This window comes from Undibacterium sp. Ji83W (genome assembly GCF_049340385.1).
Taxonomy (GTDB): Bacteria; Pseudomonadota; Gammaproteobacteria; order Burkholderiales; family Burkholderiaceae_D; genus Undibacterium.
Genome location: NZ_JBMPOZ010000014.1, coordinates 115,344 through 170,177 on the forward strand (window position 1 = coordinate 115,344; position 54,834 = coordinate 170,177).

52 protein-coding genes, 2 tRNA genes, 1 rRNA gene and 1 riboswitch (1 of these 56 cut by a window edge) are annotated in these 54,834 nt (G+C 51.7%); of the genes, 6 read left to right on the forward strand and 49 right to left on the reverse strand.

Annotated elements, in window-relative coordinates; all coding sequences use genetic code 11:
* Window positions 1-353: the end of a sigma-54-dependent transcriptional regulator gene (locus ACO0LD_RS21360; protein ID WP_423010196.1), read on the forward strand. The gene continues 985 nt to the left of window position 1, outside the view; 353 of the gene's 1,338 nt are visible here — the last part of the coding sequence; its start codon lies off the left edge, out of view; the stop codon is at window positions 351-353.
* Here the strand turns inward: ACO0LD_RS21360 and ACO0LD_RS21365 are convergent.
* From ACO0LD_RS21365 to ACO0LD_RS21500, 28 genes are all read right to left on the reverse strand, one after another.
* Window positions 350-781, reverse strand: a complete 432-nt coding sequence (locus ACO0LD_RS21365; RefSeq protein ID WP_423010197.1) for a hypothetical protein — start codon at window positions 779-781, stop codon at window positions 350-352. The two genes, ACO0LD_RS21360 and ACO0LD_RS21365, sit on opposite strands and share 4 nt — an antisense overlap.
* Complete coding sequence (locus ACO0LD_RS21370) at window positions 774-1,274, reverse strand: hypothetical protein (protein ID WP_423010198.1); 501 nt, start codon at window positions 1,272-1,274, stop codon at window positions 774-776. The genes ACO0LD_RS21365 and ACO0LD_RS21370 overlap by 8 nt, the downstream gene beginning before the upstream one ends.
* 2 nt (window positions 1,275-1,276) lie before the next feature.
* Window positions 1,277-5,170: a hybrid sensor histidine kinase/response regulator gene (locus ACO0LD_RS21375; protein ID WP_423010199.1), complete on the reverse strand. Its 3,894-nt coding sequence runs from the start codon at window positions 5,168-5,170 to the stop codon at window positions 1,277-1,279.
* Window positions 5,171-5,241: 71 nt separating this feature from the next.
* Entirely contained in the window at window positions 5,242-7,047 is a 1,806-nt protein-coding gene (locus ACO0LD_RS21380) for a methyl-accepting chemotaxis protein (RefSeq protein WP_423010200.1), read from the reverse strand.
* Window positions 7,048-7,170: 123 nt separating this feature from the next.
* The gene (locus tag ACO0LD_RS21385; protein ID WP_423010201.1) at window positions 7,171-7,722 is read right to left on the reverse strand and encodes a chemotaxis protein CheW; all 552 of its coding nucleotides are present in this window, start codon (window positions 7,720-7,722) and stop codon (window positions 7,171-7,173) included.
* 62 nt (window positions 7,723-7,784) lie between these two features.
* On the reverse strand, window positions 7,785-8,150 hold the full coding sequence (locus ACO0LD_RS21390; protein WP_423010202.1) for a response regulator: 366 nt from the start codon (window positions 8,148-8,150) through the stop codon (window positions 7,785-7,787).
* Window positions 8,151-8,222: 72 nt separating this feature from the next.
* The gene (locus ACO0LD_RS21395) at window positions 8,223-9,131 is read right to left on the reverse strand and encodes a response regulator (RefSeq protein WP_423010203.1); all 909 of its coding nucleotides are present in this window, start codon (window positions 9,129-9,131) and stop codon (window positions 8,223-8,225) included.
* 39 nt (window positions 9,132-9,170) lie between these two features.
* Window positions 9,171-9,255: riboswitch (cyclic di-GMP riboswitch) on the reverse strand.
* Window positions 9,256-9,420: 165 nt separating this feature from the next.
* Complete coding sequence (locus ACO0LD_RS21400; RefSeq protein ID WP_423010204.1) at window positions 9,421-10,149, reverse strand: pyridoxine 5'-phosphate synthase; 729 nt, start codon at window positions 10,147-10,149, stop codon at window positions 9,421-9,423.
* Between the two features lie 293 nt (window positions 10,150-10,442).
* Window positions 10,443-12,443 carry an acetyl/propionyl/methylcrotonyl-CoA carboxylase subunit alpha gene (locus ACO0LD_RS21405; protein ID WP_423010205.1) on the reverse strand — a complete coding sequence of 667 codons (2,001 nt, stop codon included), beginning with the start codon at window positions 12,441-12,443 and terminating at the stop codon, window positions 10,443-10,445.
* Between the two features lie 142 nt (window positions 12,444-12,585).
* Window positions 12,586-13,614 (reverse strand): biotin synthase BioB, encoded by a 1,029-nt coding sequence (bioB, locus tag ACO0LD_RS21410; RefSeq protein ID WP_423010206.1) that lies wholly within the window; start codon window positions 13,612-13,614, stop codon window positions 12,586-12,588.
* Between the two features lie 12 nt (window positions 13,615-13,626).
* Window positions 13,627-14,322, reverse strand: coding sequence for a dethiobiotin synthase (gene bioD, locus ACO0LD_RS21415; protein WP_423010207.1), 696 nt, complete (start codon window positions 14,320-14,322; stop codon window positions 13,627-13,629).
* On the reverse strand, window positions 14,322-15,587 hold the full coding sequence (gene bioF, locus ACO0LD_RS21420; protein ID WP_423010208.1) for an 8-amino-7-oxononanoate synthase: 1,266 nt from the start codon (window positions 15,585-15,587) through the stop codon (window positions 14,322-14,324). The genes bioD and bioF overlap by 1 nt, the downstream gene beginning before the upstream one ends.
* Window positions 15,584-16,921 carry an adenosylmethionine--8-amino-7-oxononanoate transaminase gene (bioA, locus tag ACO0LD_RS21425; protein ID WP_423010209.1) on the reverse strand — a complete coding sequence of 446 codons (1,338 nt, stop codon included), beginning with the start codon at window positions 16,919-16,921 and terminating at the stop codon, window positions 15,584-15,586. Before bioA ends, bioF begins: the two co-directional genes overlap by 4 nt.
* Before the next feature lie 41 nt (window positions 16,922-16,962).
* Complete coding sequence (locus ACO0LD_RS21430) at window positions 16,963-17,499, reverse strand: DUF1569 domain-containing protein (RefSeq protein ID WP_423010210.1); 537 nt, start codon at window positions 17,497-17,499, stop codon at window positions 16,963-16,965.
* A gap of 63 nt (window positions 17,500-17,562) precedes the next feature.
* Window positions 17,563-18,342 carry an enoyl-CoA hydratase/isomerase family protein gene (locus ACO0LD_RS21435; RefSeq protein ID WP_423010211.1) on the reverse strand — a complete coding sequence of 260 codons (780 nt, stop codon included), beginning with the start codon at window positions 18,340-18,342 and terminating at the stop codon, window positions 17,563-17,565.
* Window positions 18,343-18,374: 32 nt separating this feature from the next.
* Window positions 18,375-19,304 (reverse strand): alpha/beta hydrolase family protein, encoded by a 930-nt coding sequence (locus ACO0LD_RS21440; RefSeq protein ID WP_423010212.1) that lies wholly within the window; start codon window positions 19,302-19,304, stop codon window positions 18,375-18,377.
* An 8-nt stretch (window positions 19,305-19,312) separates the two neighbouring features.
* The gene (locus ACO0LD_RS21445) at window positions 19,313-20,935 is read right to left on the reverse strand and encodes a carboxyl transferase domain-containing protein (RefSeq protein ID WP_423010213.1); all 1,623 of its coding nucleotides are present in this window, start codon (window positions 20,933-20,935) and stop codon (window positions 19,313-19,315) included.
* Window positions 20,936-20,943: 8 nt separating this feature from the next.
* Complete coding sequence (locus ACO0LD_RS21450; RefSeq protein ID WP_423010214.1) at window positions 20,944-21,327, reverse strand: YchJ family protein; 384 nt, start codon at window positions 21,325-21,327, stop codon at window positions 20,944-20,946.
* Between the two features lie 2 nt (window positions 21,328-21,329).
* The gene (locus ACO0LD_RS21455; protein ID WP_423010215.1) at window positions 21,330-21,725 is read right to left on the reverse strand and encodes a rhodanese-like domain-containing protein; all 396 of its coding nucleotides are present in this window, start codon (window positions 21,723-21,725) and stop codon (window positions 21,330-21,332) included.
* Window positions 21,726-21,991: 266 nt separating this feature from the next.
* Window positions 21,992-23,125 carry an acyl-CoA dehydrogenase family protein gene (locus ACO0LD_RS21460; protein ID WP_423010216.1) on the reverse strand — a complete coding sequence of 378 codons (1,134 nt, stop codon included), beginning with the start codon at window positions 23,123-23,125 and terminating at the stop codon, window positions 21,992-21,994.
* 45 nt (window positions 23,126-23,170) lie between these two features.
* Window positions 23,171-23,839: an SDR family oxidoreductase gene (locus tag ACO0LD_RS21465; RefSeq protein WP_423010217.1), complete on the reverse strand. Its 669-nt coding sequence runs from the start codon at window positions 23,837-23,839 to the stop codon at window positions 23,171-23,173.
* Window positions 23,840-23,991: 152 nt separating this feature from the next.
* Entirely contained in the window at window positions 23,992-25,173 is a 1,182-nt protein-coding gene (locus ACO0LD_RS21470) for an acetyl-CoA C-acetyltransferase (RefSeq protein WP_423010218.1), read from the reverse strand.
* A gap of 81 nt (window positions 25,174-25,254) precedes the next feature.
* Window positions 25,255-27,036, reverse strand: coding sequence for a bifunctional isocitrate dehydrogenase kinase/phosphatase (gene aceK, locus ACO0LD_RS21475; protein ID WP_423010219.1), 1,782 nt, complete (start codon window positions 27,034-27,036; stop codon window positions 25,255-25,257).
* A 13-nt stretch (window positions 27,037-27,049) separates the two neighbouring features.
* Window positions 27,050-27,985 (reverse strand): pyridoxal-phosphate dependent enzyme, encoded by a 936-nt coding sequence (locus tag ACO0LD_RS21480; protein ID WP_423010220.1) that lies wholly within the window; start codon window positions 27,983-27,985, stop codon window positions 27,050-27,052.
* A 26-nt stretch (window positions 27,986-28,011) separates the two neighbouring features.
* Complete coding sequence (locus tag ACO0LD_RS21485; protein WP_423010221.1) at window positions 28,012-29,196, reverse strand: isovaleryl-CoA dehydrogenase; 1,185 nt, start codon at window positions 29,194-29,196, stop codon at window positions 28,012-28,014.
* 121 nt (window positions 29,197-29,317) lie between these two features.
* Window positions 29,318-29,788, reverse strand: coding sequence for a PaaI family thioesterase (locus ACO0LD_RS21490; RefSeq protein WP_423010222.1), 471 nt, complete (start codon window positions 29,786-29,788; stop codon window positions 29,318-29,320).
* 117 nt (window positions 29,789-29,905) lie between these two features.
* Window positions 29,906-30,223, reverse strand: a complete 318-nt coding sequence (locus tag ACO0LD_RS21495) for a hypothetical protein (protein ID WP_423010223.1) — start codon at window positions 30,221-30,223, stop codon at window positions 29,906-29,908.
* A gap of 34 nt (window positions 30,224-30,257) precedes the next feature.
* Window positions 30,258-30,653 carry a MerR family transcriptional regulator gene (locus ACO0LD_RS21500; protein ID WP_423010224.1) on the reverse strand — a complete coding sequence of 132 codons (396 nt, stop codon included), beginning with the start codon at window positions 30,651-30,653 and terminating at the stop codon, window positions 30,258-30,260.
* 181 nt (window positions 30,654-30,834) lie between these two features.
* On the opposite strand from ACO0LD_RS21500, the gene ACO0LD_RS21505 reads away from it, so the two are divergent.
* Window positions 30,835-31,908: an MBL fold metallo-hydrolase gene (locus ACO0LD_RS21505; protein WP_423010225.1), complete on the forward strand. Its 1,074-nt coding sequence runs from the start codon at window positions 30,835-30,837 to the stop codon at window positions 31,906-31,908.
* A gap of 65 nt (window positions 31,909-31,973) precedes the next feature.
* Here ACO0LD_RS21505 and ACO0LD_RS21510 read toward each other — a convergent pair whose 3' ends face one another.
* The 10 genes from ACO0LD_RS21510 to ACO0LD_RS21555 all read right to left on the reverse strand — a co-directional run bounded on the left by ACO0LD_RS21510 (window position 31,974) and on the right by ACO0LD_RS21555 (window position 39,518).
* Window positions 31,974-32,447 (reverse strand): nuclear transport factor 2 family protein, encoded by a 474-nt coding sequence (locus ACO0LD_RS21510; protein WP_423010226.1) that lies wholly within the window; start codon window positions 32,445-32,447, stop codon window positions 31,974-31,976.
* Between the two features lie 10 nt (window positions 32,448-32,457).
* On the reverse strand, window positions 32,458-32,802 hold the full coding sequence (locus ACO0LD_RS21515; protein ID WP_423010227.1) for a GFA family protein: 345 nt from the start codon (window positions 32,800-32,802) through the stop codon (window positions 32,458-32,460).
* 52 nt (window positions 32,803-32,854) lie between these two features.
* Window positions 32,855-33,286 carry a VOC family protein gene (locus ACO0LD_RS21520; protein WP_423010228.1) on the reverse strand — a complete coding sequence of 144 codons (432 nt, stop codon included), beginning with the start codon at window positions 33,284-33,286 and terminating at the stop codon, window positions 32,855-32,857.
* Window positions 33,287-33,504: 218 nt separating this feature from the next.
* The gene (locus ACO0LD_RS21525) at window positions 33,505-34,026 is read right to left on the reverse strand and encodes a hypothetical protein (protein ID WP_423010229.1); all 522 of its coding nucleotides are present in this window, start codon (window positions 34,024-34,026) and stop codon (window positions 33,505-33,507) included.
* Between the two features lie 5 nt (window positions 34,027-34,031).
* Entirely contained in the window at window positions 34,032-34,859 is an 828-nt protein-coding gene (locus ACO0LD_RS21530; protein WP_423010230.1) for a glutaminyl-peptide cyclotransferase, read from the reverse strand.
* Between the two features lie 172 nt (window positions 34,860-35,031).
* Window positions 35,032-35,850: an anti-sigma factor family protein gene (locus ACO0LD_RS21535; protein ID WP_423010231.1), complete on the reverse strand. Its 819-nt coding sequence runs from the start codon at window positions 35,848-35,850 to the stop codon at window positions 35,032-35,034.
* Between the two features lie 13 nt (window positions 35,851-35,863).
* Window positions 35,864-36,379, reverse strand: coding sequence for an RNA polymerase sigma factor (locus tag ACO0LD_RS21540; RefSeq protein WP_423010232.1), 516 nt, complete (start codon window positions 36,377-36,379; stop codon window positions 35,864-35,866).
* Between the two features lie 45 nt (window positions 36,380-36,424).
* Window positions 36,425-36,799 carry a hypothetical protein gene (locus ACO0LD_RS21545; protein ID WP_423010233.1) on the reverse strand — a complete coding sequence of 125 codons (375 nt, stop codon included), beginning with the start codon at window positions 36,797-36,799 and terminating at the stop codon, window positions 36,425-36,427.
* A gap of 134 nt (window positions 36,800-36,933) precedes the next feature.
* On the reverse strand, window positions 36,934-38,172 hold the full coding sequence (locus tag ACO0LD_RS21550) for a diguanylate cyclase (protein WP_423010234.1): 1,239 nt from the start codon (window positions 38,170-38,172) through the stop codon (window positions 36,934-36,936).
* Between the two features lie 485 nt (window positions 38,173-38,657).
* Entirely contained in the window at window positions 38,658-39,518 is an 861-nt protein-coding gene (locus tag ACO0LD_RS21555) for a hypothetical protein (RefSeq protein ID WP_423010235.1), read from the reverse strand.
* 307 nt (window positions 39,519-39,825) lie between these two features.
* On the opposite strand from ACO0LD_RS21555, the gene ACO0LD_RS21560 reads away from it, so the two are divergent.
* The 3 genes from ACO0LD_RS21560 to ACO0LD_RS21570 all read left to right on the forward strand — a co-directional run bounded on the left by ACO0LD_RS21560 (window position 39,826) and on the right by ACO0LD_RS21570 (window position 44,014).
* Entirely contained in the window at window positions 39,826-41,682 is a 1,857-nt protein-coding gene (locus tag ACO0LD_RS21560; RefSeq protein WP_423010236.1) for a glycoside hydrolase family 13 protein, read from the forward strand.
* Window positions 41,683-41,887: 205 nt separating this feature from the next.
* Entirely contained in the window at window positions 41,888-43,033 is a 1,146-nt protein-coding gene (locus ACO0LD_RS21565; protein ID WP_423010237.1) for an aspartate-semialdehyde dehydrogenase, read from the forward strand.
* 87 nt (window positions 43,034-43,120) lie between these two features.
* Entirely contained in the window at window positions 43,121-44,014 is an 894-nt protein-coding gene (locus tag ACO0LD_RS21570) for a DMT family transporter (protein WP_423010238.1), read from the forward strand.
* A 32-nt stretch (window positions 44,015-44,046) separates the two neighbouring features.
* Here the strand turns inward: ACO0LD_RS21570 and ACO0LD_RS21575 are convergent, their stop codons facing one another.
* From ACO0LD_RS21575 to ACO0LD_RS21610, 8 genes are all read right to left on the reverse strand, one after another.
* Window positions 44,047-44,586 (reverse strand): carboxymuconolactone decarboxylase family protein, encoded by a 540-nt coding sequence (locus tag ACO0LD_RS21575; RefSeq protein ID WP_423010239.1) that lies wholly within the window; start codon window positions 44,584-44,586, stop codon window positions 44,047-44,049.
* A 224-nt stretch (window positions 44,587-44,810) separates the two neighbouring features.
* Window positions 44,811-47,213, reverse strand: a complete 2,403-nt coding sequence (locus ACO0LD_RS21580; RefSeq protein WP_423010240.1) for a TonB-dependent receptor plug domain-containing protein — start codon at window positions 47,211-47,213, stop codon at window positions 44,811-44,813.
* A 164-nt stretch (window positions 47,214-47,377) separates the two neighbouring features.
* The gene (locus ACO0LD_RS21585; protein WP_423010248.1) at window positions 47,378-48,190 is read right to left on the reverse strand and encodes a helical backbone metal receptor; all 813 of its coding nucleotides are present in this window, start codon (window positions 48,188-48,190) and stop codon (window positions 47,378-47,380) included.
* Between the two features lie 2 nt (window positions 48,191-48,192).
* A complete protein-coding gene (locus ACO0LD_RS21590; RefSeq protein WP_423010241.1) occupies window positions 48,193-48,975 on the reverse strand; it encodes an SDR family oxidoreductase in 783 nt (260 codons plus the stop codon).
* Window positions 48,976-49,031: 56 nt separating this feature from the next.
* Window positions 49,032-49,805, reverse strand: coding sequence for a thiol:disulfide interchange protein DsbA/DsbL (locus ACO0LD_RS21595; RefSeq protein WP_423010242.1), 774 nt, complete (start codon window positions 49,803-49,805; stop codon window positions 49,032-49,034).
* 29 nt (window positions 49,806-49,834) lie between these two features.
* Window positions 49,835-50,470, reverse strand: coding sequence for an SPOR domain-containing protein (locus ACO0LD_RS21600; protein ID WP_423010243.1), 636 nt, complete (start codon window positions 50,468-50,470; stop codon window positions 49,835-49,837).
* Window positions 50,471-50,511: 41 nt separating this feature from the next.
* Window positions 50,512-52,224, reverse strand: a complete 1,713-nt coding sequence (gene argS / locus ACO0LD_RS21605) for an arginine--tRNA ligase (protein ID WP_423010244.1) — start codon at window positions 52,222-52,224, stop codon at window positions 50,512-50,514.
* 149 nt (window positions 52,225-52,373) lie between these two features.
* Window positions 52,374-53,063 carry a DUF6622 family protein gene (locus tag ACO0LD_RS21610; protein ID WP_423010249.1) on the reverse strand — a complete coding sequence of 230 codons (690 nt, stop codon included), beginning with the start codon at window positions 53,061-53,063 and terminating at the stop codon, window positions 52,374-52,376.
* Window positions 53,064-53,101: 38 nt separating this feature from the next.
* Here ACO0LD_RS21610 and ACO0LD_RS21615 point away from each other — a divergent pair, with 38 nt between their 5' ends.
* A complete protein-coding gene (locus tag ACO0LD_RS21615) occupies window positions 53,102-54,010 on the forward strand; it encodes a recombination-associated protein RdgC (RefSeq protein WP_423010245.1) in 909 nt (302 codons plus the stop codon).
* 331 nt (window positions 54,011-54,341) lie between these two features.
* Here ACO0LD_RS21615 and ACO0LD_RS21620 read toward each other — a convergent pair.
* The 3 genes from ACO0LD_RS21620 to rrf form a co-directional block, all read right to left on the reverse strand.
* Window positions 54,342-54,418 (reverse strand) — tRNA-Asp (locus ACO0LD_RS21620).
* A gap of 32 nt (window positions 54,419-54,450) precedes the next feature.
* Window positions 54,451-54,526: transfer RNA gene (locus tag ACO0LD_RS21625), tRNA-Val, on the reverse strand.
* 200 nt (window positions 54,527-54,726) lie between these two features.
* A 5S ribosomal RNA gene (gene rrf / locus ACO0LD_RS21630) occupies window positions 54,727-54,834 on the reverse strand; the annotation flags it as partial.

Genomic DNA, 54,834 nt, shown 5'->3' on the forward strand with positions numbered 1-54,834 from the left:
CCAGATCAACACCACCAAAACGCCTGACGGCTGCGGCACAGGAGTGGCTGGTATCCCACGCCTGGCCCGGCAATGTCAGGGAATTGCAGCATTGCCTGCAAACTGCAATGGCACTGGCGGGTGAGATGAATGAGATCGTGGTGGATGATCTGGCACTGGCTTGCGGTGAAGTTGCAAGCGATGCGCCTGTGGTCGATACCGGTTTATTGGAAGAACAGGTAGCTGCACTGGAAAAACGCCTCATTGTCAGCGCATTGAATGAGAATCAGCATAACCATACGCATGCAGCAAAACAGTTGGGCATATCCCGCGTAGGTTTGCTGAACAAAATGCGCAGGTATGGACTGCGTTAATGGATTGCGGCAAACAGACGACTCAAATCCAGTACAGGTATACTTTGCCCCTGTTGTTCAAAACAGGAAATCGCCATGTCTCCCCAACCCGGTTCATCGAGGGTGCTGGCCTGCTTATCATCCACCAGCACGCGCACTGGCGGTGCCGCTAAGTGTATTGCACCCAGGCCCGCAGTATTGCTGACAGCATCATGAAATGCCACCAGCGCCAGGATATTGCCTGTGCAAGCCTTGCCACCCAGACGCACAGGTAATTGCATGACGGGCACGGCGCGTTTTTGCCAGAAAATCACTTCCCGCATATATGCTGGTGCAAGTGGTACCTCAAAGCTGTCTTGTGCATCCATGATCTGTATCAGCTCACGCTGGCCTATGGCGACTTGCCTGCCATCGCCGACATCCAGTAACCAGGCATTTGCACTAGACATGTTCAGGCCTCTCTATTGCGTTGACATTAGCTGAAGTGATTTGTGCAAAGCCACCATACTGCAATAAATGCCTGGCATCGCTAAGACAGGCGAGACCTTTTTCAAAGGGCATGATTGCCTGTATCGGTGAGTTAGCAGCACGCATTGCAACAGGCAAGGCATAATCGGCACCTGACTGCTGATTGAGCACCCTGACATCATCACACAAGAGGCCAAGAAAGCCTTTGCCAGTAGCCAGCATGACACAGGCGCGGCGAGCTGCTGGTATGTTGTCCAGTGTCTGCAATTCACCATTCAGGCTCAATACTGGCCAGCTTTGTCCCAGATAAGCAATCCTGCCAACCGACGGCGCAAGCGCATCCTGACTATCAAGGTCAGCGACGGATTCCACCGCGCAGATATCTCCTTGTGGCAGCATGAGTTGCATGCCATCTATACACAGCAACAGGCGGTTACGTACTTCTGTTGTCATACCCGGCATCATTGCTCCCATGATCAGGCTCCTGTCAGACGGTTGATATGCTCCAGCAAGGCATCTTCGCTGAAGGGTTTGACCAGGTAAGCATCCACCCCGGCGGCATCACCCTGTTGCCTGTGTTTTTGGGTGGAACGAGAGGTGATCATGATGATGGGGATACGCTTGTCGAGTTTGCGGGCGCGTACATGGCTGGTCAACTCCAGACCATTCATGCGCGGCATTTCCATATCTACCAAAATCACATCAGGTATTATTTCATCGAGGATGGCAACCGCATCCAGGCCATCAATGGCGGTACGCACTTCATAACCGGCATCGCGCATGATTTGCGCGGTGGCGCGGCGAGCTGACAATGAATCATCCACCACCAGCGCCGTACGCACGTGTGCAAGCTGATGATCACTTTGCGCAGGTATGCCAGCATAGGCATCGTCGACATTAATGTACTGCTGGGTAGACGCACGCAATAATTCGGGCAAATCGATAACTGGTGCAACACTACCATCACCCAGAATAACCGCACCTATGGTGCCCTGGATTCTTGGTACATAGCGACCAAATTTCTTGACCACGACTTCACGGCCATCGACCAGTTCCTGCACTTGTATTGCACAGGTCGCCCCGGTATCGGTACTGACCAGCAAGACCGGGTAGCCGTAGCTGCGTGCTTCTTTGCGATGGTCCTGCATACCCAGCAACTGATCGAGTTTCAGCAATTTATGGACAGCATCGCCAACGCGGTAGACAGGCTGATCAGCCAGCGTATCAATTTGTGCATCGGTGATGTAATGGATATCAATGATACGGCGGCTGGATATAGCCATCATATGGCCTGCCACACGCGCCATCAGGGTATGTTCGGACAAGAGACTGGCGGGCAGGCGCAATTCCACCACCAGGCCCTGACCTGCGACTGAGCGCAGATTCAACGAACCTTTCATTTCCAGTATGCGTGCATGCACCATGTCCATGCCTATGCCGCGGCCAGAAGTCTGGGTGCTGCTATCCCTGGTAGAAAAACCTGGTACCAGTATCAACCTGGCCAATTCTTCCTCAGACAAGATACGCTCGGCACTGATCATTTTGCGTTTCAAGGCAGTACGACGTATGGCAGCGTAATCAAGACCAGCGCCATCATCCTTGCAACGCACGACGATGGAATTACCTTCACGGGTAAAGCTCAGTTCTATCAGCCCATCTGCTGGTTTGTTCGCAGCTAGCCTGCTGACTGGAGTTTCTATACCGTGGTCAACTGCATTGCGCAAAATATGCATCAAGGGATCAGTCAGATCATTGAGCATATTGCTATCGATATTGGTATTTGCACCGAGTATATTCAGGTTCACCTGTTTGTCTAGCAAACGACAAGTCTGACGTACACTGCGCTGCAGGCGCGAGACTATAGTGGTCACCGGAACCAGGCGTGTGCGTATTACAGCGTGCTGGTTTTCCATTTGCAGACGGCGCTGCACTTCCAGTAATTCCGCCAGGCCATGTAATTGTTCGTCTATGTGATTGGACATTTCAAAAGCATCGGTGCGTGCTTCCACCAATTGTGCCGTAATGGTATGCAGCTCGCTATAGCGTTCAAACTCCAGTGGATCAAAATCGCCATCGGTAGTACTGATACTGGCTTTTTTCTGTGGACTGCTCATGCCGCGCACATCGACCAGGGTTTCAAGATCGGCGATGAGTTTCTGGAACATGACATCGTGTTTTTGTATGGCCTTCGATTGTTTCTGCGTTTGTTTCAATTGCTCCTGGATTTGCGCATTCGAGATGACATTCTCACCGGCCAGGCGCAGCAATTCATCGACCACTTTCGCAGGTACGCGCAACATCGGTTCCGCAGCATGTGAACCTGGCTCAACCAGATCGAGTACCACGCTCGCAGGCTGTGCTGCTGACGTTGCAGAAGTTACTGCCGCTGACTGACCTGATGGTACGGGCCCATTGCGCACGACAAATTCACCACTATTCATATAGCGGACATAGTCACAGACCTGCTGCAAGACCTGTTGTGACTGTGCTGGGGCAACACCGCCATCGACTACGGCCTCACTCATGGCTTCCAGGCAATCCCCTGCTTCGGTCAAGAGTTCTGCCAGTGCCTGGTCGGGCAGGCTTTGTTTATTGCTCAGGGCAATCAGCAAATCTTCCAGATGATGGGTCAGGTTGGCGATACCGGCTATGCCCACGGTATTGGCAGCACCTTTCAGCGTATGTGCTGCGCGCTTGGCCTGTTCTACATCCTGCATGCTGCCAGAGCCGCTGGAAAATTTTTCTATGGCACTGGTAAAGCTGCCTACCTGTATCGGTAATTCCTGCAAGAGACCGTCAAATAATTCGGTATTTAAATCATCAGGTAATTGTATGGACACGTCACTCTGCGTGATCGCAACGGCGATCTCATCCTCATCATGATGGTCTTCTATCAGCTTGATATTGATCAGTTCAGAAAACAGGGATTCATTACCGTCCATGACTGCTGCCTGTGACCAGCAAGGGTCCATCAGCAGGGACAATAATTCCAGAGCGGCGATTTCTTCTTCAGGCGCATTCAGGTAAGTATTCAATCTGGCTGGTAGTTCACCCAGCAGGCTGGCCTGCTGTTCATCCAGCGCCTGGGTTTGTGCCGCCACTACACCAGCAAAGAGTGACAAGAATTTATGCAGCGCAATCAGGCCTATGGATTCGGAAGTAGTAGCGATGCGCAGCAAGGCTTCGACATAGTTTTGCAACGCAAGACTGCGCTGCTCTTCATCATTACCCGCTGCCACGACTGCTGCCAGGTCTTCCGCCAGCATATCGCCCATGAGGTTGAATTCTTTGGCGAACAAGGCCAGCATGTCGCTGCTGATTTCTTGCGCGGCTATGCTGGATTCCTGAGCGGCTTGATGACTTTGATCGCTTGATTGAAGCTCAGTGTAATGTGCGCCGTTGACGGGCTCTTGCCGGTTCCATGCAGGGTCATACACAACGTCCAGCAAGCTCGCCACAACTTCAGGGTTGTCTGCATCGGCTATGCTGTCCATCAACATCAGCGGGAAGCGCTGTAATGCACCCAGCTCGGTTTCAGCTAGCACATCTTCGCTTGCTGATCGCAGGCAAAGCACATCAGCAAAGGCATGACAGGCATCAGCCACTGCATGCATATTGAGCTGTGTTGCACAACTGGAGAAAACCAATAACTGCGTCGCATAAGATTGCAGGGTCGCCGCGTCAGTTACACCACCCTCACCGAAATGTTCATCCGCAGCCAGCGTCATGATCAGGGCATCGAGAGCTTCATGTAATGCTGAAGTTGCCTGCACATCTACGATCTGAGGCATTTCTTCCTGCATGGCTTCTGACAGGCTTTGTTCATCTTCAGCCTGCACATCGACCTGATACTCTGCTTCATCCTCGATTGCCGCTGAAGTGACAGGTACCAGAAACAGCTGCGGCGGTTCTTCCACCTCAGCTACCGGTGTCAAAGGATCAGTATTGAGCAGTTGCCGCAATTCTCCTGAATCACTATGACTCAAGGGCATGGGCCAGCTGGCTGTCGATAGATGGTCGATCAGGGTTTCTATGTTTTTATCACCGTGATTCAGTGCATGGCTGGCCAGCAAATCAGGCCATTCACTGAGCAGATGATATTCTTCATCACTGAGGCGGCGGTTCTGGTTATACAGACTGATGAGATTGCGTTCTATCAGCGCGCACACCCAGTGCAGGCCAGGCATGTCAGCAGCACTGGCTGCCGCACGTATGCGACGCAATTGCTCGATGTAGCAAGCCAGTGCGCGGGTGACTATGGCAACATCCGTAGAATGGGTAGCATCGGCTTCCAGCGCATTGAATACCTCATCCAGGGCACCGAGGACGATATGACTAAAATCTGTAGCATGGTTTTCTAGCTGTTCCATACTGCCTCAGATGGGTAAGTTGGAAAGAGAGAAACCTGCGCAAAGCCTTGCGCAGGTTTTGAGTGGTGATATCAGGCAGCCAGTTTGAATACGCGCACTGTAGACAAAAGCATCCTTGCGTATTCCACCAGGTTGGTGGTTTGGGCCGATTGTTCGTCGAGTTGCAAACTGGTTTGCTGATTGGTTTTCTTGATCTGTATCGCTCTGTCCAGCAGTTCCTGGCTGGCCTTGGCCTGGCCGTGGGATTTGATGGCAATTTGCTGTACTGATTCCACCAGTTCTGTTGTGGCATTTTGAGTCGCCTGCATTTGCAAACCTGCCTGCTCTGCCAGACGGCTACCTTCCACCACTTGGGCAATCGCCGAGTTCATGGTGTTGACCGTATCTGAAGTTTCCAACTGGATGTTATTGACCAGGCCAGAAATTTGCAGCGTCGCCTGGCGCGCATTTTCTGCCAGCCTTTGCACCTCATCTGCAACCACCGCAAAGCCACGGCCTGCTTCACCTGCTGATGCAGCATGCATACTCGCATTCAGCGCAAGAATGTGAGTACGTTCGGCAATCGCATTAATCAGACCGACCACGCCGGAAATTTCTTGTGAACGTTCACCCAGGCGTTTAATCCGTTTTTCTGTTTCACGGATGATGTCGCGAGTACTGTTAATACCGCCCACCGTGCTGTTCACCGTATCCATCGCCAGTTGGGTTGAGCGTATGGCATTGTCAGCAGCACGGTTACAGTTTTGTGCCAGGTCGGCAATATTGCGCATTTCTTCAGAAGCATTCGACAGTGACAAAGTCGTATGCTCCACTTCCAGTCTTTCTTCTGCTGCCGCTGCCATCACATTGTCGGACTGGGCTTTCACTTTCAGCGTCGCCTCGGTCACGTCGGCGGAAATATTACTTACATCACGCAGCACTTTGGCAGTTTCACTGGTCAGCATGTTCAAAGCATCAGATACTGCACCTGTCACGTCGGCAGATACCGGCACTTTCACTGTCAGATCTCTGCTCGCCAGTTGCGCCACCGCCTGCAACAAGACCAGTACAGATTCATTGAGTTTTTCATTTTCATCTTCGATAGATTTGCGGCTGGCTTCACGTTCATCCACCATCTTGTCAAACTGACGCGACAGCTTGCCGATTTCGTCGGGGTGATTACTGCGCGCCCTGACTGTGGCATCACCCTGCGTCAATTTCTGCATGACGCCAATCAGATGCGATACCGGTTTGGTGATACTGCGCGTCATCCAGTAAGCAACACCTGCCGCCAGCAAGATAGAAAGCACGGCCACCACGGCCAGCACATTTTTCGCGCTCACGTAAGTACTGTCGGCTGCGGCACCATCCTTGTTCACCAGTTTGGTCTGGTAGTCGATCAGATTATCCATGGAAGCAAACCATTTTTCCTGATCGGCTTGCAAATTACCCAGCAACCAGTTGGTGGCGTCAGTCTTTTTACCTTCAGTCGCCAGACGCAAAAATTCCCTTTGTGAAGTACCGTATTTGGTACGTGCTTCGGTCGCTATCTGGAAGATGCCTTTTTCTTCTTCGCTGACAATCAGTTTTTCAAAATTGGCGATGTTATCTTCCTGGTTTTGTCTGCGTGACAAAATCAATTGCTGTTCTTTTTCAATCGCAGACTGTTCATTCAAGAGCAGCATATTACGCATGGAACGCGCATTGGCATTGACATTACCCAGCATCTTGTAGGCCAGCACCACCTTAGGATAGCTACCATCCACAATACGGTGGGTACCATCATTGATGCTCTTGAGGTTGGACATCGCCAGCCAGGCCGTTACCGCCAACAGCAGTAAGACCGCTGTAAATCCCAGACTGAGCCGGATACCAATATTCGGAGTACGTAATTTCATTTTGCTCTCCACAAGAAAAACATCAACAAAGACTGCTTGGTCAAATCAACAGAAGGGGGTCAATCGTATTTTGCTTAAGTTCTGCGCTTTCAGTTCTGCACATTGGGTTCTACGCTTTGAAACTTATGCTGATGTGCTACGACTGAGTTTTTCAAAAAAACTTTCATGATTGAAGTCCAGCCAGACCTTGTCATCCTTGACGAAGGCGGCCGTAACATGGGCTTCCAGTGTTGCTGGCAATTGCGGCATTTGTGTAATGGTGCGCAATTCCGTCAACGGCTGCGGATAACTGTCTATCAGCATGCCGACGGCATTTTCTGCCTTGTCCAGTATTAAAAACAATTTCGATGCAGTGACTTCAGACCTGCGGCCACTGAGTACCAAACCCAGGTCAAAGATGGGAACCAGATTGCCGCGCAGATTAATCAGGCCTAGCAAAAAATCTGCCGCGCCGGGCAAGGGAGCAAGCGCCTGTGGCCGTATCACTTCACTCCCCACTTCGGCCCTGATCAGTAAATTCAACGAACCCACGCGATAGCCATAACGCTTTCTTTCGACTAGCGGTGCCACATCGCTCCACAGCAAGTCACCGGGTGGGGTGAAGCGCTCCAGAGCAACGCTGGGTGGCAGCCATTCTTTGGACTGCCCGGCATCACTGGAAGTGATTTGACTCATGACCGCCCCCATGCGTGGGTAAAAAGAGTTTGAGGAATTTGAGGAACTTGAAGAGCTTGAAGTCAGGCAGCGATTTTGAGCTGATCAATAATCTGGTCAGCTGTATATGGCTTGGCGACATAGCCTTTGGCCCCTTGCAACTGCCCCCAGATCTTGTCGGCTTTTTGAGATTTGCTACTGACAAAAACGATGGGTATGTCCTTGGTTGCAGGGTCTTGCGTCAGGCTGCGGCAGGCTTCATAACCATCCATCTCAGGCATGACGATATCGAGGAAAATAATCGAGGGTTTTTCAGCCTTGGCTTTTTCCAAAGTATCCTTGCCACTGGATGCGGTGATCACCACGTAGCCGGCATCAGTCAATATGCTTTTGATGTTGGCCAGTTCAGTAGTGGAATCGTCAACAACGAGTGCTTTTTTCATGCCCATGATGTACTCCCGAGATGTGTAGATGAAACGCCCTGATCCTCAGGGCCAAGGTAAAAATATAAATTGATGGCGTCAGGTTCCTATGGCCAGACCATGCCCTTTGTCCAGACCCAGACTGGTTTCACCACCACTGAGGCTCTTTTCCACCACGGCGCGAAACTTCAGGTGCTCTACAGGTTTGGTCAGGTAACTGCTGCAACCGGACAAAGAGCCACGTATGCGATCGAAGGGAGATGACTTGCTGGTCAGCATGACGACAGGGGTACGCTTGGTTTGTGGGTGGCGACGTATGATCTTGCAAATCTCATAGCCATCTGCACCGGGCATGACGATGTCAAGGAAGATGATGTCGTAAGTTTTTTTCTCCAGCATCTGCAAGGCTTGCTCACCTGTTTCTGCACAGTCGGAAGCGATCTTCATGGAGCGCAATTCAAGGTCGATCTTGATTCTCGCGGTAGGGCTGTCGTCCACGATCAAAGCGCGGTGACCGGTTTGCAAGACCGATGCCGGGAGATGCTTTTGCAGCAGAGGCTGCACAATAGCTGCTTTGTCCATTTCTGCCTTTTGCGCAACTGCTGCACTGACGGGAGATACCGCTGGCAAAACCTTTTCCAGTTCATCTGCCACCTGATCAAGCAAAGCCAGCATCTTGGTCGGGACCAGGGGATGCAGTAAATGATATTTGCCCGGCTGCGCCTGCCCTGCGTTGGAAATGAATACCGTCGCTGGTTCAGGGATATTGCGTGCTGCTATCAGCTCCTGCAAAGCCACTCTGGCCTGGCTATTATCCGGGTCGAGTATGACGATATCCGGATCAGCAGCCTGACCGGCATCGAACAGCGCATAGGAATGCTTGCGTCCACTCGCCATGGTCAAGCTGAGCACGCTGCGCACCAGACGCAATTCATACTCGGACAAGCCAAATACACTAATCAGAATTTTTTTAGAAGCGCAGGGGAGCGCCGAAGAGATGCTGTTCATAAGCGACTTACCTCTTAACGAAAAACCGCTGATGCGGATTACGGTACCTGGCTGCCCTGCCATGATCAGCGAGGGCCCTTTAGTTTTGCGTCCCACACTTTCGGATGGTTTGCCTTTAAACAACGCTGATGCCTTATCTATGAACTATTGCTAATTCATAGAGGGGAACATCAACCACAGTGCCTCATGCGAAGCACCGTTACCCCAATGTAGTTCATGAAATTGCAAGTAACAAGGAAAAAGTTAACATTTTTTTGCTTTTCATTTTTTCTTGCCTGAAGTGCAAAAATTAGCACGGATGGCAGATTTTCGCATATTTGCTCAGCACATCAACAATGCCGTACTCAAGGCATTCAACGATCACTGCATGGCCTATGGATACTTCCAGTATGTCAGGTATGTTCAGGAATTTGGCCAGGTTATCCAGGTTCAAGTCATGGCCCGCATTGACACCCAGACCGGCATCCTGGGCGCGTTTGGCCGCTGCCATAAAGCCCTGGAAAATCTCTTCGCCCTTTGCAGTGCCAAAATGCTCGGCATATGGCTCGGTATATAACTCGACACGGTCTGCGCCCAGTTCTTTGGCCAGATGCATATCCTGATTGTCGTAATCAATAAACAAACTGCTGCGTATGCCCAAGGACTTGAGTTCCGCCAGCACAGGCCGTAAAAAGTCTGCATCCTTGCGCAAGTCCCAGCCATGGTCGGAAGTCAGTTGATCCGGCGCATCCGGCACCAGCGTGCATTGCGCAGGCTTGTTGCGCTTCACGACTTCCAGGAAATCTGGCGCGGGATAACCTTCCACATTCAATTCCACACTACGCGCCTGACAAAGTGCTCCCAAAGTTTCCACATCAGAATACCGCGCATGCCTTTGATCCTGACGTGGATGCAGGGTTATGCCACGCGCGCCCAAATCCAGGCAACGGGCCGCAAAGCCCTGTACATCAGGATAATTACGGCCACGCGAATTGCGCAGCAAGGCGATTTTGTTGATGTTGATGGAGAGTGCTGTCATGGGGATTCCAAAGTCGGGGCAAGGTAATGAAAAATCATCGTTACAGATTTTTCTTGTTCAAGTATTCATGATGGACTTGCTTGCAAGTTTGTACAAGTAACACAGCGAGGTGATTTGTTGGTGTATCTGTTTTTAGCTTAAAAAATTGGATGCATTTTTTTTGGATGACAATAAAAATACTGTTTTTTTACTCCCTCCCCTTGAAGGGGAAGGAATATGAGAATCTTTGAAGATTTCATCGTAAAAAAGCCAGCACAACAGTGCTGGCTTTACTGTGCAAACTCCAGATATGCTTACTGCTGGAAAGCCAGCAACTGCGCGCCTTCCGTCACCTGATCACCAATTGCATACAAGACTTCATCAATCACACCATCATGCGGTGCAGAGATCGTGTGCTCCATCTTCATGGCTTCCATGATCAGCAGGGCATCGCCCTTCTTCACTTCCTGCGCCTTGTTGACGAGTACGGCAACGATCTTGCCTGGCATGGGTGCAGTCAGGCGGCCAGTCTCGGCCTCAGCTTCACCGGCATGCGCCAGCGCGTCGATGTAATGCAGGTCAGTGTGTTTGCCCTGGCTGAAGACGTGGAAACGCTCACCATCGCGCACCACGGTAGCAGCCACGGTCTGGTCTGCGATCTTGATGACGATATCACTTTCATGCGCCAGTGCCAGTCTGACTTGCGCTGTTGCTGCACCTGCCTGCACTTGCCAGCCATCGGCCAGGTAAGTCACCTGCACATCATGCGTCTGTTCTTCTTCCGTGAATTGCAGGCTACGTTGCATGAGGCTGTTCATGCGCCAGCCGTGGCTGGATTGCCATGGGTCATTACTGCCACTTGCAGATTTTTCTGAATTCAGCAAGGACACTACAGCCAGTGCCAGCGTTGTCAGATTCGCCGCTACCGGTATCGGGAACAGTTCTGCCTGATTGCGTTCTATCAGGCCAGTATCCAGGTCAGCGCCAGAAAAAGCCGTGCTGGTGACCAGGCGCGACAGGAAAGCGATATTGCTGTTCAGGCCGACGATCTGGTATTGCGCCAAGGCCTGTGCCATGCGGGCCAGTGCTTCTTTCCTGTCCTTGCCCCAGACTATCATCTTGGCAATCATGGGGTCATAGAAAGGCGAAATCGTATCGCCTTCGCGCACGCCACTGTCGATACGGAAAGCCGCTGGATCTGCCGCGCCACCGAGTTCAAAATTTACGGCAACAGGGGTGCGCGCATGACGCAAAGTACCTATCGATGGCAGGAAACCTTTTTCAGGGTTTTCTGCATACACGCGCGCTTCTATGGCATGCCCATGGATCTGCAATTCATCTTGTTGCAGCGGTAGTTTTTCACCGGCGGCAACGCGCAATTGCCATTCAACCAGGTCAGTACCGGTGATCATTTCTGTCACCGGATGTTCAACTTGCAGGCGAGTATTCATTTCCATGAAATAGAAAGAACCATCCTGGTTGGCGATGAATTCCACCGTGCCAGCACCGACATAGCCAACTGCTTTTGCCGCAGCCACGGCAGCATCACCCATGGCGGCGCGGCGTTCTGCTGTCATGCCGGGTGCTGGTGCTTCTTCCAAAACTTTTTGATGGCGGCGCTGTACCGAACAATCACGTTCAAACAGGTAAACGCAATTACCATGGGTATCAGCGAACACCTGTATTTCTATATGACGTGGTCTTTGCAGATATTTTTCTGCCAGCACTTTGTCGTCACCAAAAGAGTTGATGGCTTCGCGTTTGCAGGAGGCCAGCGCATCCTTGAAATCAGCAGATTTTTCAATAACGCGCATGCCCTTGCCACCACCGCCAGCACTGGCTTTGAGCAAGACCGGGTAACCGATACGGTCAGCCTCGGTATGCAAGAAATCAGCATCCTGGTTATCGCCATGATAGCCAGGCACCAGCGGCACATTGGCTTTTTCCATCAGGGATTTCGCCGCAGATTTACTGCCCATGGCTTCAATTGCCGAGGCTGGCGGGCCGATGAAGGCGATGCCATTCTTGGCACAGGCTTCAGCAAATTCACTGTTTTCTGACAGGAAGCCATAGCCCGGATGTATCGCCTGTGCGCCAGTCGCCAGTGCGACTTGTATGATCTTGTCGGCGCGCAGATAACTTTCCTTGGCTGCAGCAGGGCCTATCAATACCGCCTCATCGCAAACCGCGACATGCTTGGCATTGGCATCGGCTTCGGAATACACAGCGACAGTCTTGATGCCCATGCGGCGTGCGGTAGCAGCAACACGGCAAGCAATTTCGCCACGGTTGGCGATAAGGATTTTGGTAAACATGTCTCTAACCTTTTGGGTGGATGTATCAGTTGCGATAATTTTTCTTTAATCAGTCACCAAAAAAATGCTAAATAAAAACATGCATTTCTCTGTGTCTCCATCTTTTCTCTGTGGCCTCTGTGCTGAAGATGTATGGTTTTAATCAACCACAACTACCAGCTTTAGCCTCGACCTTGCCCCTAGTTTTCAAGCCCAGTTTATCCAGCAAGACGCGATCATCCTGCGCTTCAGGATTAGCCGTAGTCAGCAATTTATCACCGTAGAAAATCGAATTTGCGCCAGCCAGGAAACACATGGCTTGCACTGCCTCACCCATCTGGCGGCGACCAGCAGAAAGGCGAACACGCGCCTTGGGCATGGTGATGCGGGCAACGGCTATCGTGCGCACAAATTCCAGCGGATCAAGTGGGTCGAGGCCATGCAAAGGCGTGCCCTCTACCTGCACCAGGTGATTGACAGGCACCGATTCAGGATAAGGATTCAGGTTCGCCAGTTGTGCGATCAGGCCAGCGCGTTGGCGGCGGGATTCACCCATGCCGACGATGCCACCGCAACAGACTTTCAAACCGGCGCTACGCACATGGCCCAGGGTATCAAGCCTGTCCTGGTAATCGCGGGTAGAAATCACATTGCTGTAAAACTCAGGTGCGGTGTCGAGATTGTGGTTGTAGTAATCCAGGCCTGCGTCTTTCAAACGCTGTGCCTGTTCTTCCTTGAGCATGCCCAGGGTCGCGCAAGTTTCCAGGCCCATGGCCTTGACTTCGCGCACCATGGTTTCTACTTTTTCCATGTCGCGGTCTTTGGGTGAACGCCAGGCAGCACCCATGCAAAAGCGGGTTGCGCCGTTTTCACGCGCGGCTTTGGCGGCGTCCAGCACTTCGCGCACATCCAGCATTTTCTTGGCTTCTACACCCGTGTCATAGCGTGCTGCTTGTGGGCAATAGCCACAATCTTCTTCGCAACCGCCGGTCTTGATGGACAACAGTGTAGCCAGTTCCACATCACCATCCGGGAAGTTGGCGCGATGTGCAGTTTGCGCCCGGAACATCAAGTCATTGAAGGGCAAATCAAACAGGGCCAGTACTTCATCCACGGGCCAGGTATCGGCTTCTATCTTCTTGACCGGTGGCTGGAATTGCATGGCTTGCAAAGTCGTATCAGTAGCTTGCATCTTTGTTTCCTTTTACTTCAATTGACTCAAATCCAGATGCGAGGCGGCGACTTCTGCCTTCTCGTGATCAGGAACATTCAAACGGGGAATATGCCCCAGCATGGGCGCGACTATGCGCTCACGCAGGGCGGTAATATTTTCTTGCGGGTACAACATGTTGGCATCAACGGTATTGGCAACCCAGCCTGCCAGCTTGAGGCCGCGTGCGGTGATGGCTTCAACAGTCAGCAATGCGTGATTGATGCAACCCAGGCGCATGCCAACCACCAGTATCACGGGCAAAGCCAGCGCTTGCGCCATGTCTGCGGTTGTCACTTGCGCATTCAGCGGGACGCAAAAACCGCCTACACCTTCCACGACCACGGCATCTGCCTGCTCACGCAATTGCTGGTAGCTATTGACGATATGCGGCAGTTCTATCTTCACATGCTCCAGCTCAGCCACGATATGCGGCGCTGCCGGTGTCTGCATCAGATAAGGGCATACCAGGGCCAGCTCTGCCTTGACGCTGGCAGCGGCGACCAGCATGTCCACATCTTCATTATGCAAGACGCCATCACGCATTTCTGCACCGGCGGCTATTGGCTTCATGCCCACAGCCCGCAAACCTTGTGTCTGTATCGCATGCAGCATGGCAGCACTGACCAGGGTCTTGCCTATCTCGGTATCAGTGCCGGTCACGAAAAAATCATGCTGCCGCTTTTGCATCAGGCCACCTCGGCAAAACACTGGGCCACATAACTCATCTGATCCAGACGGTTAATGGCCTGCACCAGTTGCAGGACCTGGATCTCAGTATGTGCGGCAGACAGGGTCACGCGCAGGCGTGCCGTACCAACAGGCACGGTAGGCGGGCGTATCGCACCTACCCACAAACCCTGGTCCATAAGATTGCCAGCAACCCTCAGCATGGCAGCATTGTTACCAATGAGTACGGGTTGTATCGCCGTGTCCGATGGCATGCCCTGCCAGACTTGCAGATGCAGGCCATCGCTGAACAGGCCTATCAGTTTCTGTAAATGTGCACGTCTTTGCTGGCCCTCTTCGCCTGCAATGATATCTATGCTGGTCAGCAGTGCATGCGCCAGCGCCGGTGCGGCAGCAGTCGTATAGATATAAGCGCGGGCACGTTGCACCAGCCATTCAATGACGGTCGCATCGGCAGCGACAAAGGCACCACCGACACCGGCGGCCTTGCCCAGCGTCCCCATGTACACCAGGTTGGGTGACTTGATCTGCAAATGTTCGAGCACGCCACGGCCATGCTGGCCCAGCACGCCAAAGCCATGGGCATCATCGACGATGAGCCAGGCATCATAACGCTCGCAAATTGCCAGCAGTGCACCAAGTTCAGCGATATTGCCATCCATACTGAAGACGCTATCAGTAACGACTACCCTGTGCTTGGTCTTGCATTGTTGCAGCATGCGTTCCAGCGCCGTGTAATCGCGGTGCGGGAATACCTGCACAGTGGCACGCGAAAGGCGTGCACCATCAATCAGGGATGCATGGTTCAGGGCTTCAGAAAATACTGTCGTGTCTTTATTGATGGCCAGCGCGGTGATGACAGCCAGATTGGCCATATAGCCTGTGCAAAAATACAGCGCGCGGGCATTGTCTATATGCGGCGAGACAAACTCGGCCAGGCGTTCTTCCAGCACCGCATGAGCACGGCTGTGGCCGCTGATGAGGTGCGAGGCACCACTACCTACGCCGTATAGGGCTACGCCTTCCTGCATGGCTTCTGCCAGTTTAGGATGGGCTGCCATGCCGAGGTAATCATTGCTGCAAAATGCCAGCAAGTCACGGCCATCGACTTTCATATTTGGTGCTGACGGGGTTTCTACCGTGCGCCTCTGGCGCAATAAATGTTTTTGATCCAGCACGGCCAACTCTTGCTGCAAACCCTGTATCAGGGATTTGCGCTGGGTGGCTATGCGTATGCCGGGATTATTCTTGCTGAAATCGTTCATGCCATTACCTCTTCAAATACCAGTCTGGTTTTATGTGCCAGCAAGCTCATTTCATCCTGCTCAAGGATGTAGGGCGGCATCATATAGACTGTACGGCCTATGGGCCGCATTAATAATTCCTGTTTCAGTGCCGCAGCAAAAAAGCGACGTGAAAATGTCGCCGCGCGTTCTGCATCATCGATCACCGCATCAAAGGCGAGGATCATGCCCTGCTGGCGGAAATGGCGCACGCGTACATCATTTTTCAAATCGGCAAAAGCAGTGTTCAAGAATTCTGCCTTGATACGGTTCTTTTGCAAGACCTTGTCATCTTCAAATATAGCCAGTGTCGCCAGCGCTGCACGACATGCCAGCGGGTTACCGGTGTAGGAATGCGAATGCAGGAAGCCGCGTCTTACATCGGCATCATAAAATGCCTGGTAGACAGCATTAGTCGTCATTACCAGTGACAGCGGCAAATAACCACCACTAATACCTTTCGACAGGCATAAAAAATCTGGCCAGATATTCGCAGATTCACAGGCAAAGAAAGTGCCGGTGCGGCCACAGCCTACGGCGATTTCATCGGCAATCAAATGTACCTGATACTGGTCGCATAGCTCACGCAAGCGCTTCAGGTAGACTGGATCATGCATGGCCATGCCGGTGGCGCATTGCACCAGTGGTTCTATGATGACGGCAGCAATTTTTCCTGCACGTTCCTGCAATTTCACTTCCAGTGCAGCGGCTGCACGCAAGGCCACATCGCCGGCAGTTTCGCCAGCTTCTGCCAGGCGCGCATCCGGTGAAGCGACGACGTGGGCACGCTGCAACATCGGGCCATAGGCTTCACGGAACAGGCTGACATCGGTTACTGCCAGTGCGCCCACGGTTTCACCATGGTAGCTGCCCTGTATGCAAATAAATTCTTGTTTTTCAGTCTGGCCACCATTGCGCCAGGCATGGAAACTCATCTTCAGGGCGATCTCGACTGCTGACGCACCATCAGACGCATAAAAGCAATGACCAAGAGCATGATTAGTCAGGGCCGCCAGTTTTTCTGATAATTCGACCACAGGCGCATGAGTAAAACCGGCCAGCATCGCGTGTTCCAGTTTGTCGAGCTGGTCTTTCAATTCTGCATTGATACGTGGATTGGCATGACCAAACAGATTGACCCACCAGGAACTGATGGCATCAAGATAGCGTTTGCCTTCCATATCAAAAAGCCATGCACCGCGGCCATGGCTGACGGGTATCAGCGGCACGGTTTCATGATGCTGCATCTGGGTACACGGGTGCCATACATGCTGCAGGCTGCGTGCTACCCAGTCATTTTCTTGATTCAAATTCATTCCAGACAAATTTTACGATTGAAGCTCAGTGCATACCAGACTCAAGCCACGGACTGCGTGGACTTGATGAGCTTCAAATGATTTTCTATATGCATGACATGGGCCTGGGCAAATTCTGCCTTGCTCAAACTACCATAAGCAAAATGTGGTTTGATTTCACCCGCATGGTTTTCAAATTTTTGTAATGCCGCAATCAACATATCTATACCGGCACTCACATCACCGCTCTCAGCAATGACAGGTGCACCTGGTATAGGTTCAGTCAGATTATGTGTCATCGCACCAGCCACAGAAAAAGCATAAAAGGCCGCACTACCTGCCGTGTGCTGAAAGGCTGCGGATTTCATTTCCGGGTAACCCGTCATCGAATACTCTATGCTCTGCGCCAGGTGCGCAAAGACTTTATAGGGCTGCCAGCCGGATAGGCTGGCCAGTTTATCCAATTTCAGATTGACAAGTTTTGCCTGCATATCTGCGATTGTAGTGATGACTACTGTGGACTTGCGGTAAGCCACAGCGCCCGTTGCGGCCAGCAAAGATACGCCCAGGCCTGTCAATACCAGTCTACGCTTTGTCATCTTTGCCAACTCCTTTCCACTCTATTCTAGCTACTTGCTTAACAATTACTCTTTAAGCTGGATTCAACTCAACCAATTCGGCTTACGCTTTTCCAGGAAGGACCGCACCCCTTCACGGCCTTCATCAGATGCCCGGATCTGCGCTATGCCTTCTACCGTTGCTGCTATCAGTGCTGGCGTCAATTCGCGGCTGGCCACATCCTGCACCAGACGCTTGGCCTGTTTCACCGCATTCGGGCTGTTGCTGCTCAGCGCCTTGACGATCTCGGCCACTTTGGCATCCAGTGCCTCCGCAGCCACCACTTCATGGACAAAGCCCGTGCGCTGCGCTTCTGCTGCGCTGAAACGCTCGGCAGTAATGAAATAACGGCGCGCCGCGCTTTCACCCATGGCCTTGATGACATACGGCGAAATAGTCGCCGGTATCAGGCCCAGCTTGACTTCACTGAGACAGAAATTGGCTGTATCCACACTGACGGCAATATCACAAGCCGCTACCAGACCCATGCCACCGGCATAGCAATCACCTTGCACTTTGGCAACAACCGGCTTGCTGCAGCTATAGATGGCATGCAGCATTTCTGCCAGTTGGCCAGCATCCGCGAGGTTTTCCTCATGGGTGTAGTCAGCCATCTTTTTCATCCAGTTCAGGTCTGCTCCAGCACAAAAAGCAGGACCATTCGCGGCCAGCACAATAGCACGAATGCTGTCATTCGTATCCAAATCGCGGAAAACCTGGGTGATCTCAGCTATGGTTGTTTCATTAAAGGCATTGCGTACATCGGGGCGATTTAATGTCACAGTTGCCACGAAATCTTGAAAGCTCAGCTCGATATTTTCCATTTTAATAATTCCACATAATTCGTATTTTGATCTTACTTTGCTTTGGGGAAGCCATTCGCATCAAGAAACTCGCTGACCACCGGCTCCCAAATCTTGCTGCCTCCAGTAAACAGCGTATGACCATCTTTGCCAAATGCTGGCAGCAACTTGAATTCTGCCCTGCCACCTGCTTTTACAAAAGCCGCATGCCACTCCTGAGAATATCTGGGAGCAAAGTATTGATCGTTTTCTGTATATATCCACAGCATGGGTGCTTTGCTGCCAGCGCCAAATTCAGCATACATTTTTTCCATCTTATAGGGCTGACAAGGCTCGCCGGGACGGTCGGCCGGGTTACCGCCAGAACCGCCAGCAAAATTGATGGCAGCTACCAGGCCAGGTGGATTTTTTGCCGCCACAGCTACCGTGCTATAACCACCTACAGACTGGCCCACGACCAGCACCCGGCTGGCATCGACATAATTTTGTGTTTTCGCATGTTCGAGCACCGCCAGAATTTCTTTGCTGGCCGCATCTGCCATCGGTGCGTAATTCTTGTTATTGCAGCTACCGCTTTCTTCCGGGTCAGGTGTCGTCCCCTTTTCACCATAGCCTATGCGCGTAGGCACAAATACTGCAAAACCACGCTTCACAAAATACCTGGCCTGCGCGGTATACCTGAATCTGGGAGTCGTCGCGCGATTGGTGGCACTGCGACCATGATTCAAGATCAGGATGGGGAAAGGGCCATCACCATCAGGTTTGAACTGCGTGATGACCACTTCACCCTTGATGTCCCGCCCGAAAAGATCCTTGACTGCCACGGTGACAGCCGTCAGCGACTCATGCAACTCCGTTGCCAGCTTGACCGGGCCGGTAGTCGCTTGTTCTTCTGTTTGTGGAGCGCGGGCCTGGGCCGTCAAACTGAACAGGCTCAACAGGACAAGTACCGGCATGCGAAATTGCGAGAGAGGATTTGGCATGATCTGGTCTACATCCTGAATACGCCAAACTTCACGTCTGGTATCGGTGCATTCAAGGCTGCTGACAAGCCCAGGCCCAACACCATGCGGGTATCTGCCGGGTCGATAACACCATCATCCCACAGGCGTGCGGATGCATAGTAAGGATGGCCCTGGTGTTCGTACTGGTCCTTGATAGGTTGTTTGAAAGCCGCTTCTTCTTCGGCGGACCAGCTACCGCCCTTGCCTTCTATGCCGTCACGTTTCACTGTCGCCAATACACTGGCAGCCTGTTCACCACCCATGACGCTGATACGCGCATTTGGCCACATCCACATGAAGCGCGGCGAGTAAGCGCGGCCACACATGCCATAGTTACCGGCACCAAAACTGCCACCGATGATGACAGTGAACTTGGGCACATTTGCTGTCGCCACTGCGGTCACCATCTTGGCACCATTGCGGGCGATGCCTTCGTTTTCATATTTGCGGCCTACCATGAAACCGGTGATGTTTTGCAAGAAGACCAGAGGTATCTTGCGCTGGCAGCACAGTTCTATGAAGTGCGCGCCCTTCAGGGCAGATTCAGAAAACAGGATACCATTGTTGGCAATAATCCCGACTGGCATGCCGTGGATATGTGCGAAACCACAAACCAGGGTAGTGCCATAGCGCGCCTTGAATTCATCGAAGTGGCTGCCATCGACGATGCGGGCGATAACCTCACGCACATCAAAAGGCTTGCGGGTATCAACCGGTATCACGCCATACAATTCAGATGCCGGGAACTTGGGTTCTTCAACTTCTTTCATGACCACGGTTTGTGGCTTCTGACGGTTCAGGTGCGAAACGATGGTGCGCGCCAGTGACAGCGCATGCGTATCATTTTGCGCCAGATGATCTACCACGCCGGAAAGGCGCGTATGCACATCGCCACCACCAAGGTCTTCAGCACTGACGACTTCACCAGTGGCGGCTTTCACCAGCGGTGGGCCACCGAGGAAAATCGTGCCTTGGTTCTTGACGATGATGGACTCATCACTCATCGCTGGTACATAGGCACCGCCAGCAGTACACGAACCCATGACCACCGCGATTTGCGGTATGCCCTTGGCTGACATATTGGCCTGGTTGTAGAAAATGCGCCCAAAGTGATCGCGGTCAGGGAAGACATCATCCTGGTTAGGCAAGTTCGCACCGCCGCTATCAACAAGGTAGATACAAGGCAGATTATTTTGTTCGGCAATCTCTTGCGCACGCAAATGCTTCTTCACGGTCAGGGGGTAATAGGTGCCGCCTTTAACTGTCGCGTCATTACAGACGATGATGCATTCCTGCCCGGCCACGCGGCCTATGCCGGTGATCACACCGGCAGACGGGGCGGCATCGGTCCCGCTTTTTTCTTTATACATGTCGTAGGCAGCGAGTTGTGAAAACTCCAGGAAAGGCGTGCCGGCATCAAGCAGCATTTGTACGCGGTCACGCGGCAAGAGTTTGCCACGCGCCAGATGCTTCTTGCGCGCTTCATCGCCACCGCCAAGTGCAATCTTGGCGATCTTTTCTTTGAGGTCATCCACCACGGCTTGCATGGCCGCTGCATTGGCTTTGAATTCTTCAGAGCGGGGATTGAGTTTGGAATCTAAAGTTGTCATTATCTTTTTCACTTTTCTGGAAAACTGCCATCCACGTAAAACCACTTGCCTTCATACAGTACAAAACGGCTGAGTTCATGTAGCCTGTGTGCCTTGCCACCTATCTTGTAACGGGCAACGAATTCCACCGTCGCCGCATCACCATCTGCTTTGAATTTCTTGACTTCCAGCCCCAGCCATTTGGTTGGATCATCATGCGTGATGCGTTCTTTGGGACAAGTCCTCTCATCCCAGGTGGCACGCAAATACGTTTCATCATTCAGCGTATAGGCGGTGTAGCGCGAACGCATCAATGCTTCTGCCGTTGGTGCAAGGGCAGCACCACTGATGTACTGGCCGCAGCACTGTTCAATATTTTTATTCGAGCCACAGGGGCATGCTTTGCTGCTCATTATTACTTCTTGCTTTCCTTGTTGGCGACGGGTGCTCCGGCGGCCTTCCAGGCAGTAAAACCACCGTCAATATGTGCAACATTTTCCAGGCCCATGTCTTGCACGGTCTTGGTAGTCAATGCACTGCGCCAGCCAGCGGCACAAAATAAAATAAATTCTTTTTTCTCGCCGAAGACAGGTTTGAAATAAGGCGAATCAGGATCCACCCAAAACTCTATCATGCCACGCGGGGCATGATAGGCGCCGGGGACGATACCTTCACGTTCGAGCTCGCGGATATCGCGAACATCAATGAACTGCACATTGGCATCTGCAAGTTTGGCCTGTGCTTCTGCCACGCTATAGGTTTTGATTTCGGCATTGGCTTCGTCGACTAATTGCTTGTAACCTTTTTTCATGCTGTCTCCGTTATTTCAACATCTCTTGAACATCCCCTCCCCCTTCAAGGGGAGGGTTAGGGTGGGGATGGGGTTCGGTCAATTGACGGCAATGAAATTACGTCAGAAACCTATCCCCATCCCAACCTATCCACTGCGCTGCTTTCAAGCAGCTTAGATTACATCGGCGCAAAGCATGCTTTGCGAATTCCCGCCTCCATCCCCTTGAAGGGGAAGGAGAAAAACAGGCTACGCTACGAGGCAGAAATGGTTCCGACTCGTTCTATTTATCCCGCCAGTGCACGTCCAATAAGAATTTTTTGTATATCGGAAGTACCTTCATAAATCTGGCAAACCCGCACATCGCGGTAAATGCGTTCTACCGGGAAGTCGCTGACATAGCCGTAGCCGCCGTGGATTTGTATTGCATCCGAGCAGACTTTTTCTGCCATCTCTGAAGCGAACAGTTTTGCCATTGCCGCTTCTTTCAAGCAGGGCTTGCCAGCATCTTTCATGCTGGCGGCGTGCCAGATGAGCTGGCGGGCGGCTTCTATTTGCGTCGCCATGTCGGCCAGTTTGAATTGCACGGACTGGTGTTCAAAAATAGGTTTGCCAAAACTGGTCCTGTCTTTGGCATAAGCCAGTGCTGCTTCAAATGCTGCGCGTGCCATGCCTACTGATTGTGAGGCTATGCCTATACGGCCACCTTCAAGTCCAGACAGGGCGATCTTGTAACCGGCGCCCTCAATACCTATCAGGTTTTCTGCCGGGATGCGGCAATTCTCGAACAGGATTTGTGCCGTGTCGGACGAATGCTGGCCCATCTTTTGTTCCAGGCTGGCGACGATATAGCCAGGCGTGCTGGTGGGCACCCAGAAGGCGCTGATGCCCTTCTTGCCTGCTTCTTTATCGGTGACCGCCATGACGATGGCGACATCAGCATATTTGCCGCTGGTGATGAATTGCTTGACGCCGTTGATGACGTAATGATCGCCATCGCGTTTTGCGGTCGTGCGCAGTTCAGACGCATCGCTGCCTGCATGTGGTTCTGTCAGGCAAAAAGCACCGAGCATTTCGCCTTGTGCCAGCGGTGTCAGCCATTGTTTTTTTTGCGCGTCATTGGCATACATCATAGCAATGCTGCAGACCGGACAATTGTTGACGGATACCACGGTGGACGTGCCGCCATCACCTGCAGCAATTTCTTCCAGCACCAGGGCCAGCGACAGATAATCCATACCTGCACCGCCAAACTCTTCTGGCACTGCCACGCCATAGGCACCCATTTGCGCCAGTTCCTTTAATTCTTCTGCAGGGAAATGATGTTCCTTGTCCCAGCGAGCTGCATTGGGCACCAGACGGTCCTGGGCAAAGGCGCGCACGGCGTCGCGTATCATTTCGTGTTCTGGTGTCAGTAGCATGATGGTTCTGTTTTCTATTTTGTTAGTGCTGTACTTGCGACGGATTTACCAGCCGTGTTCTGCGCCTGTATATTGCAAATATTTGCCATTGTCGGCAGGCTTCAAAGCAGCCAGGGTCTTACGTATGCCGGCGACGCTGACATCGACGGTGATTTCTGCTGCATCACCACCCATATCGGTCTTAACCCAGCCCGGGTCCATCGCAACACAGATGGCTTTGCTGGTACTCAGCGACACATCTTTCAATACTGAATTCAATGCCGTCTTGCTGGCACGATATAACCAGCCCGCGGGGTTGCTGCGCTCGCCTATCGATGCCATGCTGGAAGAAATCACAGCCAGCTTTCCATGGGCGTTTTCAACCAGAGGCAGCACGATAGGCAATATCCGCATGGCCGACAATACATTAGTATGCATAACGGCATCAAACTGCTGCTGGTCCGGCGCTGTCGGACCCTCGGTTCTTGGGCCGAATACACCAGCGTTCAGGATAGCCACATCGATTTTTTCACCATCAAGACGCTCACCCAGCCCGGTGCAATCACTGAGCCTGGTCACATCCAGTTGCAGCGCCTCGCAGGCTGCTGACTGCAAGCTAGCCAAATCTTCTTCCTTGCGCGCAGTGGCGATGACACGCCAGCCTGCAGCCTTGTATTGCATGGCCAGTTCATGGCCTATACCGCGTGATGCACCGATGATTAAAGCGACTGCCATATTTTCCCAATGTGTGAAAATTTTCAGATCCCCTCCCCTTCAAGGGGGAGGGTTAGGGTGGGGATGGGGTTCGGTCGATCAAACGGAATTTGCGAAAAAAACCCATCCCCATCCCAACCTTCCCCTTGAAGGGGAAGGAGCTAAAACAAGCATCAAACCATCTCAATGGCGAGTGCAGTACCTTCACCACCACCAATACACAAAGAAGCCACACCACGCTTTTTACCCTGCTTTTTCAAAGCACCCATCAGCGTGATGATGATACGCGCACCAGATGCACCAATAGGATGACCCAAAGCACAAGCACCACCATGTACGTTAATCTTGTCATGCGAGATGCCCAGTTCTTTCATTGCCGCCATAGGAACGGTCGCAAAGGCTTCATTGATTTCAAACAGATCAACATCGTCGGTTGTCCAGCCCAGTTTTTTATACAGCTTCTGGATGGCACCCACCGGTGCTGTCGTAAACCAGCCTGGTTCCTGCGCATTGCTGGCATGGCCGAGGATTTTTGCTATCGGTGTCAGGCCGAGTTCCTTGGCCTTGGATTCGCGCATCAAGACCAGTGCTGCAGCACCGTCATTAATGGAAGAAGAAGAGGCAGCGGTGATCGTGCCGTCTTTTTTGAAGGCTGGTTTCAGCGCAGGGATTTTATCTAGCTTGGCTTTCAGCGGACCTTCATCCTTGTCGATGACAACATCACCGCCGCGGCCAGATACGGTCACCGGTGCGATTTCCCATGCGAAAGAACCATCGGCAGTTGCAGCCTGCGCACGCTTGACGGAGGCAATCGCAAATGCATCCTGCTCTTCGCGGCTGAAATTGTATTTGGCAGAACAGTCTTCAGCAAAAGTGCCCATGGAACGGCCTTTGTCATAAGCATCTTCGAGACCGTCAAGCATCATGTGGTCATACATCATGCCGTGACCGATGCGGTAGCCACCACGTGCTTTGGGAATCAGGTAAGGCGCATTGGTCATGGATTCCATGCCGCCGGAAACGATGACTTCATTGCTGCCAGCATTGATGGAATCAAAAGCCATCATGGTGGCTTTCATGGCTGATCCGCACATCTTGGACAAAGTCACGGCACCGGTTGACACTGGCAAACCCGCAGCCAGCAAAGCCTGGCGTGCTGGCGCTTGCCCTTGGCCTGCCATCAGGCAGTTACCGAACAAGACTTCTTCCACCAACTCTGGCTTGACACCGGCGCGTTCAACGGCGGCCTTGATGGCAACTGCACCGAGCTGACTGGCTGTCAGGGAAGAAAAATCACCCTGAAAAGCACCCATGGGGGTACGGGCTGCACCAACGATTACGATAGGATCATTCATCTTGTTCTCCAAAAATAAAAGCAGATTCACTGCCTGACTAATGAGGTTTTGCTCGCCATGAAACGGGCAAGCACACTGCTGCTAAGTTGTACTACTGGCCTGATTGCAAAAGCGGATTTCCTGCGGATACGGAAACACATCATCCACCTTGCCATCGACTATGCGTTTCTTGCGGGCCTGCCAGTATTCGGCGGTCAGCAAGTCTGCGTGATGCTGCATAAAATATTTTCTGACGTTATTATTCCCCAGAAGGAAAGTGCCAAACTGTTCTGGGAAAACATCATTCTTTGCAATCGGATACCAGGGCTCGGCAGACATCTCGTCTTCTTCATTGCGCGGCAAAGGTATCTTGCGGAAATTGCAGTCGGTGATGTATTCGATTTCATCATAGTCATAAAAGACGACGCGGCCATGACGGGTGACACCAAAGTTTTTATACAGCATGTCACCAGGAAAGATATTCGCTGCCACCAGGTCCTTGATGGCGCTGCCGTATTCTTTCAAGCCATGTTCCATGGCTGCCATGTCACCACCGCGCTCGGCTTCGGTGAGCCAGATGTTCAGCGGTGTCATGCGGCGTTCTATGTACAAGTGCTTGATGACGACTTCATCATCATTCACTTCCAATAGAGACGGTGCGTATTGCCTGATCTCGGCCAGTAATTCTTCTGAAAAACGGGCGCGTGGAAATGCCACATCAGAATATTCCAGCGTATCTGCCATGCGGCCCACGCGGTCGTGATTTTTTACCAGCAGGTATTTTTCCTTGATCAGGGCTTTGGTAGTTTCCTTGGGTGGCGGGAAACTGTCCTTGATCAGTTTGAACACATACGGGAAAGACGGCAGCGCAAACACCAGCATCACCAAGCCACGTATGCCAGGTGCGGCTTCTATGCGGTCAGATGAATATTTAAGATGGTGCAAAAAATCGCGGTAAAACAAATTTTTGCCATGTTTTTGCAGGCCTATCATGGTGTAGATTTCACTGCGCGGCTTCTTGGGCAAGATACTGCGTATGAATTGCACATAGGCCGATGGCACTTCCATGTCCACCATGAAATAAGCGCGGGTGAACGAGAACAGTACTGTGATCAGCATGGTGTCGAAGATCACTGTATCCAGCACCAGTTCTGCCTTGCGCTTGTGCATGACGGGGATGACAAAGGGATATTCTTTATTGCCATTGATGCCCTTGCCTATGATGTAGGCTGACTTGTTGCGGTAGAACAGGCTGGCCAATACCTGTATCTGGTGGTTTGGCTCCAGTTTTGCGGGGCCAAAATTCTCGCGCAGGCGCGCTTCCACCAGGGCCACATCGCGGTCCAGGTCTTCAAATTTGGCATTCAGCTGGAAGTTCGTGACGATGCGCTTGATGGTGAAGTTCAGGCCATCTGTCGCTGGATAATATACGCGGTAACTCGGTGGCGTATCTTCACTTTCCAGATACTCGGTCGAAGTTGCCGGGCGCACAAAGATGAAATCATTGTGATAATAATTTCTGTGCAAAAGCTTGGTGCAGACAGTATTGAAAAAAGTCTCGGCCAGCTCGGGACGCAGATGATCTATGAGCATGCCCATGTAATGCAGTTTGACTTCACGCCAGACTTCATCGCTCAGGTCTTCTTCTGCATATTCATCTTCCATTGCCTGCACACATTCGCGCACGCGGGTGTCGTAATAACCTATGCGTTCGCGTGCGGCGATTTGCGCCGCTTTCCAGTCACCCGTCTCAAATTGCTGCTTTGCCCTTTGGCTGCTGGCTCTGAACAAGTGATAATGCTTGTCAAAACCATCAAGTATCGTCCTGGCGATATCAAAGGCGATTTGCGAAGACAGCAATTTGGGGAAATGGGTGTGGGACATGGTCGGTGCTCACTCAGTTAACTGCGGGCTGGAACTGATTTTTCCAAGCCTGTAGTTTACCCAAATCCACGGCAATGCCACCACAAACCACGATCAGTGGTTTTTTAAACTCAGCCAGTACTGGCAAGTTCTGGTAAGCAACTGCCAGTGCCGCACCGCAAGCTGGTTCCACCAGGGCCAGCATGTCATCAGCAAAATCCAGGCAAGCTTGCACAGCCTGGGCATCGCTGACGGTAACGGTGTGGACAGTGCGCTTGCGCGTCCAGTCAAATGCCTGTTGCGCCACCTTGCGCGCACCCAGGGTGCTGGCAATGGACGTGATCGCTGGCAAAGTCACCAGTTCGCCCGCTTGCACTGCGGCATGCAGGGATGCTGCGCCTTCGGTTTCTGAGGCGATGATGGGTATGTGGCCAAGGCCAGTGCGTTCCAGGCCAAGAGCAATGCCACTCAGCAAGCCACCACCACCGACTGAGCAAATGACGACATCAAAATCGAGCTTGCCTGCCACTTCATCAATCATCGTCGCATTGCCATCCCAGATGTCGGCATGGTCAAACGGCGGGATGTAGACGGCACCTGGTTGTTCACAGAGACGCAAGGCGGCCTGATTGGTTTCATCCCAGACACCACCTTCGACAATGACAGTGGCACCAATGGCACGTATGGCTGCGCGCACGCTTTCATGCGTGGTTTGCGGCACCAATATCGTGGTTTGCACATTCAGTGCCACGCCTGCGACGGCAGCGGCAAAACCGGCGTTGCCACCAGAAGGGCAAACAAAATGTTTCGCCCCGTTGCCAGCAGCGCGCTGGCACATCAGGCCGATGCCGCGCAATTTGAACGAGCCTGAAGGCTGGGTATTTTCCATCTTCAGCCAGGCTGGTTTTCCCAGACTGGCAGACAGACGCCGATGTTCAAGCAAAGGCGTAGCGATATGTAATTGCGTCATAAATTGACCAGTGTAGCGCAAATGGCTTATTTGGTTTCTGCAAACAATTCGCGACCTATCAGCATGCGGCGTATCTCGCTGGTGCCCGCGCCAATTTCATACAGCTTGGCATCGCGCCACAGGCGACCTACCGGGTATTCATTGATATAACCATTGCCACCCAGGGTCTGGATGGCTTCGCCTGCCATCCATGTGGCTTTTTCCGCCGAATACAAAATCGCACCGGCAGCATCCTTGCGCAGGGCGCGTACTGCTTCTGGCGTCTTGGCGCGGTCACAGGCCTGACCAACCGCATACACATACGCCTTGCACGCCATCATGGTGGAATACATGTCTGCCAGCTTGCCCTGCATGAGCTGGAATTCACCGATAGGCTGACCAAATTGCTTGCGGTCATGCACATAGGGAACCACTGCATCCATACAGGCCTGCATGATACCCAGAGGGCCGCCGGACAAGACGGTACGTTCAAAATCCAGGCCAGACATCAGGACGTTCACGCCCTTGCCCAGGCCACCGAGTACGTTTTCTGCCGGGACTTCGCAATCCTGGAATACCAGCTCACCTGTGTGGGAGCCGCGCATACCCAGTTTGTCGAGCTTTTGCGCAATGCTGAAACCTTTATAGCCTTTTTCTATGAGGAAGGCTGTCATGCCACGCGGGCCAGCTTCCAGGTCATTCTTGGCATACACGACCAGGGTGTCGGCATCAGGACCATTGGTGATCCACATTTTGGTACCGTTCAAGACCCAGCGGTCACCCTTCCAGTCGGCACGCAATTTCATGCTGACCACGTCGGAACCGGCATTTGGCTCGGACATGGCGAGTGCGCCTATATGCTCACCGCTGATCAGTTTTGGCAGGTATTTGGCTTTTTGTTCTTCTGTGCCATTGCGCTTGATCTGGTTTACGCACAGGTTGGAGTGGGCACCATACGACAAGCCGACAGAAGCAGACGCACGGGAAATTTCTTCCATGGCAATGATATGAGCGAGATAGCCCATGTTTGCACCGCCGTATTCTTCACTGACTGTCACACCCAGGATGCCGAGGTCACCCATCTTGCGCCACAGATCCATGGGGAACTGGTCGCTGCGGTCTATCTCGGCAGCACGCGGGGCAATTTCTGCCTGGGCAAATTGCTGCACGGCTTCGCGCAAAGCGGCGATATCTTCGCCATGATCAAAAGTCAAACCTGGTAAATGGAGCATGTCGTCCTCACACTTTTATAAAATTGAAATTCGCTGGCTTATGCTAACTTATGCTTATTTATAATCAAGCATACCAGCCATATTACTGCTTACAGTCGCCATAGAACTAGCGGCGACTGGCTTACGCTTTAGATTCTGCCTTGGGTATCACAAACAAAGTCTGTTGCATGATGGCACAGAGTTTTTCCTGGCCTTCATGCACTACAAACACTTCTGCACTGGATACCACGAGGGTTTTACCTGCCTTCAAGACCTTGCCACGAGCGATCAAGGTATCGCCCTTGCCGGGTGCGACGATATTGATCTTGTATTCTGCAGTTAAGCACTCACTCACCGGCATCAGTTGGGTATTCGCGGCATAGCCACCGGCTGCATCAGCTATCGTGCCGATGACACCACCATGGAAATAGCCATGCTGCTGGCTGACTACCTCGCTAAATGGCAAGCTGATTTCACAGGCACCGGGGGTGATGCTGGTCAAACGGGCATTCCAGGCCATCAAAGCTCCCTGTGCATTGAAGCTTTCCAGCAAGCTCAGGGCCAATTTGTGATCCAGTGTCGCTGTGCTTTGCTGCGTTGCCTGATTGCTCATAAAACCCCCAATAGCCAAGGAAAAATCATCTCAGGCAAAAATAATACGTCTAATTGACGTTTACGTAAACGTCAATTCATTGATTTGACGCTTTTCAAGCTTGCCAAGAAATACATATTACTGATCAACCTTCATCTGAGGACGAAAAAAGTTGCGGGATATATTCCACACACCGCATAAAAATGCCAGATAAAGCGCACCCACACCGTAAATGACACCCATTTGATGATCATTGCCATTGTTAAGCTCAAGAAAAGCTGCCGCAATTGTCTTGTGTGAAAGAAAAGTACCAAAAAACAAGACCAGCAATAACAAAAGACCACCCATTAATATCAGGTGTATCGTATTTTTTATTGTTATTTTTTCTGGATAGCGTGCCGCATAAAACACAAAACCAACGGAGAAAAATTGAAGATTAAGCAATAATTTAAGCATCGCTACCTGCCTTTACGGATGTGAATGCAGTGTCTTATTCCGGCTTAGCGCTCGCGTGAGCCAACAAACTGCGGCTCTTTTCTTCGTGCGCGCTGATTTCTGCCAGCATGATTTCTATATCTTCACGCTGTTGTTCCAGCGCCGCTCTATGCCTGGCCAGCACCACCAAAAAGCTCTGCAACTGTACTTCAGTATCCTTGGGAGAACGGTACATATCGACCAGGCTCTTGATATCCGACAGGCTCAGGCCCAGACGTTTGCCACGCAGGGTCAGCTTAAGATGGGTGCGTTCCCGCGTTGTATAAACACGGTTGCGGCCGCCCGGCCCTTCACGTGTGGGGCTGAGCAAACCCTGGTCTTCATAGAATCGTATCGCCCTCGGGGTAATATCAAATTCGCGGGCAAGTTCGGTAATGGTATAGGTGGCCATGGTCAATCTGGTGAAAAAACACAGAAACAGTTTTCTGATTACAATCTGCACTTGATGCAGTTGACGTTAACGTCAAATAGTTTTAAATCGCATTGTAGGCTATTCCAGCGCTTCTGGAGTCATCCATAATGAGAAAACAGGCAGCAGACGTATAGCCACCACAATAACAAAAGAGACAGCCATGAACTTACTAGAACAACAACTCCACTATCCTTTTGGCGAGACCTTGCCCGACATCGGCAAGACCATGGAAATCGCCCCCGGCGTGCTGTGGATACGCATGGGTCTGCCCTTTGCCCTGAACCATATCAATCTGTGGTTGCTGGAAGATGAGCTGGAAACCAGCCAGGGCAAGGTCCGTGGCTGGACAGTGGTGGATTGCGGCATCGCCAGCGACGCCACCCGTGACGCCTGGGAGATCTTGTTCGGCGACCTGAACAACCATTTGCGCGGCCTGCCTATCATTCGCGTTCTTGCCACCCATTGCCACCCTGACCATATAGGCCTGGCCGACTGGCTGTGCAGCCGCTGGAATGTGCAACTATGGATGACGGCAGGCGAATATGCCTTTGCCCGCATGATGTCGGCCAGCCTGCCAGGTGCGGATGGCACGGCCATGTTCCCGCATTTTCGCAAGCATGGCCTGGTCGATAGCGGCATGCGGGAGCAGATACAGGAAAGAAAAACCCATTACACCCGGCTGGTGCCGACTGTACCAACGGCCTACCACCGCATGCAAGAAGGTCTGGACGTCATCATCAATCAGCGCCACTGGCAAGTCATCGCCGGTTTTGGTCATTCACCTGAACATGCGTCCTTGTATTGCGCAGAGCTGAATATCCTGATCTCTGGCGATATGCTGTTGCCGCGCATCTCTACCAATGTTTCGGTGTTTGCGATAGAGCCGGAAGCCAATCCCGTGCAGCAGTACATAGATTCACTGAAAAAATACCTGCCACTGCCAAAAGACGTGCTGATCCTGCCTTCGCATGGCAAACCCTTCAAGGGCTTGCATACCCGCGTACAGCAATTGCAAGACCACCATGCCGAGCGACTGGAAGAAGTAAAGACGGCCTGTGCCACGGCTCAGTCAGCCATGGACATCGTCCCCATCATGTTCCGCCGCCCGCTCGACTCTCACCAGCTGACTTTCGCCATAGGCGAGGCGCTGGCGCACTTGCACAAGCTCTGGTATGACGGTGTCTTGCGCAGGGAAACGGGTGAGGATGGAGTGTTGCGTTTCATATTAAAATAAGCGTGAAATAAATATGAAAAAAATAGCCCCATTTTGAAGTGGAGCTATATACGCATTTGCTTAAATTATTGCTGAGGTATTCTGCTGATTTGCACGCTGACTATCTGCCATTTACCATCGCGCTGCGCATAGATATCGATGTAACGGTAATGTGATTTGAAAGATTTGCCATCATAGCGGCCTGTCATTCTGGTGCGGCCACTGAGCAGGGCCACACTACCGTACAGACGTATTTCAAAATCTTCGACCTTGTAGGGATCAATTTCCAGCTTGTCTGATACCAGGCCATTGACGAAACTGGTCTTGGTTTCAAGATCGCCATCGCCGTCTATCTGACGAAAATCTTCCGCCATATTGGCTTCTATCGCCGCTTTGTCCTTGCGGACGATAGCGGCATCCCAGTCGTCAGACAATTTCGTCAATTGCGCGACCAGAGCGGCGTTCTTAGCATCAGTGGAGTCGGCTGCATGTGCAGGCAATAATCCCAGACTGACAATAGCCAGCAATACACTGACCGCCCCAAAATATTTCTTGAACATCTTCATCCTTTTATAAAGCACGACCATCATAGTGATGCACAGGTATGGATGCCAGATCTATGTCTTCCAGGCAGCGCAGATTGATAGCAGCAACCTTATTACCTTTGGGGTCTACCCCTTCAGCATAGGGGTGCATGCCGCAAGTGGGGCAAAATTTATGGTGTATCACATGCTTGTTGAAGATGTAGGTACTGGCGGCATCTTCCGGCGTCAGCAAGTGCAAATTGCCGAATGGCACAAACCACAACAGCGACCCCTTGCGTTGGCAGATGGAACAATTACAGGCGAGCCCGCTGTCTATCTCGCCTTCTACTTCAAATGCGATTTTGCCGCAATGGCAGCTACCTTTATGCATGAATAAACTCCCTGGATTAATGATGATATCTGATGGTATCTGATGGACTGTACTAGCTTGCCGTATCCTGCCAGTATTCACCGGGCCGGTAATTGCCGAAATACCATAGATGCCCTTCAGGATCGAGCACCATATAACCCCTGGCACCATAATCCTCGGTTTGCAATGGCCGCACCAGTTTGGCACCGGCGGCAATTGCCCGTGCGTGGTGAGCATCTGGATCATCCACGTAGACGCTGAGTGCCTGCGAAATACCGGTCAGGGATTTGGGGCTGACATGATGCGTCTCAGCCTTGGGTGAGCTGATCATGATGACGCCCGTGCCCAGGCTCAGCTCTGAATGCTCTATGCGATTACCATCACCAGGCACCACGAAGCGGCAGTTAAAACCAAAGGCCTTGACCAGCCAGTCTATAGCGACAGGCGCATCATCATAAATCAGGCTGGGGTGGATATCAGATGGGGTACGGTAAGACTCAGACATGACGCTTTCCTTTCAGGATGGAAATGACGGGGCCGACGAAACTTACTTTATCGGGACTTACGCAAAACCGCTCCAGCTGCGTTGTATCTCCTAGCCGTACTAAAGTACTGTCTTCGTCGCTACGCCTTGCTGGAACAATTTTGCGTAAGCCCTATTTATATACAAAAAGGCAATCACATACAAGCCATCAATGTCTATGCAGGCTAGTCTGACCACATTTATTTTTGCGTATCCCGTTCGCGGCAACTGAGCATGGCGTAATCGGCCCTGGGCAATTTGTGATCAATGTGAAACATCCTGAGCCTGTCAAACACATCAGCATGCGGGGTGAAAGTGCAGGCGTTTTTGTTGGCAAATTCTTGCACGGCCCGGGTATCAGCATTGATCTTTAACATCAGGCCCATACCAGGACTGACACAACAGCCTACATACTTATCCATGTATTCTTCTTCCAGCAAAATCAATGTATGCCCCATGAAGCTGGCTGGTTTTTGCAAGAGATAAAAATCGATGTAGTCGGCACGCTGCTGCGGCTTTTTACTGATGATGGCCGCTTGCTGGTAAGCCCGTATCACAGGCCTGGATTCGGCCTGCCTGTCTTGTCCATCAGCTTTGATTTTGAGAGCCAGGATGAGCTGGTTTTCCAGCCTGGCATCATCCGCCAGACTATGTGGTGAGAGCGCGCTAAGCAACAAGCCCATCATAGCGTAAGCCAGGCAATACAGTATTTTATTCATCATGATGTCTAGCGCTTGATCAAGCGGATTTCAAACAATTTTGGCCACAATTTACCGGTGACGAATAATCTGTCTTTGGCTGCGTCATAGGCAATGCCGTTGAGTACATCCGGGGTATTCATGATGCGGTCACCCATGGGCAGCAAACCATTCAAATTGATCCAGCCGATGACCTTGCCGGTTTTGGGGTCGATGCGGGCTATCATGTCGGTTTGCCAGATATTGGCAAAAATCTCGCCTTTTACCCATTCAAGCTCATTCAACTGGTCTACTGCCTTGCCATCTGCCGTTACCTTGATGCGGTGGGTTTCGCGTAAAGTGAGTGGGTCAAGGAAGCGCAATTCTGCAGTGCCGTCGCTCATGATGATTTCTTTATCATTGCGTGCGAGGCCCCAGCCTTCGCCCTTGTAGGCGAATTCTTTTTGAAATGCGAAAGTGTCGAGATCAAGCACATAGCCCGCCTGAGTCGTCCAGGTGATGCCTATAATGCGCTTGTCCCACCAGGTGATACCCTCACCAAAAATCTGTCTGGGCAAATCCATTTTTTGCAAGACCTCACCAGTTTCCAGCCTGACCTTGCGTACAGTAGAACGGCCTTGCAAACCCGTGCTTTCAAACAGGAAGCCATCCTTGATAAACAAACCCTGGGTGAAGGCATTCGGGTCATGCGGGTAGGCGTGTACTACTTCATAGGTATAGCTAGGAATTGCTGATGCTGCCAGCGTTGTGCCCGCTGGCAGAAATACCATACCACCTGCGATACCAATATACAACAAACCGGACAATACGCCTGAAAACAAGCTTGCCGATAATCCTGTTAACTTCCATTTACGCATGCAGATATCCCATCCTTGGCAGGCAACAGCATTGCTGCCTCTCTTACTGAATTTTACCAAGCCCCGTCATCAAAGACCGCTTTGGCATAGAAGGAGGAAAGAATAGATATTTTCTGCATGGCTGTCACCTGAATTTACTTAGCGTGACAAATCTCTTGTCAGCAAAACTGACTCAGGAAGGTTTTTCCAGCTGCTCATACACGGCATTGGAAATACGCGCGAGTTCAGCTTTGCTGATACTGCCCGACAAGGCATAACCAAATTTGCCATCGACCCAGTAAAACACATTGACCTTGCCATCTTGCAGGAACTTGAAACCGGTATCCTTGTTTTGCACCTGATCATTACTGACATACAGGGTCAGGCGCTGGCCGGTCGCATCCTGATACATGAACTGGGCGACAGGGCCAGTGCCACCCGGCAAAAGGCGGCCACCGACCAGCTCATAGGATAACTTGCCCAGCTTGGGCGCACGCATGGGGCTACCCATGCGCTTGGATAACCAGGCGACCAGTTGCTCTTCCTGCTCTGCCCCCACTTCTACAGGGCGGCGCACATCAGGGCTATAAACCAGATGGGCAATTGCCGCCTGATGGGCAAAACCTGCCGCGCCATGGATGCCGTTTTTTTGCACATCAGCCTGTGCCAGCACCGCACTGGCATCGCTATGCCCATGTAACCACCAACCGCTACTGGCGCTAACGAAGGCGATGGCGACACCAGCAACAAGATGGCGCCAGCCCCAGACAGGCTGATTGGCTGCAGCAGTAGTTGGCCCGCGTATTGAACTGAGTCGGGCGGGAACGGGTTCATCAACGACCGCATCAAACAAGGTATGCAGGTCAGCATTCTGTTTGCGCCAGGCAGACACTTTTTCCTGCTCAGCCAGATTTGCCTGAAGATAATGTTCTACCTCGACCAGCCGCACAGCAGACAGTTGACCGTCGACATAGGCATGCAAGTCTGCTTCGCTGATGGGCTCATGTTTCATGATCTGGCCTTGTTCACTTGACGACTTTCAAGACTGTGCTGGTAGGACGCATTTCCATGATGGCACGCAGTTTTTCACGACCACGCGACAGTCGCGACATCACGGTTCCCAGAGGGATATTCAAAGTCAGGGAAATGTCTTCGTAGCGCATTTCTTCCAGCACGACCAGCAATAATACTTCGCGCTGCTCCAGCGGCAATTGCATCAATGCCGCTTGCAGGTCGCGCAACTCCAGACCATGGTTCTGGCTGGCGGCTTGTGCAGGCAAGGATGCATCTTCATCATCCAGCTCTACTGTAGCCAGCGATGGCTTGCGCAATTGATCCAGCCGCAGATTATGCATGATGCTGAATAACCATGCGCGCATGTCGCCATCAGGCAAGAAAGACCCCAGCTTTAGCCAGCCACGCTCCATGGTGTCTTGCACCAGATCATCCGCACCCACCCTGTCACCCACCAGCGCACGCGCATAGCGGCGCAAGCGGGGTATGCAGGCCAGTAACTGGCTGCGGCTGTCTGCCTGACTCATTTGTCAGACAGCATGAGACGTGATGAAGATAAGGCAGGGCATGCTTTAATCCTTGACCAGGTGCCAGACATTTTTAAAATTATCACCAGTGCGCTCACCTGCTTTTTTATCAGCCGCATACAGGTACAAAGGCTTGCCGTCATAGGCCAGTTGTGTGCTGCCATCATCGCGGGTGACGACAGAATATTTGCCAGCTGGCAGTTTGGCAGGTACAGCTACTGGCGGCCAGTTAGCTGCACAAGGACCATTGCAAGCGCTTTTGCCACTACCGGCTACATCCTTGTCGAAGCTGTACAGAGTCATACCTGTATCACTGACAAGCACACCATCCGCCACCTTGGGTGCAGACTGCGCTTGCGCAAACCCGCAAATGAAGGTGGCGCTGGTCAGCAGGGCAAGGTAAATTTGTCTGGTTTTCATCGAAGGACTCCTGAATGATTAATAAAGTATAAGTGGCTAAACGCCTGTTAGCAGCATTACACGTTCCAACTGCTTACACAGGGATATACGTAAGCCAGCCAGACTTTATTCCAGCAAAGTGAAAATATTTAGCTTCAAGTAGTTTTCGCCCGACCCTCATCGGCCACGATGCAATTGCGGCCTGCGGCTTTGGCGGCATACATGGCTTCATCAGCACGCTTCAACAAGCGTTCACGGCTTTCGCGACCATCCCAGGTGGCGATGCCAAAACTGCCTGTCGTGGCCGGGGAGTTTTGCAGGCTCTGATGCTCCATGCGCTTGCGCAGGTTTTCTGCCAAACCGTGGGCACCCGCAGTGCTGGTATGCGGCAAGAGCAGGGCAAATTCTTCGCCACCTATGCGCGCCAGTTGATCATTCGAGCGCAATGCTCCCTTGACCAGATTGGCGGTAGTACGCAAGACCTGATCACCCTGAGCATGGCCATGGGTATCATTAATGGCCTTGAAATGGTCGAGGTCAAATACCAGCACCGACAAGGGTTCAGACTTGTAGCGGGCAGCTTCCATTTCCAGTTGAAACTGGTCCATGAAAGCACGCCGGTTCAAGATACCTGTCAGCGAATCTGTTGTCGCCAGCCGGTTCAGGTTCAGGTTTTGCCTGCTCAGGGGACTCAATACCCAGTATTGCAGCAAGATATTCAAGGTGGCAAACAAGAGGGTGAATACCGCCACCAGTGGCCACAGAAAGCGTTGAAAAGCCGCCGCGCTGCGTTCTTTTGATCTATCCAGCGGTACTGTCACGGCTTGCACACCGACAATTTCATCCATCTTCCAGCCATAGCCATGGGTATTGCCATAAATCCTGACCATGCCGGCTGGTGCATCTGCGACTTTGCCGTGGCAAGCCATGCAGGTGGCATCGCGGATTTTGATGGGCCTGACCAGATGCAGGGTTTTATCGCGCACATAAGTCGTGATTTCTGCATCCGCATAGGGAGTACGGCCAGAACGGTAATTGTCTATGACTTCCCTGATCCAGGGTTCACGCGCCATGTTGGCAAGATTCAGGGGATTTAATACTGTCTCGGAATATTGGTAGCCAGGGTATTTTTCAAACAGCAGACGCATGGTTTCCATGGTCACAAATGCCGGAATATCGTCAGGCTTGAATTGTTCCTGATTTAGATCGGCTCTGACATGCTGGGAAGAATAGGAACGTATCGCCAGTGCGGCTTGCAGGCTGAGCCTGGCCTCGTGCTTGACTTCTTCCAGCGTGGCCTTCTGGACTTCGTTTTTATAATAAGCCGTTGCCAGCAGCAGTGCCAGTGCAAAAGTCAGCAATAAGACCAGATTGAACTTCACCCGGAAACTCATGATTGCCCCTAAGCCATGCGCTGCTGCGCAATTTGTCTCGGATATTTTTATGCCGCTTTATACTAGAACTCATTTCATAAATAGGGTGAGATGCGTTTGCCTCATAACACGGGCTGGCAAGGCGGATGAGGCAGTCAATAGCGGTGGCTGTCCAGCGCGTGTTATGAGGCAAACCCTTCGGGAACTGACTATTCGGGCGCATTGCAGCGTGCAGTTTGTTACCCCGCCCTCGCTAAGGCACCAGCCTTAGCTTCGCAGGGTACACATCTTAGGCCTTGCACTGCATCCCAAATCGTCTTGTTCGCACTCATCCTATTTATGAAATGAGTTCTAAGCATTATCGTAGATTGCGAGCAAGAAATGGGTGCAAAACAGGGGATTTTACGAGTTTTCACTTTGCTGCATTGCCCGGCAGAGAGGTCTGCTGTAGCGTGAAAATCGGGAACAGGCTCACCTGGCAGGAAATGAGCCTGTAAAATTTACAACTAAGCCGGAGCCCTGGTTGGGTCAGCCAGAGAGGCCAGATAAAAAGGATCGGTTTGCGCCGCCAGATTAACGCCGCCACTGGTGGTGACAAATGCCGCATAAGGCGAAGCTGCCAGCGTCTGGTTACGCATTTTGATGTTTTTCTGGTTCCAGTCGTTATTGTCTTTGCTTAGTTTTTCATAAGCGACTTCATAATTCTTCAGTTGATCACCCCATTCGGCAGTGCCCTGCTCTGCTGTCGGGCGTTTGATCGAGTTCACCGAATCTGGCCTTGGATCAGTGTTGAATACCAGGTCTGCCGCCAGCAGGTTGGGGCCACCGCCAGGATTGGAAGCCATGGCAAAAGCCGATGGATTAGCCGGGTCATACACCCTGTAAGCTGCATGAGTAGGGTTGACTGCCGCAATGGTCGTGGTTGGTGCTGCCGGTGGCGTGGCTGCTGGTGTGCTTGCGGCAACCGTGGTTTTGCTGCTGGCCGTAGTGTCGCTGACACTGGCAACTGTGGTTGAACCTGTCGCCGCGCTGGCTGCTGGTGCTACAGGTGCAAGCGGTGCAATAGATGCCGCCGCTGCCACAGGTACAGCAGCAGGCTGAGGCGCCTGCAATTGCTCACGCAAGGCTGCCAGTGTGGCTTGTATCTGTGCTGCCAGATCCGTGGTCTGGGTATCGGTACTGAGGCCAGCGGCCTTTTCCTTGATGGCGCTCACCAGATCTGCTTTGGTTTCTGGCTTGACTGCTGCCTGTAGCGCCGCCTTGAACTTGTCGGCACTCTGCTCTGCATCGGCCAGCCTGGATTTGAGCTTGCTTTGCAAAGCCTGCACATCGCTGAAAATCGAATTTAAGTTTGAAATGTCCTGCATATATCCTCCCGGGATGGGCTGCGCTTTAGATAGCTATAGCCCTTGCTTTTGCTGAGATCACTCAGCCTGATTTGATAAGCTAGAAAATATCAAACAAAGTGCCTGATTGAAGCTCAAAAAAGAGGCAATTTCCGACGCCAGTTCCAGCTTTGGAGCAAGCTGAACATTTTCAGCCGTCGAGGTAGATGTAATATAAATACATGCCGTTAACGAATAAAATACCTGAATTTAGCTTAATAATTTAAAATACCTGAATAAATGTAGTTTAAGTACATAAAAATAGTGAGTATATTCACCAGGAGACAGTATGAAAACCATCACCTTTGTACGCTTGTCCATTAGCTTGCTGGCTTTGATACCGGTATTTGTACAGGCACAGCCAACCATGGAACATGTAGAGCCTGGCTTTTGGTGGACGGGAATGAAGAGTGACAAGCTGCAGGTCATGTTGCATGGCAAACAAATTGCCACGTACACACCACACATTAATTATCCTGGCGTACAGATCAAAGGCATACACAAGCTCAGCAATCCCAATTACCTGTTTCTGGATCTACAAATCTCGCCAAGCACCCACCCCGGCAAATTCGAGATCAGGATGCTGCAAGGTGCCCAGCAATTTGCTATTCCCTATGAACTCAGGGCACGTGAAAAAGGCTCTGCGCAACGGCGCGGCTTTGGTCCATCAGATGCAATCTTGAATCTCATGCCTGACCGTTACGCCAATGGCGATACCAGTAATGACAGCCTGCCCGGCTTTGCCGACAAGCTGGACCGCAACGATGCCAGCGCTGGCCGCCATGGCGGTGACCTCAAGGGTGTACGTGATCATCTCGACTATATCGCTGGCATGGGATACACCATGCTCTGGCCTACCCCGGTAGTAGAGAATAATCAGCAAACTTATTCCTACCATGGCTATGCGGTGACCGATTATTACAAGGTCGACGCCCGTCTGGGCAGCAATGAAGAATATCTCCAACTGGTGGCCGAAGCAAAAAAACAGGGCATAGGCGTGATCCAGGATATCGTGCTCAACCATATCGGCGATGGCCACTGGTGGATGAAGGATTTGCCTGGCAAAGACTGGCTCAGCTACGACAGTGAATTTGTACCCACCTACCATGCGCGCACTACGGTCAGCGACCCATACGCCTCCGCCATCGATAAAAAGAATTACACGCAAGGCTGGTTTGAAGTACACATGCCGGACATGAACCAGAACAATCCACTGGTGGCGAATTACCAGATACAAAATACCATCTGGTGGATAGAATATGCCGGGCTGGCAGGCATACGCGCGGACACTTATGGCTATTCTGACCCGGTCTTTCTGAGCGAGTGGTCGCGCCGCGTCATGCAGGAATATCCACACCTGACACTGGTCGGTGAGGAATGGTCAGACAACCCCAACCTGGTAGCGCACTGGCTGCGCGGTCACAAGAATGCGAATGGCTATGTTTCACACATGCCCAGCATGATGGATTACCCCCTGCATGATACTTTGCGCAAAGCCCTGGTCGCACCAGAGAACCTGCATTCCGGCTTTGCTACCCTGTATGAAGCCTTGGTCATTGACCTGCTCTACCCGCAACCATCGTCTATGGTGCTATTCGAGGGCAATCATGATGTCAGCCGCCTGTATAGCGCCCTCGATGAAGACCTGGATTTATTCAAGATGGCGATCACCTATGTCGCCACCATGCCACGCACGCCACAGTTTTACTATGGGACAGAGATTCTCATGACCAGCACCAAACACAGGGATGATGGTGCATTTCGAAAAGACTTTCCCGGTGGCTGGGCGGATGATGCAGTGAATGCCTTCACTGGTGCAGGGCTGACTACCAGACAACTGGAAGCGCAGGCCTTTATCAAAAAACTGCTGAACTGGCGCAAGACCCAGAGCGCCATCCACAGCGGCAAACTGATGCACTTTGCGCCGCAGGACGGTATCTATGTGTATTTCCGCTATGACCAGAAGCGCAAATTCATGGTGGTGATGAACAAGAATGCTACTGAGGCAGAATTGGCGACGACACGCTTTGCCGAGATCTTGTCTGCAAACGCCAAGGCCAAAGATGTGTTCAGTGGACAGGCATTTGAACTGGCGCAGAAAATGAAAGTGCCTGCGCGCGGCGTCCTGCTGCTGGAAATTATGTAGGCTGAACTGGATACCGACCGGCTTGATCACTGTTGTCAAGTCTGTTACCATCAATTCATGAAAAGCCACTTTGCATCCACGCTGAGCATTAAGACCACCATTATCGCAATGGTGGGTTAGCGCTTTTTCATTTTTTCGCAACCCGCCTACGAGGCGGGTGCATATTGATTGATGCCTGTCTCCCGGCCACATTCAGGAGATTTACATGGCATCAAATTCTCATCATCAAGATCATCAGGCTTCAGTAGCCAGTCCAGCGCGACCGGCACGCTCTGCCTTGTCGTTGGAACATTACCCAAATGGCATGCATGTAGGTGTAGTCGGCGCAACCGGCCTGGTCGGCGAGTTCATGCGTTCGCTGCTGGAAGAGCGCAATTTTCCGGTAAGTTCATTGCGCTTGTTTGCCTCTGAGCGTTCTGCAGGAAAATCACTGGACTGGAAAAATACCAAGATCGTCGTCGAAGACGCGGCGACGGCTGACTATTCTGGCCTGGATGTGGTCTTTTTCTCGGCGGGTGGAGAAACCTCATTGCATTTAGCGCCAGTAGTCGCGGCTGCGGGTGCGCTGGTCATCGACAATTCCTCGGCTTGGCGCATGGACCCTGCCGTGCCGCTGGTGGTGGCTGAAGTCAATCCCCATGACCTGGCAAATATCCCCAAGGGCATCATTGCGAATCCAAACTGCACCACCATGGCAGCCATGCCTGTACTGAAACCACTACACGATATCGCTGGTTTGAAGCGTTTGATCGTCAGCACTTATCAGGCAGTATCGGGTGGAGGTGTGGCCGGGGTAGAGGAGCTGGCAAGCCAGGTGAAAAAGGCTGGCGATGACTGCACCAGGCTCGTCAATGATGGTGCGGGCATAGACTTTCCCGCACCAAAGAAATGGCAGGTACCGATTGCCTACAATGTCGTGCCCTACAACTATCAAGTTGTCGAAGACGGTTATACCGAAGAAGAAATCAAGTTCCGTAATGAAAGCCGCAAGATACTTGGTATCCCGGAATTGAATGTTTCCTGCACCTGTGTGCGTGTGCCAGTATTTACAGGACATTCACTTTCCATCAATGCAGAATTCGAGAAAAACATCCCGGCAGATGCTGCACTTGAGTTATTGAACAGCGCTGCTGGCGTAGTCGTTACTGAGGTACCTAATCCTTTGCAGGCCACTGGCCGCGATCCCGTGTTCGTTGGACGGGTGCGGCACGACCCTACGGTAGCACATGGTCTTGCGATGTTCGTCAGTGCCGACAACTTGCGCAAGGGTGCTGCCCTGAATGCCATACAGATTGCAGAAATTCTTTATGAACAAGGCTTGTGCAGCGTTCACAACAGTGCTCAAAAATGAGAAGGCAATCAGGCTTTGAAAGACGGTGAAAAAACAGGGACATGATTTTGGTGTAGGCTAACAAGCTTTTGCATAGCGTACTTTATCGTGAACAAAGCTCCCGTCTCCACTTACCTGAAACTTGTCTGTGTCGCCCTGTTCTGGGGCGGCACTTTCATTGCCGGGCGTCTGGTCGCCAAAGAAATTCCGCATATGATTGCGGCCTTTATCCGCTTCGCAGTCGCCAGTGTCTTGTTGCTATTGCTGGCATGGCGGCTGGAAGGTGGCTTGCCTAAACTCAGCAGGCAACAAATGCATGCGACCTTTGCGCTGGGTGCAACCGGTATCTTTTTGTATAACCTGTGCTTTTTTGCAGCACTGGAAAACATGCCAGCCGGGCGTACTGCCCTGTTTGTTGCCTTGAACCCTATAGTCACCGCGCTGGCGCTGGCTCTGCTATTTGGAGAAAGACTGAGCAAGATACGCTGGCTGGGTATCATGATTGCCTTTGCCGGTGCAGCGGTAGTGATTACCCGTGGTGACTTGATGAGTGCCGTGCATGACTTGTCGCAATCGCTGGGCAAGGGTGAATTGTTCATGCTAACTGCGATCTGCGGTTGGGCGGCCTATACCATCATAGGCCGGCATGCGCTGAAGGGGCTGTCACCCATTGCAGCCACCACTTATGCCTCACTGTGGGGCTTGCTCTTGCTGGGTCTGGGTGCAGTACTTGAACTGCCACGTTTTGAACCGGCCCGCATGAGCTGGCAAGTGCTGGCTTCGCTGGTGTATCTGGGTGCCTTTGGCACGGTCATCGGTTTTGTCTGGTACTACGAAGGGGTGAAAAGCATAGGACCCTCACGCACTGCGGTATTCAATAATCTGGTACCGGTATTTGGTATCAGCCTGGGTGCGCTGATACTCGGTGAACCGATCTTGCCATCCATGATAGTCGGTGGCTTGCTGGTCATTGCCGGGGTGACTTTGACCAACAAAACCTGATCTATTTCGACCGTGATTTTTCTGCTTCAGAATTAACGCAAACTGACAGCAGGAAAATCCACGTCTGTATGGGCAACGTTATTGACATAGTTGGTTAATACATTGACTGCCACATTCAAGACTATCTCTATGACAGCAGCTTCATCAAACCCCGCTGCACGCACATTGGCCAATGCTGTATCACTGACGCGGCCACGTTGTTCTGCCACCTGGCGGGCAAATTGCAAGGCTGCATTGCTTTTTTCATCTGCGGCCTGGGCACTGCGTGCTGCAGCTATGTCTGCATCGCTGAGTTTCGCCAGGTTTTTGCCCAGATAAGCATGCGCTGCGAGGCAGTATTCACAACCATTGTATTCAGCCACAGTCAGCGCGATACGTTCGCGCAGTTGTGCGCTCAGGCTGCCTTTGGCCAAGGCACCGCTGAGTGACAAATAGCCTTCAAGGGCAGCCGGGCTATTGCCTACCAGTTTCATCAAATTGGGCACCATGCCCAATTGCTGGTTCACTGCAGCCAACAAGGTTTGCGATGCTGCCGGGGATTGTTCTACTGTAGGGATAGTGATGCGGGACATAGGAGTTTCCATTCAGATCTGGTTTAAGGGACTTCGCGTTTCGTGTCAGTGCCGCGAATGGTGTCACTTTGCCTTATTCCGAAAAATAAAAGAATCCTCGTATTTAGTAATTCATAATTCCACACATTGGAATTATGAAATGAAAAAATCGGCCTGATATACATCCAGGCCGATTCTTTTAATGCAGGCACAATAGCTCCTGCATCACCTACTAAAATTACAGATTAAAACTTCTTCCAGAGTTTCACGAAGTAAGAAGCACCACCCAGGCCAAACTGTACGCTGTCATAGTAGAAACCATTGTCGGTTTCATTCGGGTCCTGACGAGTCGGTTTGACGTTGAATACATTATTGCCACCTATGGTCAGCTTGGTAGTGTCATTGAAGGCATAAGTCAAGGCCACGTCTGCCGAGGTTTTAGGTTCGTAATAGGCATTGGGTACGCCAGCGGCTGTGCCTGAGAAAGTACCCAGGGTTTGTGAGCCGTAATGGATGACCTTGAACTCGCCTGACCATGGGCCCTGGTCATAATTGAAGGCCAGCGTGGCTTTCAGTCTTGGGCCGCCCTGCTCTATGAACAGACGTTCACGTTCAGACAGCAAGACATCTTCATAGCCTTTCAGGGATGGAGGGGCTTGCACCTTGGTGACTTCAGTTTTGCTGTAGTTCAAACCCAGATAAGTAGACAATTTGCCCGCACCCAGATTGGTTTTATGGGAAGCCGTCAAATCCAGGCCCTGGGTCTTGGTATTGATGGAATTCACGAAGAACTGTGCCTGGCCCACACCAAGTGCGGACAAGCTTGCGCCCAGTGCCGGATAGTTGTCGGCATCAAAGCGACCTGACAAGACAATACGGTCAGCAATATCGATACGGTACAAGTCGGCTGTCATGGCAAACGCATTATTTGGTTTGAAAGTCAGGCCGAATGTGTAGTTTTTCGAGGTTTCATCCTTCAGTTTGGGTATGCCTGCGGCATTGGCCACTGCGCCGCCATTTGGTGCCAGCACGACGTCCATAGGCTTGCCGCTGATGAAGTCGGTAAAGGTCGAAGAGAAATACACTTGTTGCAGTGATGGTGCACGGAAACCTGTGCTGACCGAGCCGCGCATCAAGACTTCATCTGTCACTTTATAGCTACCGGCGATTTTGCCGGTCAGGGTAGAACCAAAGTCACTATAGCGTTCGCCACGGACTGCAGTCTGCAATTTAAAGCGGTTTGTGATATCGGTTTCTACATCGACATAGGCAGCGATACTATTCCTGTTTTTGTCGGTGCGGTCACCAGGCTGGAAGCCTGGGAAACCCTGGCTACCTGCATTGCCGCCAAAACCGAGACCGTCGACGTCATTGTAAGAACCTGGCTCACCGGCAGTAATCTTGTAGTTTTCACGACGGTATTCAGCACCAAAGGCGACGTTGACACCATTCATGAATCCATCAAAGAAGCGGCTGAAATCCAGATTGGTAGTCGCCTGTGAGAAGGAGAAACCGCCGGCATCAAAACGGCTGGGGCTGATACCCTTGCCACCGGCCAGCAAGTCTTTGTTGGCAATCGAGGCATTGATGGTGTTGCTGACGTTGTACTTGAGTTCATTGAAACCATAAGTCTGCGACAGGTCAGCACGCCATTCGCCGATATCCCATTTATAGCCTACGGTGCCGTAAATGTCATTGATGTCGCCATTGATGTAAGGCACGAAACCATTTGGATACATGGCAGCAGAATTGCGGGAAGGAATGTCATCAGAACCTATGCCACCACGGGCAAATGCGGCTGAAGAGGCCTTGCGTTGCTGTGTGCCCAGAGTGAAATACAGTTTGTCATTGCCGCCGTTAGGTACTTCACCATTCAGGTAAACGGTAGGGCCAGTGACCTTGGTGTCACCGATGGTACGCGGGTTGCCCGGATCAGCACGGTTGGAGCGGCCACGGTCGGTGTATTCAACCGTGATGCCCAATACGCCTTTTTCACCCAGGGCAATACCGCAATACGCAGATGGCAGATAGTTTTTACCATCGCCGACAGAATACTGGCTGTAACCAAAGCTGGCTTCGCAACCCAGGCTTTTCTTGAGGGTGATGTCCATGACGCCAGCAATCGCGTCAGAGCCATACTGGGCGGCCGCACCATCACGCAAGACTTGTACATTGCTGATTGCCATGACAGGAATGGCATTCAGGTCAGTACCGGTATTGCCACGGTTACGGGCACCGAACAAATTCACCAGCGCCACTGTATGACGGCGCTTGCCATTTACCAGCACCAGGGTCTGGTCTGAACCCAGACCGCGCAGGGCGGCCGAATCGATCAGATCGGCACCATCAGCACCGGTCTGGCGGGTGGAATTAAAAGACGGGGAAATATTTGCCAGCGTCTGAGCCAGGTCAAACTGACCACCCTGCTCTGCGGCTTTGGACACCGAGATAAAATCAACAGGCAAAGGGGTATTGGTGGCGCTGGTGTTGGCGCGGCGCGAACCGACGATAGTCATGGTTTGCATTGCAGGATCAGTTGCTTTTTCTGCTGCGGGAGCAGTTTGCGCGTTGACCATGGCCGGAGTGAAAACTGTTGCTGCACTTGCACCATACAGGGCAAGTAAAATCGCTTTGCGCATCTTACTCATAACAAACTTCTCCAAGAATATATAGAAAACCTTAAGCGGTATGCCCAGAAGTATGGTTGTCCAGATATTAGAGTGTCAATTATTGTGCTGTGCAGTGTGGCATTTTTGTGTAAATTGTATAGACGTATTTCGAATTTGGCGCTGATACGGAGAATTGCATAACCTTATTGCTTAGCTAACTGCTTCAGGTATTGCAAACCGGCAATCGCCCTGCTGCCATACCATGACAGCATTTCGCCATCGACCAGTTGCACGGGTACACCCAGTTGCTTCTCCAGCGCGTCCACATGGCTTTCGGTAAAGCGGTAAGGCTCGGTCGACAGCAAAACCCTGTCGATGGGATGTTGCAGCGCACTAGGCCATTGAAAAGCCGGGTAACGCAAGTTCGTATCTGGTGGCGACCAGGTTTGCCATCCTATCAAGGCCAGCATGGCGGCAATGTAGGTGTCGCGGCTGACTGTCATCCAAGGGTCTTGCCAGATGCAATACACGACTTGCTGAGCACTGGTTGGTATATGGTCGAGGGCAGCATAGGCTGTTTCGAACCGGGCACACAAGTCCTGCGCTCTTTCCTGCACTCCAAATATCCCGCCCAGTAATTGATACAGCGCCAGATTATCGCGTGGCTCCAGCGGATGGGTGACGATGACATGGGGGATAAATTTTGCCAGTGCTTCTACCGTCGGCTTTTCATTTTCATCGATGTTGACAATCAGATGACTGGGAGCCAACTTGCGGATTTTTTCTATGTTCACATCCTTGGTACCACCTATCTTGGGGATAGTCTGCACCACTGATTTGGGATGTATGCAAAAACCGGTGCGACCAACCAGGCTAGACGACAGACCCAGCTCACACAGCAATTCAGTGATGGAAGGCACGAGGCTGACGATGCGGGGTTCAGCCGCAGCCCCAGTATCAGCTACGGTATTAGCTAAATATGGCTGATGCACTGTACCTAGCGCATCAATCAACATGCTCATGCCTGGTCTGCCGCACGCGGTTTGCGGCGCGCTCTAGCAAAAACTGCGTCATACAACCAGTTAGGCAAGATACGCATCAACTTGGCGACCACGCCCATTTGCCAGGGGATAACACGGTAAGTATTGCCAGCATCAATTGTCCCTAATGCAGAGGCACAGAAGGCCTTGACCGGCATCAAAAACGGCATGGGGTAGGGATTGTCCTTGGTCATGGGCGTATCAATATAGCCCGGTGCAATCGTCACTACACGTATGCCGCTGTCACGTAATTCTACCCGCAGCGATTCGCAATAACTGATGACCGCAGCCTTGGATGCGCAATACGCGCCAGCACCCGGCAAGCCCCGGATACCAGCAACACTGCCTATGCCAACCAGACGGCAATCAACATTGTGCGAATAAGTTTTCATGGCATTGATAAAGGGCGAAAAAGTCGCCACCGTCGCTATCAGATTGGTTTGCAATACGCTGTCAAACACCTTGATATCACCAGCATATTCACTGAGCGTGCCGACTGAAATACCGGCGTTGGCAATCACGATATTGACTTGTCCTACCGCCTGCATGAAATCATTAGCCGCCCTGGTCAAAGCTGCATGGTCAGTGACATCCACGGCATAAATATGATGCTGGCCGGGATTGGGCAAGCTCTGCCGCAGTTCTTCCAGCACTTCCTGACGACGGGCCAGCAAGCCCAGGGTTGCGCCTTGCTCAGCATAGGCCCTGGCAAGCGCGGCACCTATGCCAGAAGATGCGCCAGTGATAAAGACTGTTTTCATGATGTCCAATGAAAAAGTCCGCCGGAGTGGCGGACTACTTAAAGCTAGATTAACACTTATTTCTTTTTACTTGCTGCCTTCGTTGATGCTGAAGCGCTTGCACTTGCTGAACTGGTTGAACTGGCCGAAGCCGCTGCTGCTGGTGCGCCATTTTTCTCTTTTTGTACCTTGGCAATCAAAGCATCCAGTACCTGTATGACCGCACGGTTTTGCATCTCTTCCGTCACACGTGTCGTCGAGGTGGTCACTGCCAGCACTGGTGACGTGACGAAACGACCATCAACGGCAATCGAAGGGACGCCATCAATCTGGTATGCACTCGTCAATTGAGCAGCACGACTGAGCTTGCTGGTGGCGATTGAAAAGGAATTATAGATATCAGAAAATTTTTGCTTGTCCAGGCCAGATTTGCTGACAAATTCCATGACGTCGGCATCAGTTTGCAGGCGATTGCGCTCTACGTGGAAAGCGGTAAAGGCTTTCATATGATATTCATCTGCCTTGCCCATGGCTTCCATGGTGAAGTAGAGTTTTTGTTGCGGTACCAGATCATGGAAATTGACATGGATGCGTTTGAAGGAAATATTATCTCCCTGCTTTTTCACCCATTCAGCAATCAAAGGCTCCAGCGCATAGCAATGTGGGCAAAAATAGCCGAAAAATTCTATCACTTCAATTTTTTTACCACCGTCAACTGGCTGAGGACGTTTCAGTACCTGATATTCAACACCTGGTTGCGGTGCTGTAGAGCTGGCACTGGCAGCGGCAGTCACCAGGGACAAGGCGGCCAGCATGAACATGCGGCGTTTGATTTGACTGAAGAATTGCATCACGGTTCCTTTATTGATCGCTTATTAGTCTATTTGACTGTGCGCACTACGGCAACATCCACACTATTCTCTGACAATCTGGCGCGGGTACGGTTCATTGTTTCCAATTGCGCATACGGGCCCAGGCGCACATGGTACATGGTGCCAGCGTCTGAGGTTTTTTCCACGATACGTGCTTCAAAACCGATCAGGGCCAGCTTGGCGCGGCTGTTTTCTGCTGCCACCTGTTCCTTAAACGCACCAACCTGCAAAAAGTAAATATATTTTTCGTCGGTATTGTCAGCCTTGGCTGCTGCGGCAGCTTCTGCTCTTTCCGCCCTCTCGGCAGCTTTTTCTGCTGCCGTTTTTTCAGGCGGTTTGACTTCAGGAGGTTTTGGCGGCGCTACGGTTTCTGCCGGTTTACTGGCCGTCAGCTCCTTATTGGCTTCTTTGGCAGCATCCTTATTGCCGTACAGAGGCTTATTGGGATCCTGCAACTGCGTCAGCGGTACATCGGCCTTATCGGATTTGCCATTTTTATTGGTGAATGGCGTCGATGATTTGGTAATCACCATGGCCACGCCCACTGCGATAGCCAGACCGACCACCAGGCCGATGATGATGCCAGTCAGGGTACTGCCGCGCTGGCTATTCTTTTGTTTTGGGGCGTTTTGTTGAGCTTTCATGCGTCTCCGACGAGTTTCGTTAGCTAGATGAGGCAATACATTTACATTTGTGTTGGTGCTGAAACACCGATCAGCGCCAGGCCATTGCGCAAGACCTGACGGGTTGCCAGCACCAGTGCCAGTCTGGCCAGTTTGATTGCTTCATCGTCAACCAGGACTTTTTCAGCAAAATAATAACTATGCAATTCGCCAGCCAGTTCACGCAAGTAAAACGCCACCTGATGCGGGCCCAGTTCGTCGAGTGCTTTTTCCAGCACTTCAGGATATTCTGCCAGCTTGGTCAGCAAACTGGCTTCACTTGGTGCTGTCAGCGGTGACAAATCAACCGAGGTCAGCGCAGCATAGGCTGTTTCGTCAGTGGAGAATTGTTCCAGCATGCGGCAAATCCGTGCATGGGCATATTGCACATAGAACACCGGGTTTTGCTCAGAACGTGCCAGGGCCACATCGACATCAAACACAAATTCAGTATCTGCCTTGCGCGAAATCAGGAAGAAGCGCACGGCATCACGACCACGCTGTTCTTCACCACCACCGGACCATTCAATCAGGTCACGTACGGTGACATAAGAACCGGCACGTTTGGAGATTTTGACTTCAGCACCATCTTTCATGACGGTGACCATCTTGTGCAGGATATAGTCAGGGTAGCCTTGCGGTATACCAACATTCAAAGCCTGCAAGCCGCCGCGCACACGGGCAATGGTGCCATGATGATCACTACCCTGAATATTGATGGCCTTGCGGTAACCGCGTTCCCACTTGGTGACATGGTAGGCCACGTCGGGAACAAAGTAAGTATAAGTACCATCCGACTTTTTCATGACGCGGTCTTTGTCGTCGCCATAGTCGGTAGTACGCAGCCAGAGGGCGCCGTCTTGCTCATAGGTCTTGCCCGCAGCCTTTAGCGCGGCAACAGTAGTCTCTACCTTGTTATCTTTGTACAAAGAAGTTTCAAGATAGTAGTTATTGAATTTGACGCCAAAAGCCAGCAAGTCTGCATCTTGCTCACGACGGAGGTAAGTCACGCTGAACTGGCGTATGGAATCGATATCGTCAACATCGCCACTGGCAGTCACTGGCGGGCAATCACCGGCAGAGACTGTTTGCTTGCTTAAAAAGTCTTTTGCAATATCGGCGATATAGTCGCCGTTGTAGGCAGACTCCGGCCAGTTTGCATCACCAGGTGCAAAACCCTTGGCGCGGGCTTGCACTGACAAAGCCAGGTTGTTGATCTGTACACCAGCGTCGTTATAGTAAAACTCGCGGCTGACGTCATGGCCTTGCGCATCCAGCAAGGCAGACAAGGCATCACCCAATGCACCCTGACGGCCATGGCCCACATGCAGCGGACCGGTAGGGTTGGCAGAAACGAATTCCACCACCACTTTTTCACCTGCACCGCGCTGGCTTTTGCCAAATTCAGCACCTTTTTGCAAGATATTGCTGACTACCGACTGCTTTGCAGCCGCAGTAAGACGGATATTGATAAAGCCCGGACCAGCGATTTCTACACTGGCAACCAGCGGATGATCTTGTGCCTCTACTGCTGCAACAATAGCCTGTGCCAGTTCACGCGGATTCTTGCGCAGAGGCTTGGCGATCTGCATGGCGATATTACAAGCTGCATCGCCATGGGAAGGGTCGCGTGGACGCTCGAGCAAGATAGTCGGATTCAGTTCGGAACCTATCAGTAAAGGTTCAACCGCGTTCTGGAATAATTTCAGTAATTCTTGTTTTTGTTCAGCTAGCATGGCACAGAATTTTTATTGTATTTTGACAATAAATAAAATAAGGACAGGGGACATTATACTGTCTCACCCTGCCCCTGTCTGAGATGCCGCAAGCGAATCTTGCATCTTCTTGTTACCAATTACTACTCATCCTCTCACTCCGTCGCGTTTTATGCTGCAGCAGAGTTTGTAAATACCGAGTTTGCAGACAATGCTTGTTTATACATGAGCAGCACATGCAGCATTTTGCCCAGGAAGAGACCGTTAAACAAACCGAACAAGGTAGTGCTGGTGACAGCAAACAGCGTATTCGTATGCAGAGCCGGATTCACATGCAAAGCCACGTTGACGATGTATTTCATGACAAAAATAGCCATCATCATGATTAATGGTGCCCAGCTACCACGGTAAAACACGGTGCCCTTGTCTGCCTGAATGCGTACATTCTTGTCACTGACCAGACTCCAGGAGATAGCCGCACCAACGCTCATCGTCGCCAACCATGCTGCCAGTACGACAGGATCTGCACCGAAACCGGACAAAATACCCTGTATCGACAATGCCAGCATCACAATAGGGATGATGACGATAGTCCTGACTTTCAATTCACGGTCTACGCTGGACTTGATACCGCGAAATGCCAGGAAGCCCAGAATTGCCCATACATAGATTGGTGTGTTGCTGATGATTTGGTTCAACATGATGATCTCCTTGAGTGCTGTCAGTATTAGATTCAGGTGTTTGTTTTGCTGCGATGGAAGAAGTATTGCAAAGCTGATCCTGCCTGTAAGCCAGAAAGCGACGAAGCGCCGCTTCTTGCCGCGAAAGAGGTGTTTTTGGTCGTGAGTGGCCCGGCGCAGACGTGTAGAATGCTAGGTTTTCTTCGTCTGGATACGCTATGTGGTTCAAGAATCTGCAAGTTTTTCGTCTGACAACTCCCTGGAAGATCACTGCCGAGGAGTTACATACCCAATTGTCACGCATCGCCTTTGCACAATGCGCATCGAATGAGATGCAAAGCCAGGGCTGGGCATCTCCACGCAATAATGATCAACTGGTGCATAGCGTCAATCAGCAATTCCTGATTTCGCTGGCGACAGAAAAGAAATTGCTGCCTTCCAGCGTCATTAATCAGGTGACCAAGGCACGCGCACTGGAAATAGAAGAAGAACAAGGCTTCGCACCTGGCCGCAAGGCCATGAAAGACTTGAAAGAGCGTATTACTGAAGAATTATTGCCACGCGCCTTTGGCGTTAAACGCAATACCAATGTCTGGATAGACCCGGTGAACCGCTGGCTGGTCATCGATGCCTCCAGCCCATCCAAGGCTGATGAAGTCATCAAGCTCTTGCTGAAATGCTGCGACAAGCTGCCACTTGAAGGCCTGCGTACCAAAACATCTCCACAGGCAGCCATGACAGGCTGGCTGGCCGGTAACGAAGCCCCCAAGGGTTTCACCATAGACCAGGATACCGAACTCAAGTCTTCTACCGAAGACAAAGCCACTGTACGCTATGTACGCTACACGCTGGAACCGGACGATATCCAGAAACATATTGCTGCAGGCAAGCAATGCACCAAGCTGGCCCTGACCTGGGATGACAAGGTCAGCTTTGTCCTGACCGATACAATGACGATCAAGCGCATCAAACCGCTGGATGTGCTTGATGAAAGCAAAGACAAGGGTAGTAATGAAGAAGAACGCTTTGATGCTGACTTTGTACTCATGACCGCAGAGCTGGCCAGTTTGCTCAATGATGTGGTGTTTGCGCTGGATGGTGAGATGGACAGCGCACAGGCTGCGTGACGGACTGACGCCTCTTATACTGGAAACCCCCGCTCAAGTAATTGGACGGGGGTTTTGTTTTGTACGCGACTTTAATGCAAAACTGAAGACCTCTCTACACAGAGGCACAGAGGAAGGAAAGACTGCTTGCAAGCAGTCTTCTTTACGCAGGCGAACGGCATACAGTTCGACCTCCTGCTACACCACAGAGTCACACTGAGAGATTGCTCTGTATGCCTGGTGGTCAGATTTAGTATCTGAGATGAGCAGCGCAGAACGACTGCAGAGCTTTGAGTACAGGAAAATGCGGACGAAAAAAAAGACAAGCATTGCTTGTCTTTTTTCTTATAACTGGCGGAGCGGACGGGGCTCGAACCCGCGACCCCCGGCGTGACAGGCCGGTATTCTAACCAACTGAACTACCACTCCGAAACTACTTAACCATTCTTGCTGTTTATCTGTGGTGGGTGCTGAGAGGCTCGAACTCCCGACCTACGCCTTGTAAGGGCGCCGCTCTACCAACTGAGCTAAGCACCCATATTCTTGCCTAGTCAGATAAACTTGATGTGTGTCACCACATCAACAGAAGCAAAATTATACTTCATATTTATGCTTCTTGTCTAGTCTTTTTCCTGGCTATTTCACTAAAATCTGCGAAACCGCTTACAAAATCGACTATTCTCACTTAAAAGCAAAACCCCCGCCTATTGACATAAGCGGGGGTATGCGGAATAAAAGCCTGACGATAACCTACTTTCACACTGGTTGCAGCACTATCATTGGCGCGTAATCGTTTCACGGTCCTGTTCGGGATGGGAAGGGGTGGTACCGATTAGCTATGGTCA

Bases quoted from the DNA above. Each gene is read 5' to 3' on its own strand.
- ACO0LD_RS21565 (WP_423010237.1), top strand. From the start codon at position 41,888: ATGGCATCAAATTCTCATCATCAAGATCATCAGGCTTCAGTAGCCAGT.
- ACO0LD_RS21435 (WP_423010211.1), bottom strand. From the start codon at position 18,342: ATGGAAAATATCGAGCTGAGCTTTCAAGATTTCGTGGCAACTGTGACA.
- ACO0LD_RS21515 (WP_423010227.1), bottom strand. From the start codon at position 32,802: ATGCATAAAGGTAGCTGCCATTGCGGCAAAATCGCATTTGAAGTAGAA.
- ACO0LD_RS21490 (WP_423010222.1), bottom strand. From the start codon at position 29,788: ATGAGCAATCAGGCAACGCAGCAAAGCACAGCGACACTGGATCACAAA.
- ACO0LD_RS21505 (WP_423010225.1), top strand. From the start codon at position 30,835: ATGAACTTACTAGAACAACAACTCCACTATCCTTTTGGCGAGACCTTG.
- ACO0LD_RS21585 (WP_423010248.1), bottom strand. From the start codon at position 48,190: ATGTTGATTGATGCGCTAGGTACAGTGCATCAGCCATATTTAGCTAAT.
- ACO0LD_RS21525 (WP_423010229.1), bottom strand. From the start codon at position 34,026: ATGATGAATAAAATACTGTATTGCCTGGCTTACGCTATGATGGGCTTG.
- ACO0LD_RS21450 (WP_423010214.1), bottom strand. From the start codon at position 21,327: ATGAGCAGCAAAGCATGCCCCTGTGGCTCGAATAAAAATATTGAACAG.
- ACO0LD_RS21545 (WP_423010233.1), bottom strand. From the start codon at position 36,799: ATGAAAACCAGACAAATTTACCTTGCCCTGCTGACCAGCGCCACCTTC.
- ACO0LD_RS21480 (WP_423010220.1), bottom strand. From the start codon at position 27,985: ATGACGCAATTACATATCGCTACGCCTTTGCTTGAACATCGGCGTCTG.
- ACO0LD_RS21445 (WP_423010213.1), bottom strand. From the start codon at position 20,935: ATGACAACTTTAGATTCCAAACTCAATCCCCGCTCTGAAGAATTCAAA.
- ACO0LD_RS21600 (WP_423010243.1), bottom strand. From the start codon at position 50,470: ATGAAAGCTCAACAAAACGCCCCAAAACAAAAGAATAGCCAGCGCGGC.
- ACO0LD_RS21530 (WP_423010230.1), bottom strand. From the start codon at position 34,859: ATGCGTAAATGGAAGTTAACAGGATTATCGGCAAGCTTGTTTTCAGGC.
- ACO0LD_RS21590 (WP_423010241.1), bottom strand. From the start codon at position 48,975: ATGAAAACAGTCTTTATCACTGGCGCATCTTCTGGCATAGGTGCCGCG.
- ACO0LD_RS21385 (WP_423010201.1), bottom strand. From the start codon at position 7,722: ATGAGTCAAATCACTTCCAGTGATGCCGGGCAGTCCAAAGAATGGCTG.
- ACO0LD_RS21455 (WP_423010215.1), bottom strand. From the start codon at position 21,725: ATGAAAAAAGGTTACAAGCAATTAGTCGACGAAGCCAATGCCGAAATC.
- ACO0LD_RS21550 (WP_423010234.1), bottom strand. From the start codon at position 38,172: ATGAGTTTCCGGGTGAAGTTCAATCTGGTCTTATTGCTGACTTTTGCA.
- ACO0LD_RS21395 (WP_423010203.1), bottom strand. From the start codon at position 9,131: ATGAACAGCATCTCTTCGGCGCTCCCCTGCGCTTCTAAAAAAATTCTG.
- ACO0LD_RS21400 (WP_423010204.1), bottom strand. From the start codon at position 10,149: ATGACAGCACTCTCCATCAACATCAACAAAATCGCCTTGCTGCGCAAT.
- ACO0LD_RS21535 (WP_423010231.1), bottom strand. From the start codon at position 35,850: ATGAAACATGAGCCCATCAGCGAAGCAGACTTGCATGCCTATGTCGAC.
- aceK (WP_423010219.1), bottom strand. From the start codon at position 27,036: ATGTCCCACACCCATTTCCCCAAATTGCTGTCTTCGCAAATCGCCTTT.
- ACO0LD_RS21615 (WP_423010245.1), top strand. From the start codon at position 53,102: ATGTGGTTCAAGAATCTGCAAGTTTTTCGTCTGACAACTCCCTGGAAG.
- ACO0LD_RS21370 (WP_423010198.1), bottom strand. From the start codon at position 1,274: ATGGGAGCAATGATGCCGGGTATGACAACAGAAGTACGTAACCGCCTG.
- ACO0LD_RS21375 (WP_423010199.1), bottom strand. From the start codon at position 5,170: ATGGAACAGCTAGAAAACCATGCTACAGATTTTAGTCATATCGTCCTC.
- ACO0LD_RS21390 (WP_423010202.1), bottom strand. From the start codon at position 8,150: ATGGGCATGAAAAAAGCACTCGTTGTTGACGATTCCACTACTGAACTG.
- ACO0LD_RS21440 (WP_423010212.1), bottom strand. From the start codon at position 19,304: ATGCCAAATCCTCTCTCGCAATTTCGCATGCCGGTACTTGTCCTGTTG.
- bioB (WP_423010206.1), bottom strand. From the start codon at position 13,614: ATGCAAGCTACTGATACGACTTTGCAAGCCATGCAATTCCAGCCACCG.
- bioA (WP_423010209.1), bottom strand. From the start codon at position 16,921: ATGAATTTGAATCAAGAAAATGACTGGGTAGCACGCAGCCTGCAGCAT.
- ACO0LD_RS21580 (WP_423010240.1), bottom strand. From the start codon at position 47,213: ATGAGTAAGATGCGCAAAGCGATTTTACTTGCCCTGTATGGTGCAAGT.
- ACO0LD_RS21500 (WP_423010224.1), bottom strand. From the start codon at position 30,653: ATGGCCACCTATACCATTACCGAACTTGCCCGCGAATTTGATATTACC.
- ACO0LD_RS21430 (WP_423010210.1), bottom strand. From the start codon at position 17,499: ATGACAAAGCGTAGACTGGTATTGACAGGCCTGGGCGTATCTTTGCTG.
- ACO0LD_RS21380 (WP_423010200.1), bottom strand. From the start codon at position 7,047: ATGAAATTACGTACTCCGAATATTGGTATCCGGCTCAGTCTGGGATTT.
- ACO0LD_RS21510 (WP_423010226.1), bottom strand. From the start codon at position 32,447: ATGTTCAAGAAATATTTTGGGGCGGTCAGTGTATTGCTGGCTATTGTC.
- ACO0LD_RS21575 (WP_423010239.1), bottom strand. From the start codon at position 44,586: ATGTCCCGCATCACTATCCCTACAGTAGAACAATCCCCGGCAGCATCG.
- ACO0LD_RS21470 (WP_423010218.1), bottom strand. From the start codon at position 25,173: ATGAATGATCCTATCGTAATCGTTGGTGCAGCCCGTACCCCCATGGGT.
- ACO0LD_RS21405 (WP_423010205.1), bottom strand. From the start codon at position 12,443: ATGTTTACCAAAATCCTTATCGCCAACCGTGGCGAAATTGCTTGCCGT.
- ACO0LD_RS21540 (WP_423010232.1), bottom strand. From the start codon at position 36,379: ATGAGTCAGGCAGACAGCCGCAGCCAGTTACTGGCCTGCATACCCCGC.
- ACO0LD_RS21460 (WP_423010216.1), bottom strand. From the start codon at position 23,125: ATGCTACTGACACCAGAACACGAAATGATACGCGACGCCGTGCGCGCC.
- argS (WP_423010244.1), bottom strand. From the start codon at position 52,224: ATGCTAGCTGAACAAAAACAAGAATTACTGAAATTATTCCAGAACGCG.
- ACO0LD_RS21555 (WP_423010235.1), bottom strand. From the start codon at position 39,518: ATGCAGGACATTTCAAACTTAAATTCGATTTTCAGCGATGTGCAGGCT.
- ACO0LD_RS21495 (WP_423010223.1), bottom strand. From the start codon at position 30,223: ATGCTTAAATTATTGCTTAATCTTCAATTTTTCTCCGTTGGTTTTGTG.
- bioD (WP_423010207.1), bottom strand. From the start codon at position 14,322: ATGCAAAAGCGGCAGCATGATTTTTTCGTGACCGGCACTGATACCGAG.
- ACO0LD_RS21465 (WP_423010217.1), bottom strand. From the start codon at position 23,839: ATGGCAGTCGCTTTAATCATCGGTGCATCACGCGGTATAGGCCATGAA.
- ACO0LD_RS21365 (WP_423010197.1), bottom strand. From the start codon at position 781: ATGTCTAGTGCAAATGCCTGGTTACTGGATGTCGGCGATGGCAGGCAA.
- ACO0LD_RS21560 (WP_423010236.1), top strand. From the start codon at position 39,826: ATGAAAACCATCACCTTTGTACGCTTGTCCATTAGCTTGCTGGCTTTG.
- ACO0LD_RS21595 (WP_423010242.1), bottom strand. From the start codon at position 49,805: ATGCAATTCTTCAGTCAAATCAAACGCCGCATGTTCATGCTGGCCGCC.
- ACO0LD_RS21520 (WP_423010228.1), bottom strand. From the start codon at position 33,286: ATGTCTGAGTCTTACCGTACCCCATCTGATATCCACCCCAGCCTGATT.
- ACO0LD_RS21485 (WP_423010221.1), bottom strand. From the start codon at position 29,196: ATGCTCCATTTACCAGGTTTGACTTTTGATCATGGCGAAGATATCGCC.
- bioF (WP_423010208.1), bottom strand. From the start codon at position 15,587: ATGAACGATTTCAGCAAGAATAATCCCGGCATACGCATAGCCACCCAG.